The organism is Pseudomonas lurida, from assembly GCF_002563895.1.
Taxonomy (GTDB): domain Bacteria; phylum Pseudomonadota; class Gammaproteobacteria; order Pseudomonadales; family Pseudomonadaceae; genus Aquipseudomonas; species Aquipseudomonas lurida.
Window position 1 is genome coordinate 1,995,908 of sequence record NZ_PDJB01000001.1, and the last position, 56,475, is coordinate 2,052,382.

The 56,475-nt window shown below is 60.9% G+C and carries 55 protein-coding genes and 1 pseudogene (2 of these 56 only partly in view); 40 read left to right on the top strand and 16 right to left on the bottom strand.

What is annotated here, in order from left to right; genetic code table 11:
• The 22 genes from ATH90_RS09175 to ATH90_RS09280 form a co-directional block, all read left to right on the top strand.
• On the top strand, positions 1-203 hold the end of the coding sequence (locus tag ATH90_RS09175) for a heme ABC transporter permease (RefSeq protein WP_069022542.1). 553 nt of this gene lie to the left of the window's left edge; 203 of the gene's 756 nt are visible here — the last part of the coding sequence; the start codon falls outside the window, past its left edge; it ends in the stop codon at positions 201-203.
• Positions 200-376 carry a heme exporter protein CcmD gene (gene ccmD, locus ATH90_RS09180; RefSeq protein WP_010211791.1) on the top strand — a complete coding sequence of 59 codons (177 nt, stop codon included), beginning with the start codon at positions 200-202 and terminating at the stop codon, positions 374-376. The genes ATH90_RS09175 and ccmD overlap by 4 nt, the downstream gene beginning before the upstream one ends.
• A complete protein-coding gene (gene ccmE / locus ATH90_RS09185; RefSeq protein ID WP_034102851.1) occupies positions 373-840 on the top strand; it encodes a cytochrome c maturation protein CcmE in 468 nt (155 codons plus the stop codon). Before ccmD ends, ccmE begins: the two co-directional genes overlap by 4 nt.
• Before the next feature lie 3 nt (positions 841-843).
• Positions 844-2,835: a heme lyase CcmF/NrfE family subunit gene (locus ATH90_RS09190; protein WP_098466119.1), complete on the top strand. Its 1,992-nt coding sequence runs from the start codon at positions 844-846 to the stop codon at positions 2,833-2,835.
• The gene (locus ATH90_RS09195) at positions 2,835-3,389 is read left to right on the top strand and encodes a DsbE family thiol:disulfide interchange protein (protein ID WP_098466120.1); all 555 of its coding nucleotides are present in this window, start codon (positions 2,835-2,837) and stop codon (positions 3,387-3,389) included. Before ATH90_RS09190 ends, ATH90_RS09195 begins: the two co-directional genes overlap by 1 nt.
• Positions 3,386-3,859 carry a cytochrome c-type biogenesis protein gene (locus tag ATH90_RS09200; protein ID WP_034102857.1) on the top strand — a complete coding sequence of 158 codons (474 nt, stop codon included), beginning with the start codon at positions 3,386-3,388 and terminating at the stop codon, positions 3,857-3,859. Before ATH90_RS09195 ends, ATH90_RS09200 begins: the two co-directional genes overlap by 4 nt.
• Positions 3,852-5,036: a c-type cytochrome biogenesis protein CcmI gene (ccmI, locus tag ATH90_RS09205; protein ID WP_098466121.1), complete on the top strand. Its 1,185-nt coding sequence runs from the start codon at positions 3,852-3,854 to the stop codon at positions 5,034-5,036. Before ATH90_RS09200 ends, ccmI begins: the two co-directional genes overlap by 8 nt.
• 15 nt (positions 5,037-5,051) lie before the next feature.
• Positions 5,052-5,447, top strand: a complete 396-nt coding sequence (locus ATH90_RS09210; RefSeq protein ID WP_069022552.1) for a hypothetical protein — start codon at positions 5,052-5,054, stop codon at positions 5,445-5,447.
• Positions 5,448-6,015: 568 nt separating this feature from the next.
• A complete protein-coding gene (phnC, locus tag ATH90_RS09215) occupies positions 6,016-6,849 on the top strand; it encodes a phosphonate ABC transporter ATP-binding protein (RefSeq protein ID WP_034102860.1) in 834 nt (277 codons plus the stop codon).
• Between the two features lie 32 nt (positions 6,850-6,881).
• On the top strand, positions 6,882-7,883 hold the full coding sequence (gene phnD / locus ATH90_RS09220) for a phosphonate ABC transporter substrate-binding protein (RefSeq protein ID WP_034102863.1): 1,002 nt from the start codon (positions 6,882-6,884) through the stop codon (positions 7,881-7,883).
• 111 nt (positions 7,884-7,994) lie between these two features.
• Positions 7,995-8,777 carry a phosphonate ABC transporter, permease protein PhnE gene (phnE, locus tag ATH90_RS09225; RefSeq protein WP_034102865.1) on the top strand — a complete coding sequence of 261 codons (783 nt, stop codon included), beginning with the start codon at positions 7,995-7,997 and terminating at the stop codon, positions 8,775-8,777.
• A gap of 36 nt (positions 8,778-8,813) precedes the next feature.
• Entirely contained in the window at positions 8,814-9,518 is a 705-nt protein-coding gene (gene phnF, locus ATH90_RS09230) for a phosphonate metabolism transcriptional regulator PhnF (protein ID WP_164403619.1), read from the top strand.
• Positions 9,519-9,529: 11 nt separating this feature from the next.
• On the top strand, positions 9,530-9,967 hold the full coding sequence (gene phnG, locus ATH90_RS09235; RefSeq protein WP_080758233.1) for a phosphonate C-P lyase system protein PhnG: 438 nt from the start codon (positions 9,530-9,532) through the stop codon (positions 9,965-9,967).
• Positions 9,967-10,557 carry a phosphonate C-P lyase system protein PhnH gene (phnH, locus tag ATH90_RS09240; protein WP_034102871.1) on the top strand — a complete coding sequence of 197 codons (591 nt, stop codon included), beginning with the start codon at positions 9,967-9,969 and terminating at the stop codon, positions 10,555-10,557. The genes phnG and phnH overlap by 1 nt, the downstream gene beginning before the upstream one ends.
• Positions 10,557-11,633, top strand: a complete 1,077-nt coding sequence (locus ATH90_RS09245; protein WP_034102873.1) for a carbon-phosphorus lyase complex subunit — start codon at positions 10,557-10,559, stop codon at positions 11,631-11,633. Before phnH ends, ATH90_RS09245 begins: the two co-directional genes overlap by 1 nt.
• Entirely contained in the window at positions 11,626-12,468 is an 843-nt protein-coding gene (locus ATH90_RS09250; RefSeq protein ID WP_069022556.1) for an alpha-D-ribose 1-methylphosphonate 5-phosphate C-P-lyase PhnJ, read from the top strand. Before ATH90_RS09245 ends, ATH90_RS09250 begins: the two co-directional genes overlap by 8 nt.
• Positions 12,429-13,238 carry a phosphonate C-P lyase system protein PhnK gene (gene phnK / locus ATH90_RS09255; protein WP_098466122.1) on the top strand — a complete coding sequence of 270 codons (810 nt, stop codon included), beginning with the start codon at positions 12,429-12,431 and terminating at the stop codon, positions 13,236-13,238. Before ATH90_RS09250 ends, phnK begins: the two co-directional genes overlap by 40 nt.
• A complete protein-coding gene (gene phnL / locus ATH90_RS09260) occupies positions 13,238-13,957 on the top strand; it encodes a phosphonate C-P lyase system protein PhnL (protein WP_098466123.1) in 720 nt (239 codons plus the stop codon). Before phnK ends, phnL begins: the two co-directional genes overlap by 1 nt.
• Positions 13,947-15,092, top strand: a complete 1,146-nt coding sequence (locus ATH90_RS09265; RefSeq protein ID WP_098466124.1) for an alpha-D-ribose 1-methylphosphonate 5-triphosphate diphosphatase — start codon at positions 13,947-13,949, stop codon at positions 15,090-15,092. The genes phnL and ATH90_RS09265 overlap by 11 nt, the downstream gene beginning before the upstream one ends.
• Entirely contained in the window at positions 15,092-15,664 is a 573-nt protein-coding gene (gene phnN, locus ATH90_RS09270) for a phosphonate metabolism protein/1,5-bisphosphokinase (PRPP-forming) PhnN (protein WP_069022560.1), read from the top strand. The genes ATH90_RS09265 and phnN overlap by 1 nt, the downstream gene beginning before the upstream one ends.
• The gene (gene phnP / locus ATH90_RS09275; RefSeq protein WP_069022562.1) at positions 15,655-16,404 is read left to right on the top strand and encodes a phosphonate metabolism protein PhnP; all 750 of its coding nucleotides are present in this window, start codon (positions 15,655-15,657) and stop codon (positions 16,402-16,404) included. The genes phnN and phnP overlap by 10 nt, the downstream gene beginning before the upstream one ends.
• Before the next feature lie 399 nt (positions 16,405-16,803).
• Complete coding sequence (locus ATH90_RS09280; RefSeq protein ID WP_098466125.1) at positions 16,804-18,807, top strand: M10 family metallopeptidase C-terminal domain-containing protein; 2,004 nt, start codon at positions 16,804-16,806, stop codon at positions 18,805-18,807.
• Between the two features lie 80 nt (positions 18,808-18,887).
• Here ATH90_RS09280 and ATH90_RS09285 read toward each other — a convergent pair whose 3' ends face one another.
• Complete coding sequence (locus tag ATH90_RS09285) at positions 18,888-19,769, bottom strand: LysR family transcriptional regulator (protein WP_069022564.1); 882 nt, start codon at positions 19,767-19,769, stop codon at positions 18,888-18,890.
• 14 nt (positions 19,770-19,783) lie between these two features.
• Positions 19,784-20,440, bottom strand: coding sequence for a peroxiredoxin-like family protein (locus ATH90_RS09290; RefSeq protein WP_098466126.1), 657 nt, complete (start codon positions 20,438-20,440; stop codon positions 19,784-19,786).
• 107 nt (positions 20,441-20,547) lie between these two features.
• On the opposite strand from ATH90_RS09290, the pseudogene ATH90_RS09295 reads away from it, so the two are divergent.
• Positions 20,548-20,688: pseudogene (locus ATH90_RS09295) on the top strand (type II toxin-antitoxin system HicB family antitoxin); the annotation flags it as partial.
• Between the two features lie 17 nt (positions 20,689-20,705).
• On the opposite strand, the gene ATH90_RS09300 reads toward ATH90_RS09295, so the two are convergent.
• Positions 20,706-21,902: an MFS transporter gene (locus tag ATH90_RS09300; protein ID WP_098466128.1), complete on the bottom strand. Its 1,197-nt coding sequence runs from the start codon at positions 21,900-21,902 to the stop codon at positions 20,706-20,708.
• A gap of 176 nt (positions 21,903-22,078) precedes the next feature.
• On the opposite strand from ATH90_RS09300, the gene ATH90_RS09305 reads away from it, so the two are divergent.
• Entirely contained in the window at positions 22,079-22,693 is a 615-nt protein-coding gene (locus ATH90_RS09305; protein ID WP_098466129.1) for a DUF5666 domain-containing protein, read from the top strand.
• 62 nt (positions 22,694-22,755) lie between these two features.
• Here the strand turns inward: ATH90_RS09305 and ATH90_RS09310 are convergent, their stop codons facing one another.
• From ATH90_RS09310 to gcl, 8 genes are all read right to left on the bottom strand, one after another.
• Positions 22,756-23,760, bottom strand: a complete 1,005-nt coding sequence (locus tag ATH90_RS09310; RefSeq protein WP_034102895.1) for a sulfate ABC transporter substrate-binding protein — start codon at positions 23,758-23,760, stop codon at positions 22,756-22,758.
• A 105-nt stretch (positions 23,761-23,865) separates the two neighbouring features.
• Positions 23,866-24,690: an ion transporter gene (locus tag ATH90_RS09315; protein ID WP_034102898.1), complete on the bottom strand. Its 825-nt coding sequence runs from the start codon at positions 24,688-24,690 to the stop codon at positions 23,866-23,868.
• Positions 24,691-24,721: 31 nt separating this feature from the next.
• The gene (locus ATH90_RS09320) at positions 24,722-25,597 is read right to left on the bottom strand and encodes an urea transporter (protein WP_034102900.1); all 876 of its coding nucleotides are present in this window, start codon (positions 25,595-25,597) and stop codon (positions 24,722-24,724) included.
• A 130-nt stretch (positions 25,598-25,727) separates the two neighbouring features.
• On the bottom strand, positions 25,728-27,143 hold the full coding sequence (pyk, locus tag ATH90_RS09325; RefSeq protein ID WP_098466130.1) for a pyruvate kinase: 1,416 nt from the start codon (positions 27,141-27,143) through the stop codon (positions 25,728-25,730).
• A complete protein-coding gene (locus tag ATH90_RS09330; RefSeq protein WP_098466131.1) occupies positions 27,133-28,413 on the bottom strand; it encodes a glycerate kinase type-2 family protein in 1,281 nt (426 codons plus the stop codon). The genes pyk and ATH90_RS09330 overlap by 11 nt, the downstream gene beginning before the upstream one ends.
• A gap of 170 nt (positions 28,414-28,583) precedes the next feature.
• A complete protein-coding gene (locus tag ATH90_RS09335) occupies positions 28,584-29,474 on the bottom strand; it encodes a 2-hydroxy-3-oxopropionate reductase (RefSeq protein WP_098466132.1) in 891 nt (296 codons plus the stop codon).
• Positions 29,475-29,647: 173 nt separating this feature from the next.
• Positions 29,648-30,430: a hydroxypyruvate isomerase gene (gene hyi / locus ATH90_RS09340; RefSeq protein WP_098466133.1), complete on the bottom strand. Its 783-nt coding sequence runs from the start codon at positions 30,428-30,430 to the stop codon at positions 29,648-29,650.
• 10 nt (positions 30,431-30,440) lie between these two features.
• On the bottom strand, positions 30,441-32,216 hold the full coding sequence (gene gcl / locus ATH90_RS09345; RefSeq protein ID WP_034102911.1) for a glyoxylate carboligase: 1,776 nt from the start codon (positions 32,214-32,216) through the stop codon (positions 30,441-30,443).
• Between the two features lie 256 nt (positions 32,217-32,472).
• Between gcl and ATH90_RS09350 the strand changes: the two genes are divergently transcribed.
• Positions 32,473-32,913 (top strand): GlcG/HbpS family heme-binding protein, encoded by a 441-nt coding sequence (locus ATH90_RS09350; RefSeq protein WP_034102912.1) that lies wholly within the window; start codon positions 32,473-32,475, stop codon positions 32,911-32,913.
• Between the two features lie 131 nt (positions 32,914-33,044).
• Here the strand turns inward: ATH90_RS09350 and ATH90_RS09355 are convergent, their stop codons facing one another.
• Positions 33,045-33,650 (bottom strand): TetR/AcrR family transcriptional regulator, encoded by a 606-nt coding sequence (locus ATH90_RS09355; RefSeq protein ID WP_034103005.1) that lies wholly within the window; start codon positions 33,648-33,650, stop codon positions 33,045-33,047.
• 134 nt (positions 33,651-33,784) lie between these two features.
• Between ATH90_RS09355 and ATH90_RS09360 the strand changes: the two genes are divergently transcribed.
• Positions 33,785-34,699 carry a DUF808 domain-containing protein gene (locus ATH90_RS09360; RefSeq protein ID WP_098466134.1) on the top strand — a complete coding sequence of 305 codons (915 nt, stop codon included), beginning with the start codon at positions 33,785-33,787 and terminating at the stop codon, positions 34,697-34,699.
• 52 nt (positions 34,700-34,751) lie between these two features.
• On the opposite strand, the gene ATH90_RS09365 is transcribed toward ATH90_RS09360, so the two are convergent.
• The gene (locus tag ATH90_RS09365; RefSeq protein WP_034102918.1) at positions 34,752-35,540 is read right to left on the bottom strand and encodes an MlaA family lipoprotein; all 789 of its coding nucleotides are present in this window, start codon (positions 35,538-35,540) and stop codon (positions 34,752-34,754) included.
• Positions 35,533-36,831, bottom strand: coding sequence for a serine/threonine protein kinase (locus ATH90_RS09370; RefSeq protein ID WP_034102920.1), 1,299 nt, complete (start codon positions 36,829-36,831; stop codon positions 35,533-35,535). The genes ATH90_RS09365 and ATH90_RS09370 overlap by 8 nt, the downstream gene beginning before the upstream one ends.
• Before the next feature lie 236 nt (positions 36,832-37,067).
• Between ATH90_RS09370 and ATH90_RS09375 the strand changes: the two genes are divergently transcribed.
• Positions 37,068-37,436 carry a hypothetical protein gene (locus ATH90_RS09375; protein WP_098466135.1) on the top strand — a complete coding sequence of 123 codons (369 nt, stop codon included), beginning with the start codon at positions 37,068-37,070 and terminating at the stop codon, positions 37,434-37,436.
• Between the two features lie 88 nt (positions 37,437-37,524).
• On the opposite strand, the gene ATH90_RS09380 is transcribed toward ATH90_RS09375, so the two are convergent.
• Entirely contained in the window at positions 37,525-39,078 is a 1,554-nt protein-coding gene (locus ATH90_RS09380) for a glycoside hydrolase family 17 protein (RefSeq protein ID WP_098466136.1), read from the bottom strand.
• A 332-nt stretch (positions 39,079-39,410) separates the two neighbouring features.
• Between ATH90_RS09380 and ATH90_RS09385 the strand changes: the two genes are divergently transcribed.
• The 3 genes from ATH90_RS09385 (at position 39,411) to ATH90_RS09395 (ending at position 42,512) form a co-directional block, all read left to right on the top strand.
• On the top strand, positions 39,411-40,262 hold the full coding sequence (locus ATH90_RS09385) for a glycine betaine ABC transporter substrate-binding protein (protein ID WP_069022581.1): 852 nt from the start codon (positions 39,411-39,413) through the stop codon (positions 40,260-40,262).
• A 283-nt stretch (positions 40,263-40,545) separates the two neighbouring features.
• Positions 40,546-40,857, top strand: a complete 312-nt coding sequence (locus ATH90_RS09390; RefSeq protein WP_016972153.1) for a DUF485 domain-containing protein — start codon at positions 40,546-40,548, stop codon at positions 40,855-40,857.
• Positions 40,854-42,512 carry a cation acetate symporter gene (locus ATH90_RS09395; RefSeq protein WP_034102928.1) on the top strand — a complete coding sequence of 553 codons (1,659 nt, stop codon included), beginning with the start codon at positions 40,854-40,856 and terminating at the stop codon, positions 42,510-42,512. Before ATH90_RS09390 ends, ATH90_RS09395 begins: the two co-directional genes overlap by 4 nt.
• A 298-nt stretch (positions 42,513-42,810) precedes the next feature.
• Here the strand turns inward: ATH90_RS09395 and gltA are convergent, their stop codons facing one another.
• A complete protein-coding gene (gene gltA / locus ATH90_RS09400) occupies positions 42,811-44,100 on the bottom strand; it encodes a citrate synthase (protein WP_012723087.1) in 1,290 nt (429 codons plus the stop codon).
• A 364-nt stretch (positions 44,101-44,464) separates the two neighbouring features.
• On the opposite strand from gltA, the gene sdhC reads away from it, so the two are divergent.
• From sdhC to brnQ, 10 genes are all read left to right on the top strand, one after another.
• A complete protein-coding gene (sdhC, locus tag ATH90_RS09405) occupies positions 44,465-44,839 on the top strand; it encodes a succinate dehydrogenase, cytochrome b556 subunit (RefSeq protein WP_003190005.1) in 375 nt (124 codons plus the stop codon).
• On the top strand, positions 44,833-45,201 hold the full coding sequence (gene sdhD, locus ATH90_RS09410) for a succinate dehydrogenase, hydrophobic membrane anchor protein (protein WP_003172805.1): 369 nt from the start codon (positions 44,833-44,835) through the stop codon (positions 45,199-45,201). The genes sdhC and sdhD overlap by 7 nt, the downstream gene beginning before the upstream one ends.
• A 3-nt stretch (positions 45,202-45,204) precedes the next feature.
• The gene (gene sdhA / locus ATH90_RS09415; RefSeq protein WP_034102929.1) at positions 45,205-46,977 is read left to right on the top strand and encodes a succinate dehydrogenase flavoprotein subunit; all 1,773 of its coding nucleotides are present in this window, start codon (positions 45,205-45,207) and stop codon (positions 46,975-46,977) included.
• A gap of 11 nt (positions 46,978-46,988) precedes the next feature.
• Positions 46,989-47,693 (top strand): succinate dehydrogenase iron-sulfur subunit, encoded by a 705-nt coding sequence (locus ATH90_RS09420; RefSeq protein ID WP_034102931.1) that lies wholly within the window; start codon positions 46,989-46,991, stop codon positions 47,691-47,693.
• A gap of 262 nt (positions 47,694-47,955) precedes the next feature.
• Positions 47,956-50,787, top strand: coding sequence for a 2-oxoglutarate dehydrogenase E1 component (locus ATH90_RS09425; RefSeq protein ID WP_034102933.1), 2,832 nt, complete (start codon positions 47,956-47,958; stop codon positions 50,785-50,787).
• A 44-nt stretch (positions 50,788-50,831) separates the two neighbouring features.
• Entirely contained in the window at positions 50,832-52,058 is a 1,227-nt protein-coding gene (gene odhB / locus ATH90_RS09430) for a 2-oxoglutarate dehydrogenase complex dihydrolipoyllysine-residue succinyltransferase (RefSeq protein WP_034102935.1), read from the top strand.
• Between the two features lie 109 nt (positions 52,059-52,167).
• A complete protein-coding gene (gene lpdA, locus ATH90_RS09435) occupies positions 52,168-53,604 on the top strand; it encodes a dihydrolipoyl dehydrogenase (protein ID WP_034102937.1) in 1,437 nt (478 codons plus the stop codon).
• A gap of 204 nt (positions 53,605-53,808) precedes the next feature.
• On the top strand, positions 53,809-54,975 hold the full coding sequence (gene sucC, locus ATH90_RS09440; protein ID WP_003190011.1) for an ADP-forming succinate--CoA ligase subunit beta: 1,167 nt from the start codon (positions 53,809-53,811) through the stop codon (positions 54,973-54,975).
• Positions 54,975-55,856: a succinate--CoA ligase subunit alpha gene (sucD, locus tag ATH90_RS09445; RefSeq protein ID WP_003172813.1), complete on the top strand. Its 882-nt coding sequence runs from the start codon at positions 54,975-54,977 to the stop codon at positions 55,854-55,856. Before sucC ends, sucD begins: the two co-directional genes overlap by 1 nt.
• Positions 55,857-56,271: 415 nt before the next feature.
• Positions 56,272-56,475 carry the beginning of a branched-chain amino acid transport system II carrier protein gene (gene brnQ / locus ATH90_RS09450; RefSeq protein WP_034102940.1) on the top strand. Its footprint extends 1,110 nt past the window's final position, so 204 of the gene's 1,314 nt are visible here — the first part of the coding sequence; the start codon lies at positions 56,272-56,274; its stop codon lies beyond the right edge, outside the window.

Here is a 56,475-nt window from a genome sequence, read left to right on the forward strand (position 1 = left end):
ACCAGGGCGCCACCTTCACCCTCACCGAAAAACCGGCCATGCCCGTGGAAATGTGGGCGCCGCTGCTGTTGATGGTGCTGGGGTTCTACTGCTTCTTTGGCGCCGTGCTGCTGATGCGCATGCGCCTTGAAGTGCTCAAGCGTGAAGCCCGCACCCGTTGGGTCCAAGACGAAGTGCAAACCAGCCTGGGAGCACGTGGATGAGTTTTGCTTCTTTCAGCGAGTTTCTCGCCATGGGCCATCACGGCCTCTATGTCTGGACGGCCTATGGCATCTGCCTGGCGGTGCTGGCCCTCAACGTCGCCGCGCCGATCCTGGCCCGCAAGCGTTACCTGCAACAAGAGGCGCGTCGTCTGCGCCGGGAGACCGATAAGTGAATCCGCTGCGTAGAAAGCGTCTGTTGATCATCCTTGCCATCCTGGCCGGCGTCGGCATTGCCGTGGCCCTGGCCTTGAGCGCCCTGCAGCAGAACATCAACCTGTTCTACACCCCGACCCAGATCGCCAATGGCGAGGCGCCTGTCGATACACGCATCCGTGCTGGCGGCATGGTGGAGAAGGGCTCACTGAAACGCTCTTCCGACTCCCTCGACGTCACCTTTGTGGTCACCGACTTCAACAAGGCCGTGACCATCACCTACCGCGGCATCCTTCCTGACCTGTTCCGCGAAGGCCAGGGCATCGTTGCCCTGGGCAAACTCAACGCCGACGGCGTGGTGGTGGCCGATGAAGTGCTGGCCAAGCACGATGAGAAATACATGCCGCCGGAAGTGACCAAGGCTTTGAAAGACAGCGGCCAGTCGGCCCCAACCGCTAATTCACAGCCTGCCAAGGAGGGCTAAGTGATGACGTCCGCACTGTTTATTCCGGAGCTGGGCCAACTGGCGATGATCCTCGCGCTGTGTTTTGCCGTCGTCCAGGCGGTGGTGCCGTTGCTCGGCGCCTGGCGTGGTGATCGCCTGTGGATGAGCCTGGCGCAACCGGCGGCCTGGGGCCAGTTCGCGTTCCTGCTGTTCGCCTTCGGTTGCTTGACCTACGCCTTTATGACCGACGACTTCTCCGTCGCTTATGTGGCAAATAACTCCAACAGTGCCTTGCCCTGGTACTACAAGTTCAGCGCCGTGTGGGGCGCCCATGAGGGGTCGTTGCTGCTGTGGGCGTTGATCCTCGGCGGCTGGACCTTTGCCGTCTCGGTGTTCTCGCGCCAACTGCCGCAAGTCATGCTGGCTCGCGTGCTGGCGGTGATGGGCATGATCAGCATCGGCTTCCTGCTGTTCCTGATCATGACCTCCAACCCGTTCAGCCGCATCCTGCCGCAGATCCCGGTGGACGGGCATGACCTCAACCCATTGCTGCAAGACATCGGCCTGATCGTGCACCCGCCGATGCTCTACATGGGCTACGTGGGTTTCTCGGTGGCCTTCGCCTTCGCCATCGCCGCCTTGCTCGGCGGGCGCCTGGATGCAGCGTGGGCACGCTGGTCGCGGCCGTGGACCATTGTGGCCTGGGCCTTCCTCGGCATTGGTATCACCTTGGGGTCGTGGTGGGCCTACTACGAACTCGGTTGGGGTGGCTGGTGGTTCTGGGACCCGGTGGAAAACGCTTCCTTCATGCCCTGGCTGGTGGGTACGGCGTTGATCCACTCGCTGGCCGTCACCGAAAAACGCGGCGTGTTCAAAAGCTGGACCGTGCTGCTGGCGATTGCCGCATTTTCCCTCAGCCTGCTCGGCACATTCCTTGTGCGTTCCGGTGTGCTGACCTCGGTGCATGCATTTGCGTCCGACCCTGAGCGTGGCGTGTTCATCCTGATCTTCCTGCTGTTCGTGGTCGGCGGCTCCCTGACCCTGTTCGCCCTGCGCGCGCCAGTGGTCAAGAGCCAGGTCGGCTTCAACCTGTGGTCACGGGAAACCCTGTTGCTGGGCAATAACCTGGTGCTGGTGGTCGCCGCGTCGATGATCCTGCTGGGCACCCTGTACCCATTGGTGCTGGACGCCTTGAGCGGCGCCAAACTGTCCGTCGGCCCGCCGTATTTCAATGCATTGTTTATCCCATTGATGGGCCTGTTGATGGTGGTGATGGCGGTCGGTGTGCTGGTGCGCTGGAAAGACACCCCGGTCAAATGGCTGGCCGGCATGCTGATGCCGGTACTGCTCGGCAGCGTGGCCTTGGCGGTGATCGCCGGTATCGCTTATGGCGACTTCAATTGGGCAGTACTCGCGACCTTCCTGCTCGCCGCCTGGGTATTGCTGGCGGGCGTGCGCGACATCGTCGACAAGACCCGCCACAAAGGCCTGGTCAAAGGCTTGCCGACCCTGACCCGCAGTTACTGGGGCATGCAGATCGCCCATATCGGCATCGCCGTGTGCGCCCTGGGCGTGGTGCTCTCCAGTCAGAACAGCGCCGAGCGCGACCTGCGCCTGGCACCGGGCGAGTCCATGGACCTGGCTGGTTACCACTTCATTTTCGAAGGCGCCAAGCACTTCGAAGGGCCGAACTTCACGTCAGACAAAGGCACGGTGCGCGTCGTGCGCAATGGCAAGGAAATCGCCGTGCTGCACCCGGAGAAACGCCTGTACACCGTGCAGAGTTCGATGATGACCGAGGCCGGCATCGACGCTGGTTTCACCCGTGACCTCTACGTGGCGCTGGGTGAACCGCTGGGCGAGGGCGCCTGGGCGGTACGCGTGCATGTGAAGCCGTTCGTGCGCTGGATCTGGTTCGGCGGTTTGCTTACCGGTTTTGGCGGTTTGCTGGCGGCGCTGGACCGTCGTTATCGGGTTAAGGTCAAGAGCCGGGTGCGTGAAGCGATTGGTCTGACCGCTCAAGGGATTAGCTAATGAGTATTGATGGTAAGCGTTGGATAGTCGTGGGCTTGATAGCTGCAGTACTTGGCGCATTCGCCACGATTGTAGTTGTACAGCTTAAAAAGGGTGATCCCACTACACTGCCCTCAGCGCTGATAAACAAGCCGTTTCCTGAGTTTTCACTGAAAGATGTGCAGGGTACTAAGCAACTTACGAGAGCTGATATTCTTGGAAAACCTGCGCTTGTAAATGTGTGGGCCACCTGGTGCATCTCCTGCCGCGTCGAACACCCGGTGCTGAACACACTGGCCGAGAAGGGCGTGGTGATCTACGGCATCAACTACAAGGACGACAACGCCGCAGCCTTGAAGTGGCTGGCGGAGTTCCACAACCCGTACCAGCTGGATATTCGCGATGAAGACGGCAACCTCGGCCTGAACCTCGGCGTCTACGGCGCCCCGGAAACCTTCTTCATCGATGCCAAGGGCGTGATCCGCGACAAGTACGTCGGTGTGATCGACGAGGTGGTCTGGCGCGAGCAACTGGCCGCCAAGTACCAGGCGCTGGTCGATGAGGCCACGCCATGAAGCGTCTACTAGCCGCTGCGGTCCTGGCGTTTGGGCTGGCCGGAATGGCCCACGCCGCCATTGACACTTATGAATTCGCCAAGGACGGCGACCGCGAGCGTTTCCGCGAACTCACCAAGGAACTGCGCTGCCCCAAGTGCCAGAACCAGGACATCGCCGACTCCAACGCGCCCATCGCTGCCGACTTGCGCAAAGAGATCTTCCGGATGCTGGGGGAGGGCAAGGACAACCAGCAGATCATCGACTTCATGGTCGACCGCTACGGTGATTTCGTGCGCTACAAACCGGCCCTCACCGGCAAGACCGCGCTGCTCTGGTTCGGCCCCGCCGGGCTGTTGCTGGCGGGAGTGGTGGTGATGGCCGTGATCGTCCGCCGTCGCCGCGCCGCGCCTACCGATGGTTCGGACGCGCTGTCCCCTGAAGAGCGTAAACGCCTCGACCAATTGCTGGACACCAAGACTGATGATTGATTTCTGGCTCGCAGCCGGCTTGCTGCTTCTGATTGCCCTGAGTTTCCTGCTGATCCCTGTACTGCGCGGTCGCCGCGCCCAGCGTGAAGAAGACCGCACCGCGTTGAACGTGGCGCTGTACCAGGAACGCGTCGCCGAGCTGCAAGTGCAGCAGGACGAAGGCGTGCTGAATGCCGCGCAGCTCGACACCGGTCGCGCCGAAGCCGCCCGTGAATTGCTGGCCGACACCGAAGGCGTGGAACAACCACGTGAGTCGCGTCTGGGCAAGCCGCTGCCTTTTTTGGCGGCGTTTCTGGTGCCGGTCCTGGGTGTCGCGCTGTACCTGCACTATGGGGCGAGCGACAAGGTCGAACTGACCCGCGAATTCTCCCAGCCGCCGGTGTCCATGGAAGACATGACCCACCGCCTGGAACGCGCGGCCGCCGCCCAGCCGGATTCGCCGGAAGGCCTGTACTTCCTCGGTCGCGCCTACATGGCCCAGGATCGCTCCGCCGATGCCGCCAAGGTTTTCGAACGCACGGTGGCCCTGGCCGGGCGCCAGCCGGAACTGCTCGGCCAGTGGGCCCAGGCGCAGTATTTTGCCGACAATAAGCAGTGGTCGCCCAAGGTCCAGGCTCTGACGGATGAAGCGCTGAAGCTCGACCCGAAAGAAGTCACCAGCCTGGGCCTGCTCGGTATCGCTGCGTTTGAAGGCCAACGTTATCAGGAGGCGATCGACTACTGGAATCGCCTGCTGGCCCAGTTACCCCCCGAAGACAATTCTCGCGCAGCCCTGCAGGGCGGCATCGACCGCGCTGCGGAAAAACTCAAGGAAAGCGGCGGCACCGTCGCGCAGAAGGCGGTGATGAAAGTCCGTGTGGACCTGTCTGCCGAGGCGAAAGCCAAGGCCCTGCCAACCGACAGCGTGTTCATCTTCGCCCGTGCCGTCTCCGGCCCACCGGCGCCATTGGCGGCCAAGCGCGTCACCGTTGCCGAGCTGCCGATCACCGTCGAACTGGGCGATGCCGACGCGATGATGCCGCAGTTGAAACTGTCGAACTTCCCTGAAGTCCAACTGGTTGCGCGCATATCCCGGGCAGGTATTCCAACCGCTGGCGAGTGGATCGGCCGCAGCCAACCCTTGGCCAGCACCACCACTGCCTTGCAGCAGCTGACCATCGACAGTCCGGACCCGTAAATCGAGGAAACGCCTATGACCGCATTTGCACGCATCACCTTGCTCAGCCTGGTATTGGGCCTGAGCGCTTGTGCGGTCCACCGCCCGCCTGCGGCACCCACCGGCCCGACCATCCCGCCCTCGGGACCGTCGACCCAGCCGAGCACCAAGCCCTCGGGCCCGGTGACTCCAGCGCCGAAACCTGTGCCGACCAAATCGCCGACTTTCGCCCCACCACCGGGCGCCGCCAGCCACTGGGACGGCAAGATGCAGGTGTACGTGCTGGAAGAACAGCCCGACACTTTCTACCGCCAGCGCACCTATTACCGCTGGAGCAACGGCTGGAGCCGCTCCATCAGCCCGAACGGGCCCTGGGAAGAGACCGACGTGCAGGGCGTGCCGCCGGGGCTGAGCAAGCAGTACGCACAATGAAAAAAGGCGACCTTCGGGTCGCCTTTTTCATGCCGGTGAAACGCGCTATCCCACCAAATGAAGCACCCCGTGGGAGCCGGGCTTGCCCGCGATGGCGGCGTATCAGGCGCCGAATCGATTACAGGGATACCGCCATCGCAGCGATGCGGCGATCCGACAAGCCAGGTCCCACAGTAGACCTCATCGGCTGTCAGTCCACCGGGCACTCCCGGTTCAGTGTTTCATTAACCCACAACTGCGCAATCTCAATCATCTGCTCTCTGATTTTGCAGCGACCCGCGAAGGTTGGCGGCGAGGTTACTCGGACGCGACCCGAAAACAGTGTAGGGCGGGTCCTGAACGCAGGATATCTGAATACACGGCAATCCCTGTGGCTAGCCTGCTCGCCACAGGGTGAGTCACCACAGGGTCAAGCTGATTTCCGGCACGTTCAACCTTTCACAAAACCTTCATCCAACCGACCCCCTCCAGTCATGTGCAAGTAATAGCACTGACACCTCCCGCGCCTACTGTCGTTTGAACTCAACCGCAGCCATCCCCTGGCTGTTCAAACAAGACAGAGAAGCCCATGACTCACGCTATCCATGTCGATCACTTGAACAAGACCTTTGCGAAGAAATCCGCATTGGTCGACCTCGAACTCACCATTGCCTCGGGTGAGATGGTCGCGCTGATTGGCGCTTCCGGTTCCGGCAAGTCCACATTGTTGCGTCACCTGGCGGGCCTGGCCTGTTGCGACAAGAGCAACGGCGGCAGCGTCAAGGTGCTGGGCCGGGAAGTGCAGGCCAGTGGGCGCTTGAATGGCAAGGTGCGGCGGTTGCGGGCGGACATCGGCTACATCTTCCAGCAGTTCAACCTGGTCAATCGCTTGAGTGTGCTCGACAACGTGCTGCTCGGTTGCCTGGGCCGCATGCCGCGCTGGCGTGGCAACCTGGGGTTGTTCAATGCCGAAGAGAAGGCCTTTGCCCTCGAATCCCTGGCACGCGTTGGCCTGGCCGATCTGGCTGCACAACGTGCGTCTACCTTGTCTGGCGGCCAGCAGCAGCGCGTGGCGATTGCCCGCGCGTTGACCCAGCGCGCCGAGGTGATCCTGGCCGATGAACCCATCGCCTCCCTCGACCCGGAGTCGGCGCGCAAGGTCATGGAGATCCTCGCCGACATCAACCGCCGCGACGGCAAGACCGTGGTGGTGACCCTGCATCAAGTCGATTACGCCATGCGTTATTGCCCACGGGCCGTGGCGCTCAAGGGCGGGCGTATTCATTTCGACGGGCAGGGCAGCGCGATGAGCAGCCAGTTCCTCAATGATTTGTACGGTGCCGACGTCGACACCAGCCTGATGTTTTCCGACCAGGCCCGCCACACCACCGTCACCCCTCGGCTGGCCCTGGCGCGCGCTTGAAACCCTACTCACGACCCACAGGAATCCCGTCCATGTTCAACCGTATCGGCCACGTGTTTCTGTCTGCCGTGCTGCTGGCCAGCGTCGCCATGGGCAATGCCCAGGCCGCCGACAAAGCCATCAACTTCGGCATCATGTCCACCGAGTCCTCGCAGAACCTCAAGAGCATCTGGCAGCCGTTCCTGGATGACATGCACAAGAAGACCGGCCTGACCATCAACGCCACGTTCGCCTCTGACTACGCTGGCCTGATCCAGGGCATGCGTTTCAACAAAGTCGACGTGGCCTGGCTCGGCAACAAGGCGGCGATGGAGGCGGTGGACCGTTCCAACGGCGAGATCTTCGCCCAGACCGCCGCCGCCAACGGTGCTGCCGGTTACTGGAGCGTGCTGATCGTGCGCAAGGACAGCCCGATCAACAACGTCGAAGACATGCTCAAGAACGCCAAGAACCTGACCTTCGGCAACGGCGACCCGAACTCCACCTCGGGCTACCTGGTGCCGGGCTACTACGTGTTCGCCAAGAACAATGTGGATGCCGCCACGGCGTTCAAACGCACGCTGAACTCCAGCCATGAAGTCAACGCGTTGAGTGTGGCCAAGGGGCAGTTGGACGTGGCCACCTTCAACACCGAGAGTTGGGACCGTCTTGAGGTCACCCAGCCTGACAAGGCCGCCATGCTCAAGGTGATCTGGAAATCGCCATTGATCCCTGCCGACCCGATGGTGTGGAGCAAGGCGCTGAGCGACAGCGAGAAGACCAAGATCCGCGACTTCTTCGCCCACTACGGCGACACCGATGAAGAGAAGGCCGTGCTCAAGAACATGCAACTGGGCAAATTCCTCGCTTCCAACGACGACCAGCTGTTGCCAATCCGCCAACTGGAGCTGTTCAAGCAGCGCACCACCATCAGCGCCGACGACAAGCTGGAAGCGGCTGACAAGGCCAAGAAGCTCGCCGACATCGATGCCGACCTGGCCAAGCTGCAACAGCGCATCTCCGAGCTGGACAAAAAGACCGCAGCCAACGGCTAACCCCCGGGGGAGCGGGCTTGCCCGCGATTGCGGTGCATCAGCCAACACCTGTGTACCTGGCAGACCGCTATCGCAGGCAAGCCGCTCCCACACTGAGATTAAGGCGATCCAATGACTACCTTGCACGCTGAAGCCGTCGGCAAACGCACTTGGCCGCAGTACCTTGGCTGGGGCCTGTTCCTGGTCCTGCTGGCCTGGGCCTGGCATGGCGCTGAGATGAACCCGCTGGCGTTGTACCGCGATTCCGGAAACATGGCGACCTTCGCCGCCGACTTCTTCCCGCCGGATTTCCACGAATGGCGCGCCTACCTCAAGGAGATGATCGTCACCGTGCAAATCGCCCTCTGGGGCACGGTGCTGGCCATCGTCTGCTCGGTGCCGCTGGGCATCTTGTGCGCCGACAACATCACCCCATGGTGGATCCACCAACCGCTGCGCCGCGTGATGGACGCCTTCCGTTCCATCAACGAAATGGTCTTCGCGATGTTGTTCGTGGTCGCCGTCGGCCTTGGTCCCTTTGCCGGGGTATTGGCCCTGTGGATCAGCACCACCGGCGTGCTTGCCAAGCTGTTTGCCGAAGCCGTCGAGGCCATCGACCCAGGCCCGGTGGAAGGCGTACGTGCCACCGGCGCGAGTGCCTTGCAGGAAGTGATCTACGGTGTGATCCCCCAGGTGATGCCGCTGTGGGTGAGCTACGCGCTGTACCGCTTCGAAGCCAACGTACGTTCGGCCACGGTGGTGGGCATGGTCGGCGCGGGCGGGATCGGCGTGATCCTGTGGGAAAACATCCGCGCTTTCCAGTTCGTCCAAACCTGCGCGGTGCTGCTGGTGATCATCGTGGTGGTGAGCTTGATCGACGTGCTGTCCCAACGCCTGCGCAAGCGGTTCATCTGACATCGGAGGGGTGCCCGCGCGGCGCTTTTTTTAAACATGCAGTTGTCTAGACAAGATGAGCCGGTGTACCGCGAACTCGCGGATATCCTGCGCCGTGAACTGAGCAGCTACCAGGCCGGCGACTTCCTGCCCGGCGAAGTGCACATGGCCGAGCGCTTTGGCGTCAACCGCCATACCTTGCGCCGCGCCATCGACGAGTTGGTGTTCGAAGGCAGCCTGTTGCGTCGCCAGGGCAAGGGCACCCAGGTGCTCGACCGCCCCCTGATTTACGCGATGGGCGCCGAGACCTCCTACAGCCAGTCATTGTCCGCCCAGGGCGTGGGTGTGCAGGCCGTGTTGCTCAAGCGCCGCTATTGCTACGCCAGTCGCGACGAAGCGCAGCACCTGGGCATTGCCGAGATGGCGCCCATGATCGAGCTGCAAACCCTGCGCAAGCTCGACCACCAGCCCGTCAGCCTGATCCGCCATCGTTACTGCGCCAGCCGTGCGCCGCTGCTGGCCGACTACAACGGTGGTTCCTTGCGCCAGTACTTGCGTGAGCGCGACCTGCCGTTGACGCGCACCCAAAGCCTGATCGGCGCGCGTTTGCCCAACCGTGATGAAGCCGCGCTGCTGCTGATGCCCCGGCACTTGCCGGCCCTCACCGTCTTTACCCTTTCCTGCGATCACGACGGCCGCCCGGTGGAGCTGGCGCAGTCCACCAGCCGTTCGGACCGCTTCCAGTACCAGGTGGTGACTTGATGGAGCCTTTGATGAGCCTGTCCCAGCGTCAACATTGGATCGGTGTGCTTGCCCGCGCCCAGCTCAATGAATTGCAACCTCACGAAGCGGCATTGAAGGATGCCGAATATCAGCTGATCCGCGCCCCGGAAATCGGCATGACCCTGGTGCGTGGCCGCATGGGCGGTAATGGCGCGCCGTTCAACGTCGGCGAAATGAGCGTGACCCGTTGCGTGGTGCGCCTGGCCGATGGGCGCACCGGCTACAGCTACCTGGCCGGGCGCGACAAGGTCCATGCCGAGCTGGCCGCCCTGGCGGATGCCCATCTGCAAGGCGCTCATCCAAGCACTTGGCTCAGCGACCTGATCACCGCGCTGGCCAATACCCAGGCACAACGGCGGGCGCAAAAAGACGCCGACACCGCGGCCACCAAGGTCGAGTTCTTCACCCTGGTGCGAGGAGAAAACTGATGAATGCTCAGCTGTTGCAACCGGCGTTTGTCGACCCGGTACTCGATGCCCAACGCGGTTTTCGCGCTGCGCTCAAAGCCTTGGCCGAACCGGGCCTGATCCAGCACCTGCCGTCTGCGCCGTGCCTCGACGGCCTGGCGCCCGCCACGTACGCCTTATGCCTGGCGCTGCTGGATGGCGACACGCCGCTGTGGCTGGCACCCCGTTTCGACACGCCGCTGATCCGCGCCAACCTGGCCTTCCACTGCGGCTGCCCGCTAACGCAAAACCGTGAGGACGCCGCGTTCGCGCTGCTCGATGAACAGGACCTGCTCGACCTCAGCGGCTTTGACCACGGCAATGACCGCTACCCCGATCAATCCTGCACCTTGCTCGTGCAGCTCACCGACCTGGAAGCCGGTCGCGGCCTGATCTGGCGCGGCCCGGGCATCAAGGCCCAGCGCCAGGTGCACCTGCCGGTGCCAACCGCCTTCTGGCACGAGCGCCGGCGCCGCGAAGCCTTCCCCCGTGGCCTGGATGTGCTGTTTGCCGCCGGCCATCACCTGATCGGGCTGCCGCGCAGCAGCCGCATCGCAGAGGAGCACGCCTGATGTACGTAGCCGTCAAAGGTGGCGAACAGGCCATCGACAATGCCCACCGCCTGCTGGCAAAAAAGCGCCGTGGCGATACGGCGATTCCTGAATTGAGCGTGACGCAAATCCGCGAGCAATTGCCCCTGGCCGTGGCGCGGGTGATGACCGAAGGTTCGCTGTTCGACGAAGAGCTCGCCGCGCTCGCGATCAAGCAAGCGGCGGGGGACCTGGTGGAAGCGATCTTCCTGCTGCGCGCCTACCGCACCACGCTGCCGCGCTTCAGCCCGAGCCTGCCGATCGACACTGCGCAGATGTCGTTGAGCCGGCGTCTGTCGGCTACGTTCAAGGACGTGCCCGGCGGCCAACTGCTCGGCCCGACCTTCGACTACACCCATCGACTGCTGGATTTTGCGCTGCTCGCCGAGGGCCAGCACCCCGGCCCGCAGACCACGCCGGGCGCGGCGTTGGAAGCCTGCCCACGCGTACTGGGTCTACTCGCCAAAGAAGGCCTGATCAAGAACGAAGCCGACGACAACGCCAGCGTCGCCGACATCACCCGTGACCCGCTGGAATACCCCGCCAGCCGCGCCGAGCGCCTGCAAGCGCTGGCTCGTGGCGATGAAGGTTTCCTGTTGGCGCTGGGTTACTCGACCCAGCGTGGCTACGGCCGCAACCACCCGTTTGCCGGCGAGATCCGTATCGGCGAGGTGGACGTGTGGATCGAGCCCGAAGAGCTGGGTTTCCCCATCTGCCTGGGCAGCATCGAAGTGACCGAATGCGAGATGGTCAACCAGTTCGTCGGCTCGGCCACCGAACTGGCGCAGTTCACCCGCGGCTACGGCCTGGCGTTCGGGCATGCCGAGCGCAAGGCCATGGGCATGGCATTGGTCGACCGCTCGCTACGCGCCGGGGAATACAACGAAGAGATCGTCTCCCCGGCCCAGCGCGAGGAGTTCGTGCTGGCTCACTGCGACAACGTCGAGGCCGCAGGCTTCGTCTCGCACCTCAAATTACCGCACTACGTGGACTTCCAGTCCGAACTGGAACTGATCCGCAAACTGCGCCAACCGGCCGAGGGCCCAAGCCATGAATGACACGGCCTACAACTTCGCCTACCTAGACGAACAGACCAAACGCATGATCCGCCGCGCCTTGCTCAAGGCCGTGGCGATCCCCGGTTACCAGGTGCCGTTCGGGGGCCGCGAGATGCCATTGCCCTACGGCTGGGGCACTGGCGGCATGCAATTGACGGCCGCCATCCTGGGGGCGGACGACGTGCTCAAGGTCATCGATCAGGGGGCGGACGACACCACCAATGCGGTCTCCATCCGTCGGTTCTTCGCCCGCACCGCAGGTATCGCCACGACCGATGCGACCCCGCAAGCGACGGTGATCCAGACCCGCCACCGTATCCCGGAGACGCCGTTGCAGGCCAACCAGATCATGGTCTACCAGGTGCCGATCCCGGAGCCGCTGCGCTTCATCGAGCCCTCGGAAACCGAGACCCGCACCATGCATGCGCTCAACGACTACGGGGTGATGCACGTGAAGCTCTACGAGGACATCGCCACCTTCGGCCATATCGCCACCAGCTACGCCTACCCGGTGATGGTCGACGAGCGCTACGTGATGGACCCGTCGCCGATTCCCAAATTCGACAACCCCAAGCTCGACATGAGCCCGGCGCTGATGCTGTTCGGCGCCGGTCGCGAAAAGCGTCTGTACGCCGTGCCGCCCTACACCGAAGTCACCAGCCTCGACTTTGAAGACCACCCGTTCGCCGTGCAGAAGTGGGAACACAACTGCGCCATCTGCGGCAGCCACGAATCGTTCCTCGATGAGCTGATTCTCGACGACGCCGGGGCCCAGCGCTTTGTGTGCTCTGACACGTGGTACTGCGCGCAACGCGTCAAGGAGAAAACCCAGTGAGCCAGCCTTTGCTACACGTGCGTGACCTGTCGTTGCTCTATGGCCCGGAGAAGGGTTGCCAAGGCGTCAGCTTCGACCTGTACCCCGGCGAAGTGCTGGGTATCGTCGGCGAGTCCGGCTCGGGCAAATCCACCTTGCTCTCGCTGTTGAGCGGGCGCCTGCCACCGCAGGCCGGCAGCATCGGCTACCGCAGCAAGGACGGCGAATGGCTCGACCTCTACAGCGCCAGTGAAGCCGAGCGCCGCACCTTGCTGCGCACCGAGTGGGGCTTCGTCGAGCAGAACCCCCGCGATGGGTTGCGCATGGGCGTGTCGGCCGGCGCGAATATCGGCGAGCGCCTGATGGCCCAGGGCGTGCGCAATTACCAGCAACTGCGCGGCGCCGGCCTCGACTGGTTGGGCCAGGTGGAAATCGACCCGCAACGCATCGATGACTTGCCGCGCACCTTCTCCGGCGGCATGCAGCAGCGCCTGCAGATCGCCCGCAACCTCGTCTCCAGCCCACGCCTGGTGTTTATGGACGAGCCCACCGGCGGCCTGGACGTGTCGGTGCAAGCCCGCCTGCTAGACCTGCTGCGCGGCCTGGTGCGTGAGCTGGATCTGGCGGTGGTGATCGTCACCCACGACCTGGCCGTTGCACGCCTGCTGGCCGACCGCCTGATGGTGATGCGTCGCTCGCGGGTGGTGGAGACCGGGCTCACCGACCAGATCCTCGACGATCCACAGCACCCTTACTCTCAACTGCTGGTGTCTTCGGTATTGCAGCCATGATGAATGCCTTGATCGAGGTCCGTGACCTCTCGAAAACCTTCACCCTGCACCAGCAGAGCGGCGTGGTGCTCAACGTGCTGCGTGGGGTTGAGTTCAGTGTGCGGGGCGCCGAATGCCTGGTGCTGCACGGCCAGTCCGGCGCGGGTAAAAGCACCTTGCTGCGCACCTTGTACGGCAACTATCTGCCGGCGGGTGGCAGCATTCGTGTGCAACATGCCGGCGAGTGGCTGGAGTTGGTCGGCGCCGAACCCCGCGACATTCTCCAGGTGCGCCAACAGACTCTCGGTTACGTCAGCCAATTCCTGCGCGTGATCCCCCGTGTCGCCTGCCTGGATGTGGTGATGGAGCCGGCCCTGGCCCGTGGCTGGTCCAAGGCGAATGCGCAGTCGCGCGCCGAACACCTGCTGACCCGCCTGAACATCCCCCAGCGCCTCTGGCAACTGGCGCCCGGCACCTTCTCCGGTGGTGAGCAACAGCGCGTCAACATCGCTCGCGGCTTCATGGTCGATTGGCCGGTGATGTTGCTGGATGAACCCACTGCATCCCTGGACGACAACAACCGCCAGGTGGTGCTGGAACTGATGAACGAAGCCAAGGCCGGCGGTGCCGCGCTGATCGGCATCTTCCACGACCGCGCAGTTCGTGAAGCCGTCGCCGACCGCCATCTCGACATGACCCCAACGCCTGTTGCACCAGAGGAATACGCCCATGCCCGCTGAACAGATCCTCAGTAATGCCCAGATCGTCACGGCGGATCGCATGTTCCTGGGGGCCTTGGTACTGCGCGACGGCAAGATCGTCGACATCGCCGAAGGCCGCAGCCAGTTGCCCCAGGCCCAGGACCTGGGCGGTGATTACCTGCTGCCGGGCCTGGTGGAGTTGCACACCGACAACCTGGAAAAACACATGACCCCGCGTCCCGGCGTGGACTGGCCGTCGACTTCGGCGGTGCTCAGCCACGATGCACAGATCATCGCGGCCGGTATCACCACGGTCTTCGACGCGGTGTCCATCGGCGACGTGAACCCCAAGGGCAACCGCATGAAGAAGCTGCCGGCGATGCTCGACGCTATCGCCCAGGCGGAAGGCGCCGGCCTGACCCGCGCCGAGCACCACCTGCACCTGCGCTGCGAGTTGTGTCACCCGGACACCCTGAGTGTGTTCCGCGACCTGGTGGAAAACCCGCTGGTGCAACTGGTGTCGGTGATGGACCATTCGCCGGGCCAGCGCCAGTTCGTGCTCGAATCCAAGTACCGTGAGTACTACATGGGCAAGTACCACCTGAACGACGAAACCATGGACGCGTTCATCGTGCTGCAAAAGGCCAACTCGCTGGCGTACAGCGACCGCTACCGGGCGGCCATCGTCGAGCATTGCCTGGCGCGCGGCCTGTCGGTGGCCAGCCATGACGACGCAACCCTCGCGCATGTGCAAGAGTCGGCGCGCTACGGCATGACCATTGCCGAATTCCCCACCACCCTGGAAGCCGCGAAGGGCTGCCAGGCACTGAACATGAAAGTCTTGATGGGCGCGCCGAACGTGGTGCGCGGTGGGTCGCACTCGGGTAATGTGGCCGCCGCGGGCCTGGCAGCCGAGGGATTGCTGGATATACTTTCCAGCGACTACTACCCGGCCAGCCTGTTGCAGGCTGCGTTTGTGCTGGCCGACCAGCAGGACGGCGGCGACCTGTCGCGAGCGGTCAAGATGATCAGCCTGGCGCCCGCGCAAGCGGCCGGCCTCGAGGATCGCGGAGAAATTGCGATTGGCCTGCGCGCCGACCTGGTCCAGGCCCGCAGCCGCGAAGGGCTCCCGGTGGTGCAACAAGTATGGCGACAAGCGAAGAGGGTGTTTTGATGGCAGGCAGGTTGATCTATCTCATCGGGCCCTCCGGCTCGGGCAAGGACAGCCTGCTGGATGCCGCACGTCCCCGTCTGGCCGAGCGCGGTTGCCGCATCGTGCGCCGCGTCATCACCCGCTCGGCGGAAGCGGTGGGCGAGGCGGCGCAGGGAGTGAGCCCGGAGCAGTTTGCCGCGTTGCAGGCCGACGGCGCATTTGCCCTCAGCTGGCAGGCGAACGGCTTGTCCTACGGCATTCCCAGGGCGATCGACGACTGGCTGGCGGCGGGGGATGACGTGCTGGTCAACGGCTCCCGGGCGCACCTGGCCCAGACGCGTGAACGTTACCCCACGTCGTTGGTGTTACTGCTCACGGTCGATCAGGCTGTGTTGCGCCAACGCTTGATCGCACGCGGGCGCGAGGCGTTGGTGGACATCGAGGCGCGCCTGGCACGCAATGCGCGGTTCACGGCTGACTTGATCGCCGGTAACGGCGCGGGGTTGTTTGTACTGGACAACTCCGGGCCGCTGGCACATACGGTCGAACGCCTGCTGTGCTGCCTGGACCACGGGCACTCGGCATGCGCCTGACACTGCTGGGCACCGGCGACGCGCGGCAAGTCCCGGTGTATGGCTGCGAGTGTGCTGCGTGCGGGTTGGCGCGCAGCGATGCCACCTTGCGCCGGCGCCCGTGCAGCGCACTGATCGAATGCGGCGACCAGCGCTGGTTGATCGACAGCGGCCTGCCCGACCTCACCGAACGCTTCCCGCCGCGCAGTTTCAACGGGATTTTCCAGACCCACTATCACGCCGACCATGCCCAGGGCCTGCTGCACCTGCGCTGGGGGCAAGGGCTGGTGATTCCGGTACACGGGCCGGCGGATCCGGAGGGTTTGTCCGACCTCTACAAGCATCCGGGCATCCTGGATTTCAGCCAGCCATTCAGCGAATTCGAAACCCGCCAGTTTGGCGCACTGAGCGTCACGGCGTTGCCGTTGCAGCATTCCAAACCGACCCTCGGTTACCTGCTGGAAGGCGAGGGGCGGCGCATCGCCTACCTCACCGACACCGTCGGCCTGCCGCCGGCGACCCTGGCCTGGCTGCAACGCGACCCGCTGGACGTGCTGGTGCTGGATTGCTCCATGCCGCCGCAGCCGCAGGCACCGCGCAATCACAATGACCTGACGCTGGCGTTGCAGAGCATCGAGGACACTGGCGCGCAGGTGGGCGTACTGACCCACGTGGGGCATACGCTGGATGCGTGGTTGCTGGTGCACAGGTCGAGTCTGCCGCGTAATGTCACCGTGGGCAGGGATGGATGTGTGTTGTAGCCGATCCTGTTTTGCTTTGGCGCAGTCATCAGAACGTGTGGACGACGGTACGATTTAACGTGTAAGTGAGTTATCTGCGAAGGAACGGGATATGGCCAAGTTGTTAGAAGAGATTTGGCGTTTGTTTATTCCGTGATGGCTATTTAGTCAGGCCGTTTAGGCAGTAACAGCGTGCTTTTTCACGCAAAGAAAGAAGCACGCACCGTTAAGGGCTGTCGACATTGATACAGGGTGTTTGCACCGTGTTTGTTTCGCCTATGATGGTTTTTTTTTGAAAAATTTTCGCGTTGGTTAGTTATCTCTTTGTATGCGACTTTTTTCGGGTCGGCAAAAGGGCTTTGCCAGTGCTCGCCAAATGTTTGGGGGGCAGTGATTGATATGAAAGAGATATAGCTATTTATGAACACTGGAATACTGTCGAATAACACGCCGGCGCTCAGGGCTGTTCCTACCTTGCAGGGAAAACCCTCTTCTTTCTCGAACAACGACGCGCGACCACCTGTCAATGCGAAACCATCCCTTAGTACGGAGGATGCGGGCAAGCACATTGCGCGAGGAGGCTGGAATCACCGCGATCGCAATGGCGATGGAAGAATCGAGTTGTCCTTCACGATAGATGCGGGCTTCTCTGCAGGGCAGCAGGCTCGAATCCGCCAGGCACTACAAGCCTGGCAAGACGTCACAAATATCAGGTTCAAGGAAAATTCGACTCAGGTTGATGGAACAATAAATTTTATTAAAGACTCAACGTTAGCTGGCGGCGTCGCGCAATTCCCTAGCTATTACAGTGGTGATGTTTGGGCGAAAATAGGAACTAAAAACGTGAGTGACTCGCCCGGGCGGGGTAACCATTTCATGACAACCGTCATTCATGAGATTGGCCATGCCATCGGTCTTCAACACCCTGGTGACTATGACAGCCTTGAGGGAGGTTACGAGGGGAATGCACGCTATGCACAAGATACCAAAGCTCGAACCGTGATGAGTTATTGGAGGGAAACCCATCAGCCTGGTCATGATTTCAATGGGCGTTCAAGTGCCGGGCCACTCTTGGACGATATAGCTTCCGTACAGGGGAAATATGGTCGTAATCGCGATACACGTAATACGGATACCACTTACGGTTTCAATTCCAACACGCAACGTGAAGATCTTAGTCTTACCTCTTCCAGTGATGCGCCCCTCTTTTGCGTTTGGGATGGCGGTGGTAACGACACCCTGGATTTTTCTGGGTTTAAGCAGCGTCAGGTTATCAACCTGAACCCTGAAACATTTTCTGATGTCGGCGGATTAAAAGGGAACGTGTCGATTGCCAGCGGAGTGGTCGTTGAAAATGCAATAGGCGGCGCTGGCGACGATGATCTGACAGGTAATGACACTCACAACAGAATCAAGGGCGGTGGCGGTGCGGACATGTTGCGCGGCGGTGGTGGCTCGGATGTGTTTGTTTTCGATAGCCTGAGCGAGTCGACACTTTTGAGGCCGGACGAAATACTGGATTTTGAAAGTGGAACAGACAAGATTGATGTTTCGGGTGTGCTCAAAGCTGCCAGGGTTTCCAACGTTAAGGTGGTGGAGCTGTTCACCGGCTCGGCGGGAGAGGTGGTTCTGGGCTACGACCATCGAACCGGACAGGCAAGCCTGAGTCTCGACCTGACCGGTAACGCCAAAGCGGACGTTTTCATTAAAGCCAAGGGGCTTATCCAACCTGCCGATCTTGTCACGGGTAAAAGCCTGGATCCTGTGGTTCCGAGACCTGATCCGACGCCGGGCAATTCGGACACCGTCTACGGCTTCAATTCCAACACGGGCAATCCTGCCGTCAGCCTGAGTCCTTTCAGCAGATCGCCAAGGTTTACAATCCAGGATCCTGGCGGCAATGACACACTGGACTTCTCCGGTTTCAAGCAAAACCAGCGTATTGATCTACGGGCGGGGGCAGCGTCCAGTGTGGGCGATTTGTTCAACAATGTTGTAATAGCAAAAGGTGTTGTTATAGAAAATGCCGTCGGTGGCTCTGGGAATGATCTGGTGATTGGCAACCTTGCGGACAATGTACTCAAAGGCGGCGCAGGCGCAGATATTTTTTGGGGAGTGGGCGGTGCTAATACGTACGCCTACGGCAAGGCGAGTGACTCGACTTCCCTCCAGGCTGATCTGATCATGGACTTTGTCAGTGGCAGGGACAAAATCGACCTGAGCGCAATCAAGCGAGAGGCGAATGGACAGTTACAACTCGTCGGCTCCTACACGGGTCGTATCGGCGATACAGTCTTGAAGTTCAACCGACAGACCGGTCGATACTTCGTTGGCGTGGACCTGACGGGGAATCGCCAAACGGATTTCCTGGTCAAGAGTCACCACCTCATCAAACCTGAAGATGTGATTGGGCTGGTCTCTTGAATTAAAGACATAGAATCTGGCCACTCTGTACCCCTTGCATTGTTCGATGTAATGCATGGGGTTGCCAGAGAATCGCATGCCTAGCTCTTCAATAACCCTTCCACATACTCCACGAACGCCCGCGCTTTCGCACTCGCCATGCGTCCGGTGGGGAACACCGCCCATAGGGCCCTGGGCGGCAACTTCCAGTCGGTCAGCACGGTCTTGACCTCGCCACTGGCCAGCTCCGGGGCGAACATCCAGGTGGATGACAGGGTCAGTCCCATATGGCTGAGCACGCCTGCGCGGACACCTTCGGCTGCGGTGACGCGCAGGCGACCGTGAGCGACGATGGGGTGGTGCGTGTCGCCCTGGGTGAAGCTCCAGTGCGAGCCTTCGCCACGGGTGTAGATGATCGCCTGGTGTTGCAGCAAATCCGCCGGGGTGGCGGGTTCGCCGAAGCGTTCGAAGTAGGTCGGGGTAGCGAGGATCACGCAAGGCGATTCACCGATCTTGCGCGCGGTGAGGCTGGAGTCATTCAGGTTGCCCATGCGCAGGCCAACGTCGATACCGTCTTCCACCAGGTTGAGGTTCCGGTCATCCAGCACCACCTCGATGTTCACATTCGGGTACTGCTCCAGGAACGGTCCCAGGCGAGGAATGATATGCATGCGGGCGAAGGTCACCGCCGCGCTGATACGCAGGTTGCCCGACAGCCCGGCACCAGCGCCACGGGCGGCCTCGTCTGCCTCGTTGGCCTCATCGATGGCACGCCTGGCTTTATCAAAAAATGCCAGGCCCGCTTCGGTCGGCGTCAGGCCCCGGGTCGAGCGCAACAGCAACCGCACTGCCAGGCGCGCTTCCAACTGCGCGATGCTTTTGGAGACGGCGGGTTGGCCGATACCCAAGCGCTTGGCGGCCGCCGAGAACGAGCCGGTTTCGACAACGTGGACGAAGGTTTCCATGGCGCTAAGGCGGTCCATCGGTTGTCCTTGGGTTAGCGGGTGAGGGCGTCGAGCATCGCTGACGGTTCTGGGCGTTGAGTGTAATCCGGGTTGACCTCGGCGTAACGGATCACGCTGTCCTGGCCGATCACATAGCGGGCGGGCATGGGCAGGGTCCAGGCCGGGTCATCGTTGATCAACGGCAGGTTGTTGCCCAGTGCCTTGTACAATTGGACCAGGTAATCCGGCAGTTCAAAGCGCAAGCCAAACGCATCGGCGACGTCGCTGTGGGTGTCGCTGAGGATCGGGAATTGCAGGCCGGTAAGGCGTGTGGACTTGCGACTGTTGGCGGCGGTCTGCGGTGACAGTGCCAGCAGGTGGGCGCCGGCGGCTTCAAGCGCAGGCAGAAAGGCTTGCAGCGCCTGCAGTTCCAGATTGCAGTACGGGCACCATGCGCCTCGGTAGAAGGTCAGCACCAGTGGGCCTTTTGCCAACAACTCGGCCGAGGAAACCAGCGTGCCGTCGGCGTCCTTGAGGCTGAACAGCGGCGCCTTGTCGCCCAGCTTCAGCGCACGTTGCGCCGCGCCGGAAGCAATCAGCTCGGCAGTGGCGCGTTCCATGATCGGATGAATATGCGCCGGGGCGTTGTAAGGCGGCTTGCCGGCCTTGAAGTCGGCGCGCAAGGCATCGAGCGTGGCTTGAAGTGTCATGGTGGTATTCCCTCGGGTGATCAGCCGGGCTGGCTGGAGGGGATGATGGGCGCGCCGGTGAGGGGCTGGAAGCGGGGTGGGGGGCATAGGATTTATGCGTGGTTGGAATGGGCACAACCGAGAAGGTCAATGTGCCCTTGCCCGGTTATGTCATCCAGCGCAGCGACCGGTATGTGCGCGAGCACAAGGTCAAGCGCCGCTCCTCATTTCTGGCGGACGCGGCGTTGCAGACGTGGGGGCGTTTCTGAGCCGAACCCTGTGGGAGCTAGGCTATGACTGCGGCACCCCGGCGCGATGCGCTCAAGAACCGCAGCAGTGCCAGCAATGGGAAGGCACTGCCCACCAGCATCACCCCCAGCCAGCCACCGTGTTCATACACGCTGCTGGCAATCGCCGAACCGAAGGCGCCGCCGATGAAGATGCTGGTCATGTACAGCGCGTTCAGGCGGCTGCGGCTGTTGGCGTCGAGGGCGTAGATGGCACGCTGGCCCAACACCATGTTCATCTGTACGCAGAAGTCGAGGACCACGCCTGTCACGGCCAGGCCGATCACGCTGTACAGCGGGTGCACGAAGGCTGGCAGGAAGCTCAGCGCGGCGAACAGCATCGCCAGCAGTGAAGCGCGGTGGGTGTGGCCGGCATCGGCCAGGCGCCCGGCGATAGGCGCGGCGATGGCTCCCAGTGCGCCGACCAGGGCGAACAGCGCGATTTCGCTCTGGCTCAGGCCGTGGTTGCGCGCCAGTTCCAGCGGCGCGGCGGTCCAGAACAGGCTGAAGGTGGCGAACATGCAGCCTTGGTAGAACGCTCGTTGGCGCAAGACCGGTTGCTTGCGCAGCAAGGTGCCCAGTGAGCCCAGCAGTTGCCCATAGCTGGCGGAGTGATCCGGCTGACGCTTGGGAATGGTCAGCATCAATACCACGCTGATAAACGCCATCAACGCCGCCGCCGCCATGAACATCGCGCGCCAGCCGAAGTGGTCCGCCATCACGCTGGACACCGGCCGCGCCAGCAGGATGCCCAGCAACAGGCCGCCCATGATGCTGCCGACCACGCGGCCACGGGACTCGGCGGGCGCCAGGTGCGCGGCCAGCGGAATCAGGATCTGCACCGACACCGAGCTGAAGCCGATCAGCAACGACACCAGCAGGAACAGGTTCGGCTGCTCGGTAAACGCTGCACCCAGCAGGCTGGCGATAGCGAGTACGGTGGTGGCAATCATCAGCTTGCGGTTTTCCAGCAGGTCGCCCAGAGGCACCAGGAAAAACAGGCCCAGGGCGTAGCCGATTTGCGTCAACGAGACGATCAGGCTTGCCATCGCTGGCGTCAGCCCAATGTCCGGCGCGATCAGCTCGATGATCGGTTGCGCATAGTAGATGTTGGCAACGATGGCGCCGCAGCAAAACGCAAACAGCATCACCATGCTCCGGGTCATGGTGCTTGTAGCGTGGGAAGTAGCGTTCATGGTGTTCTCATAAAAGCGAAGGAAAGTGGGGCGAGCCTAAAGACAACACCGTAGCCCGGGTAGGCCGCTGGCAGTGATAACACTCATGCCCGGTAATGATGAGTGAATCGTTAACTTTCTGCGCGAGGGGTGATGATACATTCAGACACAACTGCCGAAACAGGAAATTGATCGTCATGAAAATCACGTTGAACAAGATGCTCCTGGCTTCCACCCTTGCCGCCGCCATGGCGGTGGGCCTGGCCCAGGCTGCCGACGCCCCGCGCGTGGGCGTACGCGGCGCTATCACGGCGATGGAGGGCGATGCGATGCACGTCAAGGTCAACAGTGGCGAAGACGTCATCGTGCACCTGAACCCGGACACCCAGGTACGCGCGGTCACCCTCGCCAAGATCGACGAGATCAAGCCGGGCAGTTACATCGGCTCCGCCGCCATGCCCAACGCCGACGGCAGCCTGACGGCGCTTGAAGTGCACGTGTTCCCTCCGGCCATGGCCGGCACGGGCGACGGGCATCGCGCGTTTGACTTGAAAGAAGGCAGCAGCATGACCAACGGCACGGTAGGCGACCTGGTGGTCAGCAACGGGCGCACGTTGACGGTGAAATACAAAGGTGGCGAACAGAAGATCGTGGTGCCGGAGGACGTGCCGATCGTCAACCTGGAGCCGGGCGATCGCAGCTTGCTCAAGCCGGGGGTGAAGGTGGTGATGTTTGCGGCGAAGGGGGCGGACGGGACGATTACCGCGCAGGCGATCTCGGCCGGGAAGGATGGCGTGACCCCTCCGATGTAGTCGCCGGACAAAAAAATGTGGGAGCTGGCTTGCCTGCTCCCACACTGACCGCGTTTGTTCCCTTACTGACCGGAATAGATCTGGTCGAAAACACCGCCATCGTTGAAGTGCGTCTTCTGCACCGTGCGCCAGTCACCAAAGGTCTTCTCTACCGAGAGGAAGTCGACTTTCGGGAAGCGGTCGGTGTATTTGGCCAGCACGTTCGGGTCACGTGGACGCAGGTAGTTGTTGGCGGCGATTTCCTGGCCTTGCGGCGACCACAGGTACTTCAGGTAGTCTTCGGCAGCCACGCGGGTACCTTTCTTCTCGACCACTTTGTCGACGACCGACACGGGCGGCTCGGCTTCCGCGGAGACGCTTGGGTAGATCACCTCGAACTGATCACGGCCGAACTCACGGGCGATCATCTCTGCTTCGTTCTCGAAGGTCACCAGCACGTCGCCGATCTGGTTGGTCATGAAGGTCGTGGTGGCGGCGCGGCCACCGGTATCGAGCACCGGTGCTTGCTTGAACAGCTTGCCGACAAAGGTCTTGGCCTTTTCTTCATCACCGCCGTTCTTCAGCACATAACCCCAGGCCGACAAGTAGGTGTAGCGGCCGTTACCCGAGGTTTTCGGGTTGGGCACGATCACCTGCACGCCATCCTTGAGCAGGTCCGGCCAGTCCTTCAGCGCTTTCGGGTTGCCTTTGCGCACGATAAACACAGTGGCGGAGGTGAACGGCGCGCTGTTGTTCGGCAGACGGGTGACCCAGTTGTCCGGCACCAGTTTGCCGTTGTCGACCAGGGCGTTGATGTCTGTGGCCATGTTCATGGTAATCACGTCAGCCGGCAGGCCATCGATCACCGAGCGTGCTTGCTTGCTGGAGCCGCCGAAGGACATCTGCAAGGTCAGCTTGTCGTTCGGGTGCTCGGCTTCCCAATGTTTCTGGAAGGCGGCGTTATAGTCCTTGTAGAAGTCGCGCATCACGTCGTAGGAGACGTTGAGCAGTGTGACGGGGGCCGCCTGGACGGCGCCCGCCAGAGCAAGGCCGGCGGCCAGGAGAGAGGCGCTAACGAATTTTTTCACTGCTCATTCCTTGTTGTTCGAGAGGGTTGTCGATTGAGTGAGGGCATTTTGCCAGCGACTATAGCTGGCAGCGCATAGACGTTTAAAGATTAAAACGCACTTTGCTTATTCCATTTTCTTGAACAGTGCATTGCCGCAGCGCGAACAGAAGGCCGCGTTCGGCTCATGGCTGTTTTTCTTGCACACCGGGCAGTCGGCTTGCAGTTGTTCACCGCGCATCGCACTGGCCAGTTCGGCGGTGAAAATACCGGTGGGTACGGCGATGATCGAGTAACCCGTGATCATCACCAACGACGAAATCACCTGGCCCAGCGGCGTCTTGGGCACGATGTCGCCAAAGCCCACGGTGGTCAGGGTCACGATAGCCCAGTAGATGCCCTTGGGGATGCTGGTAAAGCCATGCTCGGGGCCTTCGATCACGTACATCAAGGTGCCGAACACCGTCACCAGGGTGCACACGCTGACCAGGAACACCACGATCTTCTGCTTGCTGCCGCGCAGCGCCGCCATCAGGTAGTTGGCCTGCTTGAGGTACGGGCTGAGCTTGAGCACCCGGAAAATTCGCAACATCCGGATGATGCGGATGATCAGCAGGTACTGGGCGTCGCTGTAGTACAGGGCGAGGATGCCGGGCACGATGGCGAGCAAATCCACCAACCCATAAAAACTGAAGGCATAGCGCAATGGCTTGGGCGAGCAATACAGGCGCAGGCCGTACTCGATCAAGAAGATCAGCGTGAAGCCCCACTCGATATAGGCCAGCACATCGGCGTAGTTCTGGTGTATCTGGTCGATGCTGTCGAGCATCACGATCACCAGGCTGGCGAGGATGATCAGCAGCAGGATGCCGTCGAAGCGCCGCCCGGCGACCGTATCGCTTTGAAAAACCATGACGTAGAGCCGCTGGCGCCAGTCGTTGTTGCTGTCCATAAATCCCGCCTGAATCGAATATCGAGCAAGCCTAGGGGGATTCGAAGGGCCTGTCCATGCGGGGTTTGCGCAGCACGCGAGCACCTGCGCGCACCAGCCAGCAGGCGAGGATGAACGGCGCGGTCAACGCTGGCAGATGCAGGGCGGCAAAGCCCGGCGTGAGGGTGACCGCCAGCAGGATGCCGAGCAGCGGCAGCCAGGGTTGCCGGCGCACCTGGCTCAGGGCCAGTGCGGCCAAGGCCGGGTTATAGCTGTGCAGGCCGAGCAGGGCGCCGGCGGGTTCCTCCAGCCACAGCGCAATCAATACGCCGGCACTGGCGCCGATCAAGGCCCATACGGCGGCGCGGCGGTTGGCCAGCCACAGGCCCAGCGCAATCAGGGCACCGGCTAACGGCTGGTCCAGCAGCATGATTTGCGCCAGGCCAGTGAACGGGGCGGTGAGCATGGCCACGGTATCGGGTTCGCTCAGGCTAAAGGTGCTTTCAGGCACCGTGCCTATCAGCAACCAACCGAGAAACACAAACGGCGCGGTATACGCTGGCAAGTCATCGGGCTGGCTGGCGTGCTTCAACCATTGCCGCGTGAGGATCGCGCTCAAGCCGCCGCACGCCAGGATCAGCGGCGGCAGCAAGGCCGACCAGGCGAAATGCTGGCTGATCAACACGCCCAGCAGCACGCCGTTGTAGCTGTACAGGCCGGCTTGGCGCTCGGCTTTCGGGTAACCCCGGCGCTGGGCCGTGAGCAAGCCCGCCACGCCACCGAGCAGCGCACCGCCGAGCAAGGTCGGCGCGCCTACCAGGATGGCCAGCAGGCACAGCAGGCCACACAGTGGCTGGCGTTGCAGGAAGATCTGGCTGAAGCCATTGAGCAAGGCTTCGGCCCAGTCGGGGCAGGTTGGGTTGTGCATGTGGGGTCATTCAGTCAGACCGAGTTGCCCTTATCGCAGGCAAGCCAGCTCCCACAGTTGACCGAATTTTCATGTCGAACATCGATCAAATGTGGGAGCGGGCTTGCCCGCGATGAGGCCCTTACAGACGCTAAATCAACGTCTCGATACGCAGTGAGTTCGTAGACCCCGGCTGCCCGAACGGCACCCCCGCCGTAATCACCAACGTATCCCCGCGCTCCGCCATGCCCTGCGCCTGCGCAATCTCCAGCGCCGTGGAACACACCTCGTCCACCTGGCGCAGGCGGTCATTGACCACCGAATGCACCCCCCACGCCACGCTCAAGCGCCGCGCCGTGGACAGGTTCGGCGTGAGGTTGAGGATCGGCGCCACCGGCCGTTCCCGCGCCGCGCGCAGGCTGGAGCTGCCGGACTCGCTGTAGTTGACCAGCACCGCCACCGGCAGAATGCTGCTGATGCGGCGGATCGCGCAGCTGATGGCGTCCGACACCGTGGCATCCGCCTTGGGCCGACTGACATCCAACTGGGCCTGGTAGTCCGGACCGTTTTCCACCTGGCGGATGATTTTGCTCATCATCTGCACGGCTTCCAGGGGGTATTCGCCGGACGCGGTTTCCGCCGACAGCATCACCGCGTCCGCGCCTTCGGCCACGGCATTGGCGACGTCCGTCACCTCGGCACGGGTTGGCGCCGGGGAGAAGCGCATCGACTCCAGCATCTGCGTGGCCACCACCACCGGTTTACCCAACTGGCGGCAGGCGCTGATGATGTCCTTCTGGATCTGCGGCACGCTCTCGGCCGGCACTTCCACGCCCAGGTCGCCCCTGGCCACCATGATCGCGTCGCTCAGTTCGGCGATTTCCTGCAGGCGCTGCACGGCCGAGGGCTTTTCGATCTTGGCCATCAGGAAGGCCTGGTCGCCGATCAGCTCGCGGGCTTCGCGGATGTCTTCCGGACGCTGCACGAACGACAGCGCCACCCAGTCCACGCCCAGTTCCAGGCCAAAGCTCAGGTCGCGCCGGTCCTTGGCGGTCAGTGGGCTCAGTTCCAGCAGGGCTTGGGGGACGTTGACGCCTTTGCGGTCAGACAGTTCGCCGCCATTGAGCACCGTGGTGTCGATGGCATCAGCGTGTTTGGTGATGACCCGCAGCCGCAGTTTGCCGTCGTCCAGCAGCAGGTCCATGCCGGGTTCCAGTGCTTTGAGGATTTCCGGGTGGGGCAGGTTGACCCGGCGCTGGTCGCCGGGAGTCGGGTCCAGGTCCAGGCGCAGGGCCTGGCCGCGCACCAGTTGCACCTTGCCCTCGGCAAAACGCCCGACCCGCAGCTTCGGCCCTTGCAGGTCCATGAGGATGCCCAGCGGGTAATTCAACTGGCGCTCCACCTGGCGAATCCATTGGTAGCGCTGGGCGTGGTCGGCGTGGTCGCCATGGCTGAAATTGAGCCGGAAGATATTCACCCCGGCTTCCACCAGTTCGCGGATGTCGTCGATACCGTGGGTGGCCGGGCCCAGGGTGGCGAGGATTTTGACCTTCTTGTCAGGCGTCATGTTTGGCAGTCTCAAGGATCAGGATGGCGCGGAAGTCGTTGACGTTGGTGCGCGTCGGCTCGGTGACGATCAACCCGTCGAGGGCGGCGAAGTAGCCGTAGCCGTTGTTGTTATCCAACTCGTCGCTGGCTGATAGGCCGAGGGCTTCGGCGCGGCGGTAGCTGCACGGGGTCATGAGGGCGCCGGCGTTGTCTTCCGAACCGTCGATGCCATCGGTGTCACCGGCCAGGGCATAGACGCCGGGCAGGCCCTTGAGGCTGTCGGTGAGGCTCAGCAGGAATTCCGCATTGCGCCCGCCACGGCCATTGCCGCGCACGGTCACGGTGGTTTCGCCACCGGAGAGGATCACGCAGGGTGCCGCCAATGGCTGGCCATGCTGCACGATCTGCCGGGCGATGCCGGCGTGCACCTTGGCCACGTCCCGCGCTTCGCCTTCGAGGTCGCCGAGGATCAACGGGCTGAACCCGGCCTGGCGTACTTTGACCGCCACCGCTTCGAGGGATTGCTGCGGGCGGGCGATCAATTGGAAGTGGCTGCGGGCAAGCACCGGGTCGCCGGGCTTGACGGTTTCCGAGGCCGGGTTCTGCAACCAGCTGCGCACTGAAGCGGGGGCCTCGATGTTGTAGCGCTTGAGGATCGCCAGCGCCTGTTGCGAGGTGCTCGGGTCGCCGACGGTGGGGCCGGAGGCGATCACCGTGGCCTGGTCGCCCGGCACATCGGAAATCGCATAGGTGTACACCGTGGCCGGCCAGGCCGCTTTAGCCAGGCGGCCGCCCTTGATGGCCGAGAGGTGCTTGCGCACGCAATTCATCTCGCCAATGGTGGCGCCGGACTTGAGCAGGGCTTTGTTGATGGCCTGTTTGTCGGCCAGGGTGATGCCTTCGGCGGGCAGCGCCAGCAGGGCCGAGCCGCCGCCGGACAGCAGGAAGATCACACGGTCGTCTTCGCTGAGGTTGCTGATCAATGCCAGCACGCGCTGGGCCACCGCCAGGCCGGCGGCGTCGGGCACGGGGTGGGCGGCTTCGACCACTTCGATTTTCTGGCACGGCGCGCCGTGACCGTAGCGGGTCACCACCAGGCCGGTGACGTCGCCCTGCCAGCAGTTCTCCACGACCAGGGCCATGGCCGCAGCGGCCTTGCCGGCGCCGATCACGATCACACGGCCGCTGCGGTCGGCGGGCAGGTAGGGTTCGAGGACTTGCCGAGGGTGGGCGGCGTCGATGGCTGTGGCAAACAGCTCGCGAAGCAGGTGTTGCGGATCGACCGACATAAGCGGGCTCCCGGGGGGATTCTTGTTATTAGGGGTGAGGCTTGGAATGGAGATCAAAGGTGGGAGCTGGCTTGCCTGCGATAGCCGTGTGTCAGGCAGCAGATCTCTAGCTGAAAGACCGCTATCGCAGGCAAGCCAGCTCCCACACTGGGTTGCCTTTCAAGTGAGGCTTACTTATCGCGAATCGAAAAATTCGCCATATGCTCCAGCCCCTTGATCAGCGCCGAATGGTCCCAGTTGCCGCCACCTAGTGCGGTGCATGTGCTGAACACCTGCTGGGTGCCGGCGGTGTTCGGCAGGTTGATCCCCAGCTCCTTGGCGCCGGCCAGGGCCAGGTTGAGGTCCTTCTGGTGCAGGTTGATACGGAAGCCCGGATCAAAGGTGCCCTTGATCATGCGCTCGCCATGCACTTCGAGGATTTTCGACGAAGCGAACCCACCCATCAGCGCTTCACGCACCTTGGCCGGGTCGGCGCCGTTCTTGGAGGCGAACAGCAGCGCTTCGGCCACTGCCTGGATGTTCAGCGCGACGATGATCTGGTTGGCGACCTTGGCGGTCTGGCCATCACCATTGCCGCCCACCAGGGTGATGTTCTTGCCCATGGCCTGGAACAGCGGCAGCGCGCGTTCAAAGGTGTGCGGCTCACCACCGATCATGATGCTCAGGGTGCCGGCCTTGGCGCCGACCTCACCACCGGACACGGGGGCATCCAGGTACTGTGCGCCGGTCTCGTTGATCTTCGCCGCGAACGCCTTGGTGGCGGTGGGGGAGATCGAGCTCATGTCGATCACCACCTTGTTCGGTGACAGGCCAGCAGCTACGCCGTCTTTGCGGAACAGCACGTCATCGACCTGCGGGGTGTCGGGCACCATCACGATGATGAACTCGGCTTCCTGCGCCACTTGCTGCGGGTTGGCCAGGGCCACGGCACCGGCGTCGATCAGTGCTTGCGGGGCCTTGCCGTGGTGCTCGGAGAGGAACAGTTGGTGACCTGCTTTCTGCAGGTTCGCGGCCATGGGTTGGCCCATGATGCCAGTGCCGATGAATCCGATTTTAGCCATGATCAATTCCTCTTTTTATTCGATGGGCAGACCTGACTTGGTCTGCCAAACACAGGAGGTCTAAATGTGGGAGCGGGCTTGCTCGCTAAGGTCTTTCATTCAACATAGGCGTCGACTGATACACCGCTTTTCGCGAGCAAGCCCGCTCCCACATGGGGATTGTGTTGTCTCAGTTAGATGGCGTTATGGGTTTTGAGCCAGCCCAGACCCGCTTCGGTGGTGGTCAACGGCTTGTACTCGCAGCCGACCCACCCCTGGTAACCGATGCGGTCCAGGTGTTCGAACAGGAAGCGGTAGTTGATCTCGCCGGTGCCCGGCTCGTTACGGCCCGGGTTATCCGCCAGTTGGATGTGGTTGATCTCGCCCAGATGCGCGGCCATGGTGCGGGCCAGGTCGCCCTCCATGATTTGCATGTGATAGATGTCGTATTGCAGGAACAGATTGTCACTGCCCACCTGTTCGCGAATCGACAGGGCTTGCGCCGTGTTATTGAGGTAGAAGCCTGGAATGTCGCGGGTATTGATCGCTTCCATCACCAACTTGATGCCCGCCGCCTGCAGCTTGTCGGCGGCGTACTTGAGGTTGGCGACGAACGTTTTTTCCAGGGTCTCGTCATCGACACCTTGGGGGCGAATACCTGCCAGGCAGTTGATCTGGGTGTTGCCCAGCACGTGTGCATAGGCGATCGCGAGCTTGACCCCGGCACGGAATTCCTCGACCCGGTCCGGGTGACACGCCAGGCCGCGTTCGCCCTTGGCCCAGTCACCGGCCGGCAGGTTGAACAGCACCTGGGTCAGGCCATGGGCGTCAAGTTGTGCCTTGATTTCGGCAGAGCTGAATTCATACGGGAACAAGTACTCGACCCCTTCGAAGCCAGCATCGGCGGCCGCTTTGAAGCGTGCAAGGAAGTCCTGTTCGGTAAACAGCATGGACAGGTTGGCGGCGAAGCGCGGCATAGGGTTCTCCTTAATCGAGCAGGGAAATGGCAGTCGGCGCATCGTTGCCGACCAGTGCCAGATCTTCGAATTCATTGACGGCGTTGATCTCGGTGCCCATGGAAATGTTGGTCACGCGTTCCAGAATAATCTCAACGATCACCGGAACCTTGAATTCTTCGATCATTTCCTCGGCACGGCGCAGTGCTGGCGCGATCTGGCTTGGCTCGAACACGCGCAGGGCCTTGCAACCCAGGCCTTCGGCGACGGCGACGTGGTCCACACCATAGCCGTTGAGTTCCGGGGCGTTGAGGTTGTCGAAGGACAGCTGCACGCAGTAATCCATTTCAAACCCGCGCTGGGCCTGGCGGATCAGACCCAGGTAGGAGTTGTTCACCACCACGTGGATGTACGGCAGCTTGAACTGCGCGCCCACGGCCAACTCTTCGATCATGAACTGGAAGTCATAGTCGCCCGACAGTGCGACCACCTTGCGGCTCGGGTCGGCCTTGACCACGCCGAGGGCGGCGGGGATGGTCCAGCCCAGTGGGCCGGCCTGGCCACAGTTGATCCAGTGGCGCGGCTTGTACACATGCAGGAATTGCGCACCGGCGATCTGCGACAGGCCGATGGTGCTGACGTAGCAGGTGTCTTTGCCGAACACCTGGTTCATTTCTTCGTAAACGCGCTGTGGCTTGACCGGCACATTGTCGAAGTGGGTCTTGCGGTGCAGCGTAGCCTTGCGTTGCTGGCAGTCGTTGAGCCAGGCACTGCGGTCCTTGAGCTTGCCGGCGGCTTTCCACTCGCGGGCCACTTCGATAAACATGGTCAGTGCGGAACCGGCGTCGGAAACGATGCCCAGGTCCGGCGTGAAGACGCGGCCAATCTGCGTTGGCTCGATGTCGACGTGAATGAACTTACGGCCCTCGGTGTAGACCTCGACTGAACCGGTGTGACGGTTGGCCCAGCGGTTACCGATGCCCAGCACCACGTCCGACTTGAGCAGCGTCGCGTTGCCATAACGGTGGGAGGTTTGCAGGCCGACCATGCCCACCATCTGTGGGTGATCGTCCGGAATGGTGCCCCAGCCCATCAGGGTCGGGATCACCGGGATACCGGTGAGTTCGGCGAATTCAACCAGCAGCTCGCTGGCGTCGGCATTGATCACGCCGCCACCGCTCACCAACAGCGGGCGTTCGGCCTGGTCCAGCAGGGCCAGGGCTTTCTCCACCTGCACGCGGGTTGCCAATGGCTTGGCCAGGGGCAATGGCTGATAGGCGTCGATGTCGAATTCGATCTCGGCCATCTGCACGTCAAATGGCAGGTCGATCAGTACCGGGCCGGGGCGGCCGGAGCGCATTTCGTAAAAGGCTTTCTGGAAGGCATACGGCACTTGGCCGGGTTCGAGGACGGTGGTCGCCCACTTGGTCACCGGCTTGACGATGCTGGTGATGTCCACGGCCTGGAAATCTTCCTTGTGCATACGGGCGCGGGGTGCCTGGCCGGTAATGCACAGGATCGGGATCGAGTCGGCCGAGGCGCTGTACAGGCCGGTGACCATGTCGGTACCCGCCGGGCCCGAAGTGCCGATGCACACGCCGATATTGCCCGCCTTGGTGCGGGTGTAACCCTCGGCCATATGGGAGGCGCCTTCAACGTGGCGAGCAAGGACGTGATCGATGCCACCCACCTTCTGCAAGGCCGAGTACAGCGGGTTGATCGCGGCGCCTGGGATACCGAAGGCGGTGTCCACGCCTTCACGGCGCATCACCAGGACGGCGGCTTCGATTGCTCTCATTTTGCTCATGGTTTTGGTGCCTCTTGCGTTTTGTAATTGTATACAAGTGGTGTCTGGTCAAAGTGTATTCACGGCGGGCGGCACAGGTCAATGCATTTTATAAACTGGCCTTTGCGTTCGTCGGAACTGCTTTTTTCGACGTATGGAGCCTTTGTGCGAAAATATTGTATACAAAAATAAAAGTCATTGTGTTCTATTTGTTTGATCGAGCATCTGATCATCCAGACCTCCACCGCATTCCCAATAACAAAAGAAGGACGGCACCATGAGCGCTTTAACCTTGAAACTCGCCACCCAACTGGCCAGCCAGGCCCTCACCGCAGGGCGCACCATTTCGGCGGCGCCGCTGACCATTGCGGTGCTCGACAGCGGCGGTCACCTGATCACCCTGCAACGCGAAGACGGCGCCAGCCTGCTGCGTCCGCAGATCGCCATTGGCAAGGCCTGGGGCGCGATTGCCTTGGGCAAGGGCTCACGCCTGCTGGCGCTGGACGCGCAGCAACGCCCGGCGTTTATCGCTGCGCTGAATAGCCTGGGGCAGGGCAGTGTGGTGCCGGCACCGGGTGGGGTGTTGATTCGGAGTCAGGAGGGGGCTGTGCTGGGGGCGATCGGGATCAGCGGGGACACGTCGGATATTGATGAGCAGTGCGCGATCACGGCGATCGAGGGGGTGGGGTTGATGGCGGATGCGGGGGTGTCAGCCTGATTTTTTGCTGATTGGTCTGGCCCCTTCGCGAGCAAGCCCGCTCCCACATTGGTTTCGCGGTGTTCATACAGGCTGTGTCTGCGCGGATCAAGTGTGGGAACTGGCTTGCCTGCGATACCGCACCACGTCCCTCAGTCCGGCTCACACCCCTTGAGCACCAACCGAATGATCGTCTGCGCCGCGGCCTCGTAGTCCGCTTCATCCAACTTGGCCTTGCCGGTCACCGCCGAGATCTGCCAGTCGAAGTCCGCATACGTCTGCGTGGCCGCCCAGATGCTGAACATCAAGTGATTGGGGTCGATCGTCGCGATCAGGCCGCGGTCTACCCAGTCCTGGATACACGCGATGTTGTGCTTGGCCTGGGCGTTAAGCTGCTCGACCTGATCAGCGCTCAAGTGCGGGGCGCCGTGCATGATTTCGCTGGCGAAGACCTTGGAGGCAAAAGGCAGGTCGCGGGAGATGCGGATTTTAGAGCGGATGTAGTTGCTCAGTACTTCCTTGGGCGCGCCTTGCGGGTTGAATGGCGTGGATGCGGCCAGGATCGGCTCGATAATGCTCTCGAGCACCTCACGGTAGAGGTTGTCCTTGGATTTGAAGTAGTAGTAGACGTTAGGCTTGGGCAGCCCGGCCTTGGCGGCGATGTCGCTGGTTTTGGTCGCGGCGAAGCCCTTGTCGGCAAACTCCTCGCTGGCCGCCCGCAGGATCTTTTCTTTGTTGCGCTCGCGAATGGTGCTCATAAACCAGGGGTTTCCTTGCCAGTACAGGCGGTTGCGCATGGTAGCACCGGCCATCCGCGAGCCTCAACAATGTGCCCGCAAAGCTTTGCGCCGCGCTATGCTCCGCCCATCTCTCTCTAATGGAAGCCCGATTCATGGCAGGAAGCAGCTTGTTGGTGTTGATCGACGATATCGCCGCAGTACTCGATGACGTAGCGCTGATGACAAAAATGGCGGCGAAGAAGACCGCTGGCGTGCTCGGTGATGACCTGGCGCTCAATGCCCAACAGGTCTCTGGCGTTCGCGCGGAGCGGGAACTTCCTGTGGTGTGGGCGGTGGCGAAGGGTTCGTTCGTCAACAAACTGATCCTGGTGCCGGCCGCCTTGCTGATCAGCGCCTTTGCGCCATGGGCGGTGACCCCTTTGCTGATGCTCGGCGGCGCGTACTTGTGTTTCGAAGGTTTCGAGAAGCTCGCGCATAAATTCCTTCACAGCAAGGCCGAGGACCACGCTGAACACGCGCAGTTGGTCGAGGCCGTAGCCAACCCGGCAACCGACCTGGTGGCCTTTGAGAAGGACAAGATCAAAGGCGCCATCCGCACCGACTTCATCCTTTCCGCCGAAATCATCGCGATCACCCTCGGCACCGTGGCCGACGCGCCGTTGATGCAGCAAGTGATCGTGCTGTCCGGCATTGCCATCGTCATGACCATCGGTGTCTACGGGCTGGTGGCTGGCATCGTCAAGCTGGATGACCTGGGCCTGTGGCTGACCCAGAAGCCTGGCCAGGCGGCGCGTAGTATCGGCGGCGCCATCCTGCGTGCGGCGCCCTACATGATGAAGAGCCTGTCGGTGATCGGGACGGCGGCGATGTTCCTGGTGGGCGGTGGGATCCTCACCCATGGCGTGCCGGTGGTGCATCACTGGATCGAGACGGTCAGTCAGGGCGCGGGCGGGGTGGCGTGGCTGGTGCCGACGTTACTGAATGGGGTGGCGGGGATTATTGCCGGTGCAGTGGTGTTGGCGGTGGTCAGCGTGGCCGGCAAAGCGTGGAAAGCGCTGAAGGCCTGACACGGGCGGCAAAAAAAAGGCCATTCAATCGAATGGCCTTTTTTGTGGGCGTTTACTCCGCAATCTGCAACTTGCGCGATTCGGTGTAGATGTAACGCACCTTCTCATACTCGAACGGCGAGTTCATCTGACCATAACGGAAGCTGGTCTGATAACGCTTGTCTACTGCACGCAGCGCCCAGATTTCCGGGTGGTTGGAGCTGACTTCGGAGACGTTGAGGTAGTTGATCTGGGTTTCGGCGGCGTAGTCGACGATCAGGCCGGTGGTGTCGCGCAGGTTCGATGGGCCGAAGATCGGCAGCACCAGGTACGCGCCGCCAGGCACGCCGTAGAAACCCAGGGTCTGGCCGAAGTCTTCACTCTGGCGCGGCAGGCCCATGGCGGTAGCAGGGTCCCACAGGCCGGCGATGCCGATGGTGGTATTGACCAGCAGGCGGCCGGTGGTTTCCAGGGAGCGGTGGCCCTTGAGCTGCAGCAGGCTGTTCAACAGGTTGGGCACGTCGCCCAGGTTGTTGAAGAAGTTGCTCACGCCAGTACGCAGGAAGCTGGGCGTGACGTAGCGGTAGCCATCGACCACCGGCAGGAACACCCATTGGTCGAACCGGTAGTTGAAGTGGTACACGCGACGGTTCCACGATTCCAGCGGGTCATACACGTTGAGTGCGGTGAGCGACGAGCGCTCGAATTCGCGCTGGTCCAGGCCAGGGTTGAACTTGAGCTTGGTCAGCGGCTCCTTGAAACCGTCGGCGTCGACGTTGACCGGCTCATGGGCCTTGCTGTTGTCGGCATTGGCCACGCCTGCGCACATCAAGGCGGCAAGCAGCAGAAGATATTTAGCCACGGAAGAACTCCAGCATGGCGTCGGCGTTGACGCGGTAATTGAGGTTGCCGCAGTGGCCGCCCAGCGGGTAGACGGTCAAGCGATCGCCGAAGGTTTTACGCAGGAAACCGAGGTCGCCAGGGCCGAGGATCACGTCGTCGGCGTTGTGCATGACGGCAATCTTCGGGTTGGTATGCAGGTAGTCCTTGAGGGCGTACAGGCTGACCTGGTCGACCAGTTGCAGCAGGCTGCCGCCGTCGGAGCGGGCGCGCCACATCGGGATCACTTGTTCAGTGAGGTAGCAGTCGAAGTCACATTGCAGTGCACGCTTGAGGAACGGCGTGAGGCTGGTGCTTTCGGTGATCGGGTATTTCGGCGGGATGATCAGGCCACGGCGGTTGATCAGGTCCGAGGTAAAGGCGATGTCGGCCGCCGAGAAGCGGAACGAGGTGCCGATCAGCATGGCCATCTGTTCGTTGGTCAGGTGCTGTTTGGAGTTCTGGAAGTCGTAGAGCAGGGCGTCATTCAGGTCGATGTAGCCCTTTTGCTGGAAGTAACGGGTCAGCTTGTTCAGCACCAGCTCATAGAAGGTGGTGGTGTTGTTGATGCCTTTGACCTCGGTCTGTACCAGCTTGTCGAGGTTGGTGATCGATGTGTAGAGGTTGACCGGCGGGTTCAGCAGCAGCACTTTCTTGAAGTTGAAGCTGCGGCGGGTCTCGTCGAGCTTGCTGACAAATGCCGCATCCAGGGCGCCGAGGCTGTAGCCGGTGAGGTAAAAGTCGGTTACCGGCAGCGAAGCGTTTTGCGCACGCACGGCCTGCATCACGCGATACATGTCTTCGGCGTCTTCCTGGGTGATCCCCGGGGTGGCGAAGCGCGAGGCGGCGCTGATGAAGTCGAAGCTGGTGGGCGATGACAACTGCACCACGTGGTAGCCGGCCTGGTAATACAGTTTCTTCAGGTATTCGTTGATGCTGCTGTCGAACCGTGCGCCAGTGCCCGCGATCAGGAAGATCAGCGGCGCGGCGCGGTCCTGCTTGGCGATACGGTAGGTGAGTTTCTTCACCGCCCAGAAGTTGTCCGGCAGGCTGAACTCACGCTCGGGGCGCATGTTCAGGGTGTAGTCGGACTGGTTGATCTCGTCGTCGCTTGGCAACTTGGGCCGAAGGTCGGGCGGGGTAGTGGCGATGGTCGCTTCGAACGGGTTGGTCAAAGGGTAGCCATAGCTGGCCTGGTCGATGTCGACGGCCAGTGCTGACGCACTCAAAAAAAGGCTGCCGAGTAAGGCAGCACAGCGCAAGGAACGGAGCATGACTTAATCCCTAGGAGGAAACGTGCTTAATGAAGTTCGCAGGCTATGACCACCGCGTCTTCGCCGAAGTGCCATCACTCAGCACTAAATGTCGGAAAAAAACGTCGGAATCGGGGTAATAGTAGCGAGACGATACACTTTGCCACGCCTTGATGAACACTAATTGTGTGTATGCGCCTTGCTAACGGCCGCCGGGGCATTAAGCTGAGCGCCGTTTTTGCCTATCGGAGTACCCCATGACCCGTCGTTTGCCGCTGATTTTGCTGCTTATTGCCCTGCCGTTATGGCTGGCCGCCAGTTATGGCGCACGCTACGGCTTTATGGAGGAAGGCCAATGGGTCGGCATCTGCGCGGACGAGGCCAGCCGCTGGGAATGCCAGCTGCGTTCGAACCTGGGGTTGATGATCCACTTCAAGGTGCTGGGGTGGGCGGCGCTGATCACGTCGATGCTGGCGTTTTTTGTGCCGGGTCGCGCGGGCTGGGGGTTGGCAGTGCTGGGGATGGTATTCGGGCTGCCGGCGCTGGCGTTGTACAACACCACGTTTGCGGTGTTCGCAGTGGTGATTGCGGGGTTGCGGTTGGTGCGTAAACCCAGGGCTGTCTGATGGCGCGTTATCGCCGGCAAGCCAGCGTCCACCTTTAATCGTGTGAACCCGAGCAAAGGTGGGGGCTGGCTTGCCGGCGATAGCGGTATTAAGCCCGACGCACCCGCAGGCAACGCCACAACGCGATCACCATGAGCAGGCTAACCACCGCCCAGCCCCATGCCTGCTGGTTCAGCACCCCTTCACGGTAAAGCTGCGGCGCAATGCCGGCACCGATGATGAAGGTCAGCAACGCAATCTCCCGGCGTGGTCCGGTCACTGGACGCACCAGGTACACCAGGGCCGGCAGCACCAGTGCCGCGCTCGGAAAACTGCGATAGCGTGGATCGAACACCAGCGCCAGCATCATCACGGCTCCCGCAAACCCGGCAATTGCCACCAGCCAGCCTGAACGCTGCTCCAGCCAGTCGAATGTGCGTCCACGCCAACCTTCCCGCGAGCTCAGGGCCAATGCTGCGTGCGCCAGTACCAGCAGGTTCAGCACCACCAGCAGGCCTGCCCATGCCCATTCATCATTAAAGCGCGCGGTCACGCGGGTCAGCTCGGCCCAGGTGCCGAGCGAGCAAGCCGCGACGGCACCCAGCAGCGGCAGGGCCAGGGCGGCGCGCACGCTGCGTACACGACCACCCAGCGCCAAGGTGCCCAGCAGGATGAGCCCGCCAATGCCCAGCCACAGCGGCCAGTACGGCACATTGGTGACCGGCCCGGCGAGGATGGCCTTGTCCTGGCGGTCTGCATCAAACAGCCCCCAGTAACCCCCCACGGCGCCTTCACTCGCACGCTTCCACGGCTGGTCAAAGGCTTCGATCAGGTTGTAGCGCCAGCCATTCGCCTCGGCCATGGCCACGAAACCACGCATGAACTTGGCCTCGTTGACCCGGCTCGGCACTGCGGTTTCACGCTGGCGGCCTTCGCTGGGCCAGCCGGTTTCACCGATCAATATGTCCTTGGGCGCAAACTTGTTACCGAAGGTCTGGCGCACATCGCCCACATGCTTGAGGGCCTGGTCGATGCCGGACGGGTCATCTTCCCAGTACGGCAACAGGTGGATGGTGATGAAGTCCACCGCTGGAGCGATTTCCGGGTGATGCAGCCAGAACTCCCACACGTCCGCATACGTCACCGGCTGCTTGATCTGGCGTTTAACCGTTTGGATCAGCGCCACGAGCTGATGGGCGGTGACTTCCTTGCGCAGCAGGGCCTCGTTGCCGACGATCACCGAGGTCACGACATCGGGGTTGGCATTGGCCGAGGCGATCAGTTGGTCGATTTCCTTGGCGGTCGCCACCGGGTCGCTGCTGACCCAGGCGCCGGCCATCACCTTCAGCCCATGTTTGCGCGCCATTTCCGGCAAGGCTTCCAGGCCGACCATGGTGTAGGTGCGGATGCACTCGAAGCGGGTCGCCAGCAGGGCGAGGTCGGCGTCCATGCGTTCCGGACGCAGGGTGAGCGGCTGGTCAAACGGCGATTGGTCTTTATCGAAAGGCGTGTAGGACGCGCACTGCATCTTGTGCGTGGCGCTGGCGACATCGGGCAGCACCACGGGCCGGCCGAGGCCATACCAGTAACCGATCAGGGCCAGCAGGCCGAGGATCAAGGCAAATACATAGGACAGGGCAGGGAAGCGGGCAGTCGCGGGCATGGTCGGCTTATCTGGAGGAGCAAAGGCGCGCATCTTACCCGGATTTGGCCCGTCCCAGTGGGGCTGCATAATTTTGACATGCAAAGTTCGGGCGGGATTTCGAGGGTAAGTCCTACAAAGTGTCCTGCTGGCGATGTGATGTCGTTCCTTGCTTGTAGGATGTCGCTGACAGAGAAGGTCGAATGGCCTGGCAGGTTGATGATCGAAGTGTCAGTACTCCGCTGACGGCGCACTACCGTGATCGATGCGCGTGAAGGGGGCGCGGTGCACCACATAACAACAGGTTGACGTCGCTCGGCATCCGTCGGGCGCAGCACTTTCGGGGAAGTACTATGAAGATGCGACGACTCTTGGGCGCAGCTGCCACTCTGGTAGTTGCGATGAGCTCCACACTGGCCAGCGCCGACAGCAAAACCCTGAGCATCGGCTACGTGGATGGCTGGTCCGACAGCGTTGCCACCACCCACGTGGCGGCAGAGGTGATCAAGGCCAAGCTCGGTTATGACGTCAAACTGCAAGCGGTCGCCACCGGGATCATGTGGCAGGGCGTAGCCACCGGCAAGCTCGATGCCATGCTCTCTGCGTGGCTGCCGGTTACCCACGGTGAGTACTGGGCCAAGAACAAGGACAAGGTGGTCGACTACGGCCCCAACTTCAAGGATGCGAAGATCGGCCTGATCGTGCCGGAGTACGTCAAGGCCAAGTCCATCGAAGACCTCAAGACCGACACCACCTTCAAGAACAAGATCGTCGGCATCGACGCCGGTTCAGGCGTGATGCTCAAGACCGACGAAGCCATCAAGGCCTATGGCCTGGATTACAAGCTGCAAGCCAGCTCGGGTGCGGCGATGATCGCCGAGTTGACCCGTGCCGAAGACAAGCAGGAATCCATTGCGGTCACCGGTTGGGTGCCACACTGGATGTTCGCCAAGTGGAAACTGCGTTTCCTGGACGATCCAAAAGGGATTTATGGTGCTGCTGAAACCGTCAACAGCATCGGCAGCAAGGGCCTGGAGAAGAAAGCGCCGGAAGTTGCGGCCTTCCTGAAGAAATTCCAGTGGGCCTCCAAGGATGAAATCGGCGAAGTCATGCTCGCCATTCAAGAGGGCGCCAAGCCTGACGCGGCGGCCAAGGACTGGGTTGCCAAGCACCCCGAGCGTGTGGCCGAGTGGGTCGGTAAATAACCGTTGACCCTCTAGAAGTTACACCGCAGGCCTAACGTGGGAGCGGGCTTGCTCGCGAATGCAATGTGTCAGTCGGCCTGTGTATTGGCTGATACACCGCATTCGCGAGCATGCTCGCTCCCCTTTTTTTTGCCTGCATTCAGGCGATTGTTTATTTGTTGATTGAAAAACTTGCGAAGTCGCGATGTCGTTCTACTACTAAGGTCGTCTGGAACCTGTTCCGCAGCCGCATACAGTGGATACGTTCCAATAATAAAAAAGCTGTGCTGCGAGGATAAAAACAATGAACGACAGCATTTACCTCTCGATTCAAAACAGCCCGCGTTTCAAGGAGCTGGTGAGAAAAAGGGAAAGGTTCGCCTGGATTCTCTCGGCGATCATGCTAGGGCTTTACTCCGCTTTCATCCTGTTGATCGCTTATGGGCCACAAGTGCTGGGGGCCAAGCTCAGCCCCGGTTCGTCGATTACCTGGGGCATTCCCCTGGGCGTCGGGCTGATTGTGTCCGCCTTCATCCTGACCGGCATCTATGTGCGCCGGGCCAATGGCGAGTTTGACGACCTGAACAATGCGATTCTCAAGGAGGCTGCGCAATGATCCGGCGTCTACTGGCAGTATTCGGCGCTTCGCTCTTTGCACCCGCCGTCTGGGCGGCGGATGCATTGACCGGTGAAGTGCACAAGCAACCGCTGAACATCTCAGCGATCGTGATGTTTGTCGCGTTCGTCGGCGCCACGCTGTGCATCACCTACTGGGCCTCCAAGCGCAACAAGTCGGCGGCCGACTACTACGCGGCCGGCGGCAAGATCACCGGTTTCCAGAACGGCCTGGCGATTGCCGGTGACTACATGTCGGCGGCGTCCTTCCTGGGGATTTCCGCGCTGGTATTCACCTCCGGTTATGACGGCCTGATCTACTCGATCGGCTTCCTGGTGGGCTGGCCGATCATTCTGTTCCTGATCGCCGAACGCCTGCGTAACCTGGGCAAGTACACCTTTGCCGACGTGGCGTCCTACCGCCTCGGGCAAACCCAGATCCGCAGCCTGTCGGCCTGTGGCTCGCTGGTGGTGGTGGCGTTCTACCTGATCGCGCAGATGGTGGGCGCGGGCAAGTTGATTCAACTGTTGTTCGGCCTTGATTACCACGTAGCGGTGATCCTGGTGGGTATCCTGATGTGCATGTACGTGCTGTTCGGCGGCATGCTGGCGACTACCTGGGTGCAGATCATCAAGGCAGTGCTGTTGCTGTCCGGTGCCTCGTTCATGGCGCTGATGGTGATGAAGCACGTCAACTTCGACTTCAACACGCTGTTCTCCGAGGCGATCAAGGTTCACCCCAAAGGTGAAGCGATCATGAGCCCTGGCGGCCTGGTGAAAGACCCGATCTCGGCATTCTCCCTGGGCCTGGCACTGATGTTCGGTACTGCTGGCCTGCCGCACATCCTGATGCGCTTCTTCACCGTAAGCGATGCCAAGGAAGCCCGTAAGAGCGTGCTGTATGCCACTGGCTTCATCGGCTACTTCTATATCCTGACCTTTATCATCGGCTTTGGCGCGATCCTGCTGGTCAGCACCAACCCGGCGTTCAAGGATGCAGCAGGCGCCTTGCTGGGCGGCAATAACATGGCGGCGGTGCACCTGGCCAATGCGGTGGGTGGCAGTATTTTCCTGGGCTTCATCTCGGCCGTGGCCTTTGCCACCATCCTGGCAGTGGTTGCCGGCTTGACCCTCGCGGGTGCTTCGGCGGTGTCTCACGACCTGTACGCCAGCGTGATCAAGAAAGGCAAGGCCAACGAAAAGGATGAGATTCGTGTGTCGAAGATCACCACCATCGCGCTAGCGGTGCTGGCCATCGGCCTCGGTATCCTGTTCGAAAGCCAGAACATCGCGTTCATGGTCGGCCTGGCGTTCTCCATTGCCGCCAGCTGTAACTTCCCGGTGCTGCTGCTTTCCATGTACTGGAAAAACCTCACCACCCGCGGCGCGATGATTGGCGGCTGGCTGGGCCTGGTCAGTGCGGTTGGCCTGATGATCCTGGGCCCGACCATCTGGGTCTCGATCCTGCACCACGAAAAAGCCATCTTCCCGTACGAATACCCAGCGCTGTTCTCGATGATCATTGCGTTCGTCGGTATCTGGTTCTTCTCCATCACCGACAAGTCGGCGGCGGCAGAGAAAGAGCGTGCGCTGTACTTCCCGCAGTTTGTGCGTTCGCAGACTGGCCTGGGGGCGAGTGGGGCGGTTAACCACTAAGGACTAACGGCTACAAAAAAAATGCCCCGGTCGAGAGACCGGGGCATTTTTTTGCTTTTATTGGTAACGGATACGACAAAACTGTTTCTCAAATCCTGCAGCAATAAATTGCTCATCATCGGTGCCCGATGCGCCACCCACTCTAGGAGCCGGCTTGCCGGCGATGACACACTTGAACCTGGAGCTGTCCCTGAGTGCCTTAGCGCCGTCAAGCCAGCGCCTGCAGGGAGGGGCGGGGGCAGAAACAAATAAGGCCTCCAGAGGAGGCCTTATTCAGTGCAAGGAAGCGGTCTACTGCTTACTTGCGATCTTCCAGCTTGGTGATGTCACGCGACTCGTAGCCGGTGTACAGCTGGCGTGGGCGGCCAATCTTGTACGGGCTCGAAAGCATTTCTTTCCAATGGGAGATCCAGCCCACGGTCCGCGCCAGGGCGAAGATCACGGTGAACATGCTGGTTGGAATGCCGATCGCCTTGAGGATGATCCCCGAGTAGAAGTCGACGTTCGGGTACAGCGAACGTTCGATGAAGTACGGGTCGGTCAGGGCGATCTCTTCCAGGCGCATGGCCAGTTCGAGTTGCGGATCGTTCTTGATGCCCAGTTCCTTCAACACTTCGTCGCAGGTCTGCTTCATGACAGTGGCGCGCGGGTCACGGTTCTTGTAGACGCGGTGACCGAAGCCCATCAACTTGAACGGGTCGTTCTTGTCCTTGGCCTTGGCGATGAACTTGTCGATGTTCGAGACATCGCCGATTTCATCGAGCATGGTCAGCACGGCTTCGTTCGCACCGCCGTGGGCAGGGCCCCACAGTGCGGCGATACCGGCGGCGATACAGGCGAACGGGTTGGCACCCGAAGAACCTGCCAGGCGCACGGTAGAGGTGGAGGCGTTCTGCTCGTGGTCGGCGTGGAGGATGAAGATCCGGTCCATTGCCTTGGCAAGCACAGGGCTGATCGGTTTGATCTCGCACGGTGTGTTGAACATCATGTGCAGGAAGTTTTCCGCGTACGTCAGGTCGTTGCGCGGGTACATCATGGGTTGGCCCATGGAGTACTTGTAAACCATTGCGGCCAGGGTCGGCATCTTGGCAACCAGGCGGATCGCGGAAATTTCGCGATGCTGCGGGTTATTGATGTCGAGGGAGTCGTGATAGAAGGCCGACAGGGCGCCGACCACGCCGCACATGACGGCCATTGGGTGGGCGTCGCGACGGAAGCCGTTGAAGAAGGTCTTCAACTGCTCGTGAACCATGGTGTGGTTCTTCACGGTGCTGACGAACTGGGCTTTTTGCTCGGCTGTTGGCAATTCGCCATTTAGCAGCAGGTAGCAGGTTTCCAGGTAGTCCGACTGTTCGGCGAGTTGCTCGATCGGGTAGCCGCGGTGAAGCAGAATGCCATTATCGCCATCGATATAGGTGATCTTCGACTCGCAAGAGGCGGTCGACATGAAGCCTGGGTCGAATGTGAAACGGCCCGTGGCCGTCAGGCCCCGTACGTCGATAACATCGGGACCAACGGTGCCGGTTAAAATGGGCAGCTCGACGGGGGCTGCGCCCTCGATGATCAACTGCGCTTTTTTGTCAGCCATGTGGCCTCCTATTTATGCTTCAAATCATCAGACAGACCCCCCACGCAGGGCCCGCACCACTATATTGATATAAATCCAGATGTCAATTTGCCTAAAGTCTTGCGCCAGAAGGCTTTAACCGTACTTTTTCCTCGAAATTGACTGCCATTTACGCCTTTTATTCCCCCAGCGCAATCCGCTATTAGGGTGAGGAGTGCGCGTTGTCATTAGTAACCTAACTGTCTATACTCGGCCACCGACCGCCAAGGGCTTTTGGGCTTGCTTTCATTGGGGGTCGCACTCCCTGGGTGGTGCTTACCTGACCAGTGCACTCCCCAACAACTTTGCCCTGATTGTTAGGGGCTCTTCAGTGTGAAAAAAAGCCGTGAATAGCCAACGACCTGTAAACCTAGACCTAAGGACCATCAAACTCCCCATCACCGGCGTTACGTCGTTCCTGCACCGTGTTTCCGGCATCATCCTGTTCCTGGGCTTGGGCATCATGCTTTATGCATTGAGCAAATCCCTGGGTTCCGAGGAAGGATACGCCGAGGTGAAGGCATGCTTGACCAGCCCGCTGGCCAAGTTCGTAGCATGGGGCCTCCTGTCCTCTCTTCTGTATCACCTGGTAGCCGGTGTGCGCCACTTGATCATGGACATGGGCATCGGTGAGACGCTGGAAGGCGGCCGCCTTGGCTCGAAAATCATCATCGCCATTTCCGTGGTGCTGATCGTTCTCGCAGGAGTTTGGATATGGTAACCAGCGTTACGAATCTGTCGCGTTCGGGCCTCTATGACTGGATGGCACAGCGTGTGTCTGCGGTCGTTCTCGCGGCTTATTTCATTTTCCTGATCGGATACCTCGTCGCAAACCCGGGCATCGGCTATGAACAATGGCACGGCCTGTTTTCCCACAATGCGATGCGAATCTTCAGTCTGCTGGCCCTTGTTGCCCTGGGCGCACACGCCTGGGTTGGCATGTGGACCATCGCGACCGACTACCTGACGCCGATGGCGCTGGGCAAGTCCGCGACTGCAGTACGTTTCCTCTTCCAGGCAGTATGCGGCGTCGCGATGTTCGCTTACTTCGTCTGGGGTGTGCAGATTCTTTGGGGTATCTGATCCATGGCTAACATTCCAACTATTTCATTCGACGCCATCATTATTGGTGGCGGCGGTGCTGGCATGCGCGCTGCACTGCAGCTGGCCCAGGGCGGTCACAAGACTGCCGTGATCACCAAGGTGTTCCCGACCCGTTCCCACACCGTATCGGCCCAGGGTGGCATCACCTGCGCCATCGCGTCTGCCGACCCGAACGATGACTGGCGCTGGCACATGTACGATACCGTCAAGGGTTCCGACTACATCGGTGACCAGGACGCTATCGAATACATGTGTCAGGAAGGCCCGGCCGCGGTGTTCGAGCTGGACCACATGGGTCTGCCGTTCTCCCGTACCGAGCAAGGCCGTATCTACCAGCGTCCTTTCGGCGGTCAGTCGAAGGATTACGGTAAAGGCGGGCAGGCTGCCCGTACCTGCGCGGCTTCCGACCGTACCGGTCACGCGCTGCTGCACACCCTTTACCAAGGCAACCTGAAAGCCGGTACCACGTTCCTGAACGAGTACTACGCGGTGGATCTGGTGAAGAACGCGCAAGGCGAGTTCGTCGGTGTGATCGCCATCTGCATCGAAACCGGTGAAACCACCTACATCCGCGCCAAGGCTACCGTGCTGGCGACGGGCGGTGCAGGCCGTATCTACGCCTCCACCACCAACGCCCTGATCAACACCGGCGACGGCGTTGGCATGGCGCTGCGTGCCGGCGTGCCGGTGCAAGACATCGAAATGTGGCAGTTCCACCCGACCGGTATCGCCGGCGCTGGTGTACTGGTTACAGAAGGTTGCCGTGGTGAAGGTGGTTACCTGATCAACAAGCACGGCGAGCGTTTCATGGAGCGTTATGCTCCGAACGCGAAGGACCTTGCTGGTCGTGACGTGGTTGCCCGTTCGATGGTTAAAGAGATCATCGCCGGTAACGGCTGTGGCCCGAACGGCGACCACGTACTGCTGAAGCTCGATCACCTGGGCGAAGAAGTACTGCACAGCCGCCTGCCTGGTATCTGCGAGCTGTCCAAGACCTTCGCACACGTTGACCCGGTGGTTGCTCCGGTTCCGGTTGTTCCGACTTGCCACTATATGATGGGCGGCGTGCCGACCAACATTCATGGCCAGGCGATCACCCAGAACGCCGAAGGCGAGGATGAAATCATCCACGGCCTGTTCGCGGTAGGCGAAGTGGCTTGCGTATCGGTTCACGGTGCCAACCGTTTGGGCGGCAACTCGCTGCTCGACCTGGTGGTCTTCGGCCGTGCTGCTGGCCTGCACCTGGAGAAGGCGCTGACCGACGGTATCGAGTACGACGACGCTACCGACGCCAACATCGAGGCCGCCCTGGCGCGCCTGAACGCGCTGAACGAGCGCACTGATGGCGAAGACGTAGCGACCCTGCGTCGCGAGCTGCAAAGCTGCATGCAGAACTACTTCGGTGTATTCCGTACTGGCGAATACATGCAGAAGGGTATCGCCCAGCTGGCTGACCTGCGCAAGCGTATTGCCAACGTCAAGATCAACGATAAGAGCCAAGCGTTCAACACCGCTCGTATCGAAGCCCTTGAGCTGCAAAACCTGTTGGAAGTGGCTGAAGCGACTGCGATCGCCGCCGAGGTTCGTAAAGAATCCCGTGGTGCTCACGCTCGTGAAGACTATGAAGACCGCGACGACGAAAACTGGTTGTGCCACACCCTATACTTCCCGGGTGACAAGCGTGTAACCAAGCGTGCCGTGAACTTCTCGCCGAAGACAGTTCCGACCTTTGAACCGAAGATTCGGACTTACTAAGGGTGGCTGCCATGTTGAAAGTCAGTGTTTATCGCTACAACCCTGATCAGGACGCTGCGCCGTTCATGCAGGAATTCCAGGTCGATACCGGTGGTAAAGACCTCATGGTGCTGGATGTATTGGCACTGATCAAAGAGCAGGACGAAGGTTTCTCCTATCGTCGCTCTTGCCGTGAAGGTGTGTGCGGTTCCGACGGCATGAACATCAACGGCAAAAACGGCCTGGCGTGCATCACGCCGCTGTCCGCCGTCGTCAAAGGCAACAAGCTGATCGTTCGTCCCCTGCCAGGTTTGCCGGTTATCCGTGACCTGGTCGTCGATATGAGCATCTTCTACAAGCAATACGAGAAAGTTAAGCCGTTCCTGCAGAACGACACGCCGGCTCCGGCCATCGAGCGTCTGCAGTCCCCGGAAGAGCGCGAGAAGCTCGACGGTCTGTACGAGTGCATCCTGTGCGCTTGCTGCTCGACTTCGTGCCCGTCCTTCTGGTGGAACCCGGACAAGTTCCTGGGTCCAGCTGCCCTGCTGCAAGCGTACCGCTTCCTGGCAGACAGCCGTGATACCAAGACCTCCGAGCGTCTGGCTTCGCTGGATGATCCGTTCAGCGTATTCCGCTGCCGCGGGATCATGAACTGCGTCAACGTATGTCCCAAAGGCCTGAACCCGACTAAGGCCATTGGTCACATCCGTAACATGCTGCTGCAAAACGGCGTGTAACTGACGTTGTAGTAAAAGCAGGACCGTTGTGCCCGTAAATGCTACGGCGCAGGCTTCAACCGGCGCCGTAGTTTTAACTTGAGCAGCGACTTACAAAGCCGCGGCTCTTATTTTGAAGAAATGAGACAAGCAGGGGCATTCGGGTTGGTACCCGAACTATCAGCGTGATCCTAAGTGGCTTGTTTTGGTCGCTGCACTTGGCCTTTTGCAAGCAAACTCGGTGTTTCCGCCGGTGGTGTCCCCAAATCGAGGGTGACCAAGCATGCAAGAAAGCGTGATGCAGCGCATGTGGAACAGCGGCTATCTTTCAGGTGGTAACGCTGCCTATGTGGAAGAGCTTTATGAGCTCTACCTGCACGACCCTAACGCTGTGCCAGAAGAATGGCGCACCAAATTTCAGACGTTGTCTTCAGACGGCAACGCTGCCACCGATGTATCGCACGCAACAATTCGCGATCAGTTTGTGCTGCTGGCAAAGAACCAGCGCCGCGCCCAGCCGGTTTCTGCCGCAAGCGTGAGCAGTGAGCACGAGAAGAAGCAAGTTGAAGTATTGCGACTGATCCAGGCGTACCGGATGCGTGGCCACCAGGCGGCCCAGCTTGACCCGCTGGGGCTCTGGAAGCGTCCTGCACCTGCTGACCTGTCGATCAATCATTACGGCTTGACCAATGCCGATCTTGATACGACCTTCCGTGCCGGCGACCTGTTCATCGGCAAAGAGGAAGCGAGCCTACGCGAAATTCACGAAGCGTTGCAGCAGACATATTGCCGCACCATTGGCGCTGAGTTCACGCACATCACCGATTCCGAGCAACGCCACTGGTTCCAGCATCGCCTGGAAGGTGTGCGTGGTCGTCCGGTGCTTTCCGCCGACGTGCGCAGCCACCTGCTTGAGCGCGTAACCGCTGCCGAGGGCCTGGAAAAATACCTGGGCACCAAATACCCAGGCACCAAGCGTTTCGGTCTGGAAGGCGGCGAAAGCCTGATCCCGATGCTCGACGAGCTGATCCAGCGTTCCGGTTCCTATGGCACCAAGGAAATCGTGATCGGCATGGCCCACCGTGGTCGCCTGAACGTGTTGGTCAACACCTTCGGCAAGAACCCGCGTGAGCTGTTCGACGAGTTCGAAGGCAAGAAGAAGGTCGAGCTGGGTTCCGGTGACGTTAAATACCACCAGGGCTTCTCGTCCAACGTGATGACCACCGGCGGTGAAGTGCACCTGGCCATGGCCTTTAACCCATCCCACCTGGAAATCGTTTCTCCAGTGGTCGAGGGTTCGGTGCGTGCTCGCCAGGATCGTCGCAACGACACCACCGGTGAAAAAGTCCTGCCGATTTCCATCCACGGTGACGCGGCATTCGCCGGTCAAGGCGTGGTCCTGGAAACGTTCCAGATGTCGCAGACTCGCGGCTTCAAGACGGGCGGTACCGTTCACATCGTCATCAACAACCAGGTTGGCTTCACCATCAGCAACCCGCTGGACGCGCGTTCTACCGAGTACGCCACCGACGTTGCCAAGATGATCCAGGCGCCGATCCTCCATGTGAATGGTGATGATCCGGAAGCCGTGCTGTTCGTGACACAGCTTGCCATCGATTACCGCATGCAGTTCAAGCGTGACGTGGTCATCGACCTGGTTTGCTACCGCCGTCGCGGTCACAACGAAGCCGACGAACCAAGCGGCACCCAGCCGTTGATGTACCAGCAGATCACCAAGCAGCGCACCACCCGTGAGCTGTATGCCGAAAGCCTGACCAAGGCCGGTGTGGTTGACGACGCGCGCGTTCAGGCGAAAGTCGATGAATACCGCAACGCCCTGGACAATGGCCTGCATGTAGTAAAAAGCCTGGTCAAGGAGCCGAACAAAGAGTTGTTCGTTGACTGGCGTCCGTACCTGGGCCACGCCTGGACTGCACGTCACGATACGTCGTTCGACCTGAAGACCTTGCAGGAACTGTCCGCCAAGCTGCTGGAAATTCCAGAAGGCTTCGTGGTTCAGCGCCAGGTCGCGAAGATCTACGAAGACCGTCAGAAGATGCAAGCCGGCGGCCTGCCGATCAACTGGGGTTACGCCGAAACCATGGCGTACGCGACCCTGGCGTTCGAAGGTCACCCGATCCGCATGACCGGCCAGGACATCGGCCGTGGTACGTTCTCGCACCGTCACGCGGTTCTGCACAACCAGAAAGACGCGGGCACCTACATCCCGTTGCAGAACCTGTACGAAGGGCAGCCACGTTTCGACCTGTACGATTCGTTCCTGTCCGAAGAAGCCGTACTGGCGTTCGAATACGGTTACTCGACCACCACGCCAAACGCGCTGGTGATCTGGGAAGCCCAGTTCGGCGACTTTGCCAACGGTGCCCAGGTGGTTATCGACCAGTTCATCACCAGCGGTGAGCACAAGTGGGGTCGCCTGTGCGGCCTGACCATGCTGCTGCCACACGGTTATGAAGGTCAGGGGCCAGAGCACTCCTCGGCCCGTCTGGAGCGTTACCTGCAGCTGTGCGCCGAGCACAACATCCAGGTGTGCGTGCCGACAACCCCGGCCCAGATCTACCACTTGCTGCGTCGCCAGGTGATCCGCCCGCTGCGCAAGCCGCTGGTAGTGCTGACGCCGAAGTCGCTGCTGCGTCATAAATTGGCCATCTCGACCCTGGAAGATCTGGCTGATGGTTCGTTCCAGACCGTTATTCCAGAAATCGATGCGCTGGATGCCGCCAAGGTGACTCGCCTGGTCCTGTGCAGTGGCAAGGTCTATTACGACCTGCTGGAAAAACGCCGTGCCGAAGGCCGCGAAGACATCGCCATCGTGCGTATCGAGCAGCTTTACCCGTTCCCGGAAGACGACCTGATGGAGGCCATCGCGCCTTACACCAACCTCACGAACGTGGTGTGGTGCCAGGAAGAACCGATGAACCAGGGCGCGTGGTACAGCAGCCAGCATCACCTGCGTCGCAGCATCGGCAACCACAACAAGGCCCTGGGCCTGGAATATGCCGGCCGTGATGCTTCCGCTGCACCTGCGTGTGGTTATGCGTCGATGCACGCCGAGCAGCAGGAAAAACTGCTGCAAGATGCTTTCACTGTTTAACGCCTTCGCGCTGACTGAAACCGAATTTTAAGGACCCACAGATAATGGCTATCGAAATCAAAGCCCCGTCATTCCCGGAATCGGTTGCCGATGGCACCGTTGCCACCTGGCACAAGAAACCAGGCGACGCCGTAAAGCGTGATGACCTGATCGTCGACATCGAGACCGACAAAGTCGTTCTGGAAGTGTTGGCCGAAGCTGACGGCGTGCTGGGCGCAATCGTTGCCGAAGAAGGCGCTACCGTTCTGTCGAACCAGGTGCTGGGCTCGATCGAAGAGGGCAGCGCTGCTGCCGCCGCTCCTGCTGCCGCCGCTGCACCGGCTGCTGCTTCGGCCCCTGCAGCCGCTCCGGCTGCTGGCGCTGAAGACCCAATCGCTGCACCGGCTGCCCGTCAGCTGGCTGACGAGAACGGCATCAACCTGGCGTCCATCAAAGGCACTGGCAAAGACGGCCGTGTGACCAAGGAAGACGTGGTTGCCGCGGTTGAAGCCAAGAAAAACGCTCCAGCTGCCGCGCCTGCCAAGGCTGCTGCCCCGGCTGCCGCTGCACCTGTGTTCGCCGCTGGCGACCGCACCGAGAAGCGTGTACCGATGACTCGCGTACGTGCCACCGTGGCCAAGCGTCTGGTTGAAGCACAGTCGAACATGGCGATGCTGACCACTTTCAACGAAGTCGACATGACCGAAGTCATGGCCCTGCGTTCGAAGTACAAGGACCTGTTCGAGAAGAGCCACAACGGCGTACGTTTGGGCTTCATGTCGTTCTTCGTGAAAGCGGCCACCGAAGCGCTGAAACGCTTCCCGGCAGTCAACGCTTCCATCGACGGCAACGACATCGTTTACCATGGCTACGCAGACATCGGCGTTGCCGTGTCCAGCGACCGTGGCCTGGTAGTTCCGGTACTGCGTAACGCCGAGCTGATGAGCCTGGCTGAAATCGAAGGCGGCATCGCGACCTTCGGCAAGAAAGCCCGTGACGGTAAGCTGACCATCGACGAGATGACCGGCGGTACCTTCACCATCACCAACGGTGGTACCTTCGGTTCGATGATGTCGACCCCGATCGTGAACCCGCCACAAGCTGCGATCCTGGGCATGCACAACATCATCCAGCGTCCGATGGCCATCAACGGCCAAGTCGTGATCCGCCCGATGATGTATCTGGCACTGTCTTACGATCACCGCCTGATCGATGGTAAAGAAGCCGTGACTTTCCTGGTGACCATCAAGAACCTGCTGGAAGACCCGGCTCGTCTCCTTCTGGATATCTAAAAAGCAGCTGCAAGTTGCAAGCTGCAAGCTCCAAGCTCGAAGCGGGCGATCGGTGCTTTCAACGTGTGGCTTGCAGCTTGTAGCTTGCAGCTAAAATGGGAACCTTTTTATGACACAGAAATTTGACGTTGTAGTGATTGGTGCAGGTCCTGGCGGCTACGTTGCCGCCATCAAGGCCGCACAACTGGGCCTCTCGACTGCTTGCATCGAAAAATACACCGACAAGGAAGGCAAACTGGCGCTGGGCGGTACTTGCCTGAACGTTGGCTGCATTCCTTCCAAGGCGCTGCTGGACAGCTCCTGGAAATTCCACGAGGCCCAAGACGGTTTCGCGATCCACGGCATCAACCATGCTGGCGTGACCATGGACGTCCCTGCAATGGTCGGCCGTAAAGCCAACATCGTTAAAGGCCTGACTTCCGGCGTTGCTACCTTGTTCAAGGCCAACGGCGTGACTTCCCTGCAAGGCCACGGCAAGCTGCTGGCCGGCAAGAAAGTTGAAATCACCAAGCCAGACGGTTCGGTAGAAGTCATCGAAGCCGAGAACGTGATCCTGGCGCCAGGCTCGCGTCCAATCGACATTCCACCGGCTCCGGTTGACCAGAACGTGATCGTCGATTCGACCGGCGCCCTGGAATTCCAAGCAGTGCCCAAGCGCCTTGGCGTGATCGGCGCTGGCGTGATCGGCCTGGAACTGGGTTCGGTATGGTCCCGCCTGGGTGCCGAAGTCACCGTGCTGGAAGCCCTGGATACGTTCCTGCTGGCTGCCGACACCGCGGTGTCCAAGGAAGCGCTGAAAACCCTGACCAAGCAAGGTCTGGATATCAAGCTGGGCGCCCGTGTCACCGGTTCTAAAGTCAACGGCGAAGAAGTTGTCGTGACCTACACCGACAAAGACGGCGAGCAGACCATCACTTTCGACAAGCTGATCGTCGCCGTGGGTCGCCGTCCAGTGACCACCGACCTGCTGGCTTCCGACAGCGGCGTGAACATCGACGAGCGTGGCTTCATCCACGTTGACGATCACTGCGCTACCACCGTGCCTGGCGTCTACGCCATCGGCGACGTGGTTCGCGGCATGATGCTCGCGCACAAGGCTTCCGAAGAAGGCATCATGGTTGTCGAGCGCATCAAGGGCCACAAAACCCAGATGAACTACGACCTGATCCCGTCGGTTATCTACACCCACCCGGAAATTGCATGGGTCGGCAAGAACGAACAGCAGTTGAAAGCTGAAGGCGTTGAAGTTAACGTCGGCACCTTCCCGTTTGCCGCTTCTGGCCGTGCCATGGCAGCCAACGACACCGGTGGTTTTGTCAAAGTCATCGCTGATGCCAAGACTGACCGCGTATTGGGCGTCCATGTGATTGGCCCAAGCGCTGCAGAACTGGTTCAGCAAGGCGCGATCGGTATGGAATTCGGCACCAGCGCCGAGGACCTGGGCATGATGGTCTTCTCCCATCCGACCTTGTCCGAAGCGCTGCATGAAGCCGCGTTGGCAGTGAATGGCGGCGCCATCCACATCGCCAACAAGAAGAAGCGCTAAGCGAGATAATAAGAAACCACGGCGGAGTTGCCCGTCGTGAGCCTTGCGCGCAAGACTCACCGCGGAATATCCGCTGGACGCAGCCTTGCGCAGCTTTACGGGCCTTGAGCCCCGCAAGTTGCGCAAGCAGCAGTCACAGGTGGCGCGGCACTCATAATGAGCGCAGCGCCGAATGCGCAGTACCTAACGAAGACGGTAAAAAGCATGAATCTTCACGAGTATCAGGGTAAGCAGCTGTTCGCTGAATACGGCCTGCCAGTTTCCAAGGGTTACGCAGTAGACACCCCGGAAGCAGCAGCAGAAGCTTGCGACAAAATCGGCGGCAGCGAGTGGGTTGTCAAAGCCCAGGTCCACGCCGGTGGTCGCGGTAAAGCGGGCGGCGTTAAGCTGGTTCGCAGCAAAGAAGACGCCAAGGCCTTCGCACAGCAGTGGCTGGGCAAGCGTCTGGTGACTTACCAGACTGATGCCAATGGCCAGCCAGTCACCAAGATCCTGGTTGAATCGTGCACTGATATCGCTAAAGAGCTGTACCTGGGCGCTGTCGTTGACCGTTCGAGCCGTCGTATCGTGTTCATGGCTTCCACCGAAGGTGGCGTGGACATCGAGAAGATCGCTCACGAAACCCCAGAAAAAATTCTGAAAGCCACTATCGACCCACTGGTTGGCGCTCAGCCATTCCAGGGTCGCGAGCTGGCTTTCCAGCTGGGCCTGGAAGGCAAGCAAGTTGCCCAGTTCGCCAAGATCTTCGTCGGTCTGGCCAAACTGTTCCAGGATCACGATCTGGCTCTGCTGGAAGTGAACCCGCTGGTGATCAAGGCTGACGGCGATCTGCACTGCCTGGACGCCAAGATCAACATCGACGCCAACGCCATGTACCGTCAGCCTAAGCTGAAGACTTTCCACGATCCGTCGCAAGACGATCCGCGCGAAGCGCACGCTGCCAAGTTCGAACTGAACTACGTAGCGCTGGAAGGCAACATCGGTTGCATGGTCAACGGTGCTGGCCTGGCCATGGGTACCATGGACATCGTCAACCTGCATGGCGGCAAACCAGCCAACTTCCTCGACGTGGGCGGTGGTGCTACCAAAGAACGCGTAACCGAAGCCTTCAAGATCATCCTGTCCGACTCCAACGTCGCTGCAGTACTGGTCAACATCTTCGGCGGCATCGTTCGTTGCGACATGATTGCCGAAGGCATCATCGGTGCAGTGAAAGAAGTCGGCGTTAAAATCCCGGTTGTTGTTCGCCTTGAAGGCAACAACGCTGAACTGGGCGCTAAAGTACTGGCAGAAAGCGGTTTGAACATCATCGCGGCTACCAGCCTGACCGACGCTGCTCAACAAGTTGTCAAAGCTGCGGAGGGCAAATAATGAGCGTCCTGATCAATAAAGACACCAAAGTTATCTGCCAGGGTATTACCGGTTCGCAAGGTAGTTTCCACACCCAGCAAGCCATCGAATACGGCACCAAGATGGTTGGTGGTGTAACTCCTGGTAAAGGCGGCACCGAGCACCTGGGCCTGCCAGTGTTCAACACCGTGAAAGACGCTGTAGCTGCCACTGGCGCCACTGCCAGTGTGATCTACGTTCCAGCGCCATTCTGCAAGGACTCCATCCTGGAAGCAGCATTCGGCGGCATCAAGCTGATCGTCTGCATCACTGAAGGCATTCCTACCCTGGACATGCTGGACGCTAAAGTTAAGTGCGACGAGCTGGGCGTAGTCCTGATCGGCCCTAACTGCCCAGGCGTGATCACTCCAGGCGAATGCAAGATCGGCATCATGCCAGGTCACATTCACTTGCCAGGTAAAGTCGGTATCGTTTCCCGTTCCGGCACCCTGACCTACGAAGCTGTCAAGCAAACCACTGACGCCGGTTTCGGTCAGTCGACTTGCGTCGGCATCGGCGGTGACCCGATCCCAGGCTCCAACTTCATCGACATCCTGAAGCTGTTCCAGGAAGACCCGAAGACCGAAGCGATCGTGATGATCGGTGAGATCGGCGGTTCGGCTGAAGAAGAAGCGGCTGCCTACATCAAGGCACACGTGACCAAGCCGGTTGTTTCCTACATCGCTGGTGTGACTGCCCCTGCTGGCAAGCGCATGGGCCATGCTGGCGCAATCATCTCTGGCGGCAAAGGCACTGCAGACGAGAAATTCGCTGCGCTGCAAGACGCAGGCGTAAAAACCGTGCGTTCGCTGGCAGACATCGGCAAGGCCCTGGCCGAGCTGACCGGTTGGGCTGTCAAGTAAGCCTCGCGCTTAGCTGACGCTCTACCAGCAAAGGCCACCTTCGGGTGGCCTTTGTGCGTTTAGACGGTGGGTGAAAATCTAATGTGTGAGGGGGCTTGCCCTCCGATAGCGGCGTTTCAGTCACGCACGAAGCGACTGGCCCACCGCATCGGGGGCCAGCCCACGCCCACATTTTGCCTTTACTGCCAGATTAGGTATGAAAACGCGACATGAAAGTGTCGCTTATCGGACAGTGCGCCCCGCAACAGTGCGTTTGTCAGCCCAATTCTGTACTCTAGCCGCCTCTTTATGCGTCCGCATCCCAAAAGGAAGCCGCGCGCTAGACCGGTCGGCTCCCATAAGGGCTGGCAGTATTTCCCTCATCCATAGGGAATCCCCCTCTAAATTCCGATTCAGTAGTGTGGTATTTCCTCAAATGAAAGTGTTGAAAAGCCAGGATGTCCTGGCGTTGGGCTTCATGACGTTTGCCCTGTTCGTGGGCGCCGGTAACATCATTTTCCCGCCTATCGTTGGTTTGCAGTCCGGGCCTCATGTCTGGATGGCAGCGCTGGGCTTCCTGATCACCGCGGTCGGCCTGCCGGTGGTCACTGTGATCGCCCTGGCCAAGGTTGGCGGCGGC

Excerpts from the sequence above, each read along its gene's own strand:
- ATH90_RS09190 (WP_098466119.1), top strand. The coding sequence starts at position 844 with ATGACGTCCGCACTGTTTATTCCGGAGCTGGGCCAACTGGCGATGATC.
- sucC (WP_003190011.1), top strand. The coding sequence starts at position 53,809 with ATGAATCTTCACGAGTATCAGGGTAAGCAGCTGTTCGCTGAATACGGC.
- sdhA (WP_034102929.1), top strand. The coding sequence starts at position 45,205 with ATGGCTAACATTCCAACTATTTCATTCGACGCCATCATTATTGGTGGC.
- ATH90_RS09395 (WP_034102928.1), top strand. The coding sequence starts at position 40,854 with ATGATCCGGCGTCTACTGGCAGTATTCGGCGCTTCGCTCTTTGCACCC.
- ATH90_RS09300 (WP_098466128.1), bottom strand. The coding sequence starts at position 21,902 with ATGAACGCTACTTCCCACGCTACAAGCACCATGACCCGGAGCATGGTG.
- ATH90_RS09210 (WP_069022552.1), top strand. The coding sequence starts at position 5,052 with ATGACCGCATTTGCACGCATCACCTTGCTCAGCCTGGTATTGGGCCTG.
- ATH90_RS09280 (WP_098466125.1), top strand. The coding sequence starts at position 16,804 with ATGAACACTGGAATACTGTCGAATAACACGCCGGCGCTCAGGGCTGTT.
- ATH90_RS09335 (WP_098466132.1), bottom strand. The coding sequence starts at position 29,474 with ATGGCTAAAATCGGATTCATCGGCACTGGCATCATGGGCCAACCCATG.
- phnG (WP_080758233.1), top strand. The coding sequence starts at position 9,530 with ATGAGCCTGTCCCAGCGTCAACATTGGATCGGTGTGCTTGCCCGCGCC.
- phnE (WP_034102865.1), top strand. The coding sequence starts at position 7,995 with ATGACTACCTTGCACGCTGAAGCCGTCGGCAAACGCACTTGGCCGCAG.
- pyk (WP_098466130.1), bottom strand. The coding sequence starts at position 27,143 with ATGACGCCTGACAAGAAGGTCAAAATCCTCGCCACCCTGGGCCCGGCC.
- lpdA (WP_034102937.1), top strand. The coding sequence starts at position 52,168 with ATGACACAGAAATTTGACGTTGTAGTGATTGGTGCAGGTCCTGGCGGC.
- phnC (WP_034102860.1), top strand. The coding sequence starts at position 6,016 with ATGACTCACGCTATCCATGTCGATCACTTGAACAAGACCTTTGCGAAG.
- ATH90_RS09200 (WP_034102857.1), top strand. The coding sequence starts at position 3,386 with ATGAAGCGTCTACTAGCCGCTGCGGTCCTGGCGTTTGGGCTGGCCGGA.
- ATH90_RS09360 (WP_098466134.1), top strand. The coding sequence starts at position 33,785 with ATGGCAGGAAGCAGCTTGTTGGTGTTGATCGACGATATCGCCGCAGTA.
- ATH90_RS09420 (WP_034102931.1), top strand. The coding sequence starts at position 46,989 with ATGTTGAAAGTCAGTGTTTATCGCTACAACCCTGATCAGGACGCTGCG.
- ATH90_RS09290 (WP_098466126.1), bottom strand. The coding sequence starts at position 20,440 with ATGACACTTCAAGCCACGCTCGATGCCTTGCGCGCCGACTTCAAGGCC.
- phnF (WP_164403619.1), top strand. The coding sequence starts at position 8,814 with ATGCAGTTGTCTAGACAAGATGAGCCGGTGTACCGCGAACTCGCGGAT.
- ATH90_RS09390 (WP_016972153.1), top strand. The coding sequence starts at position 40,546 with ATGAACGACAGCATTTACCTCTCGATTCAAAACAGCCCGCGTTTCAAG.
- ccmI (WP_098466121.1), top strand. The coding sequence starts at position 3,852 with ATGATTGATTTCTGGCTCGCAGCCGGCTTGCTGCTTCTGATTGCCCTG.
- ATH90_RS09370 (WP_034102920.1), bottom strand. The coding sequence starts at position 36,831 with ATGCTCCGTTCCTTGCGCTGTGCTGCCTTACTCGGCAGCCTTTTTTTG.
- ATH90_RS09350 (WP_034102912.1), top strand. The coding sequence starts at position 32,473 with ATGAGCGCTTTAACCTTGAAACTCGCCACCCAACTGGCCAGCCAGGCC.
- ATH90_RS09315 (WP_034102898.1), bottom strand. The coding sequence starts at position 24,690 with ATGGACAGCAACAACGACTGGCGCCAGCGGCTCTACGTCATGGTTTTT.
- ATH90_RS09330 (WP_098466131.1), bottom strand. The coding sequence starts at position 28,413 with ATGTCGGTCGATCCGCAACACCTGCTTCGCGAGCTGTTTGCCACAGCC.
- phnN (WP_069022560.1), top strand. The coding sequence starts at position 15,092 with ATGGCAGGCAGGTTGATCTATCTCATCGGGCCCTCCGGCTCGGGCAAG.
- ATH90_RS09380 (WP_098466136.1), bottom strand. The coding sequence starts at position 39,078 with ATGCCCGCGACTGCCCGCTTCCCTGCCCTGTCCTATGTATTTGCCTTG.
- sdhD (WP_003172805.1), top strand. The coding sequence starts at position 44,833 with ATGGTAACCAGCGTTACGAATCTGTCGCGTTCGGGCCTCTATGACTGG.
- phnH (WP_034102871.1), top strand. The coding sequence starts at position 9,967 with ATGAATGCTCAGCTGTTGCAACCGGCGTTTGTCGACCCGGTACTCGAT.
- gltA (WP_012723087.1), bottom strand. The coding sequence starts at position 44,100 with ATGGCTGACAAAAAAGCGCAGTTGATCATCGAGGGCGCAGCCCCCGTC.
- phnL (WP_098466123.1), top strand. The coding sequence starts at position 13,238 with ATGAATGCCTTGATCGAGGTCCGTGACCTCTCGAAAACCTTCACCCTG.
- ATH90_RS09385 (WP_069022581.1), top strand. The coding sequence starts at position 39,411 with ATGAAGATGCGACGACTCTTGGGCGCAGCTGCCACTCTGGTAGTTGCG.
- ATH90_RS09320 (WP_034102900.1), bottom strand. The coding sequence starts at position 25,597 with ATGCACAACCCAACCTGCCCCGACTGGGCCGAAGCCTTGCTCAATGGC.
- sucD (WP_003172813.1), top strand. The coding sequence starts at position 54,975 with ATGAGCGTCCTGATCAATAAAGACACCAAAGTTATCTGCCAGGGTATT.
- phnP (WP_069022562.1), top strand. The coding sequence starts at position 15,655 with ATGCGCCTGACACTGCTGGGCACCGGCGACGCGCGGCAAGTCCCGGTG.
- ccmD (WP_010211791.1), top strand. The coding sequence starts at position 200 with ATGAGTTTTGCTTCTTTCAGCGAGTTTCTCGCCATGGGCCATCACGGC.
- ATH90_RS09265 (WP_098466124.1), top strand. The coding sequence starts at position 13,947 with ATGCCCGCTGAACAGATCCTCAGTAATGCCCAGATCGTCACGGCGGAT.
- phnD (WP_034102863.1), top strand. The coding sequence starts at position 6,882 with ATGTTCAACCGTATCGGCCACGTGTTTCTGTCTGCCGTGCTGCTGGCC.
- ATH90_RS09285 (WP_069022564.1), bottom strand. The coding sequence starts at position 19,769 with ATGGACCGCCTTAGCGCCATGGAAACCTTCGTCCACGTTGTCGAAACC.
- ATH90_RS09195 (WP_098466120.1), top strand. The coding sequence starts at position 2,835 with ATGAGTATTGATGGTAAGCGTTGGATAGTCGTGGGCTTGATAGCTGCA.
- ATH90_RS09245 (WP_034102873.1), top strand. The coding sequence starts at position 10,557 with ATGTACGTAGCCGTCAAAGGTGGCGAACAGGCCATCGACAATGCCCAC.
- hyi (WP_098466133.1), bottom strand. The coding sequence starts at position 30,430 with ATGCCGCGCTTCGCCGCCAACCTGTCCATGCTGTTTACCGAACAGGAC.
- ATH90_RS09375 (WP_098466135.1), top strand. The coding sequence starts at position 37,068 with ATGACCCGTCGTTTGCCGCTGATTTTGCTGCTTATTGCCCTGCCGTTA.
- gcl (WP_034102911.1), bottom strand. The coding sequence starts at position 32,216 with ATGAGCAAAATGAGAGCAATCGAAGCCGCCGTCCTGGTGATGCGCCGT.
- ATH90_RS09305 (WP_098466129.1), top strand. The coding sequence starts at position 22,079 with ATGAAAATCACGTTGAACAAGATGCTCCTGGCTTCCACCCTTGCCGCC.
- ATH90_RS09355 (WP_034103005.1), bottom strand. The coding sequence starts at position 33,650 with ATGAGCACCATTCGCGAGCGCAACAAAGAAAAGATCCTGCGGGCGGCC.
- ATH90_RS09425 (WP_034102933.1), top strand. The coding sequence starts at position 47,956 with ATGCAAGAAAGCGTGATGCAGCGCATGTGGAACAGCGGCTATCTTTCA.
- odhB (WP_034102935.1), top strand. The coding sequence starts at position 50,832 with ATGGCTATCGAAATCAAAGCCCCGTCATTCCCGGAATCGGTTGCCGAT.
- ATH90_RS09250 (WP_069022556.1), top strand. The coding sequence starts at position 11,626 with ATGAATGACACGGCCTACAACTTCGCCTACCTAGACGAACAGACCAAA.